Genomic DNA, 43,775 nt, shown 5'->3' with positions numbered 1-43,775 from the left:
CCACAAGATAGCCTTTGACGATCCAGATTATGCACAATAGATTGGGGGTGAAAGGAAGATATCCATGCGAATCAGATGCAACCGATGCGGCAAGACCGCCACCATACAATCCAGCACCCAGATCTCAGACGAATTCAAGCAGCTCTACTGCTGCTGCACCAACCCCCAGTGCGGGCATACCTTCGTCATGGACCTGGCGTTTTCACATACCTTGTCGCCGAGTGCGGTGGATATTCCCCCGGAGGCGTTGGAGAGGATCCGGGGAGCGTCGAGGGGGGAATTGAGGGAGATGTTTCAGGTATTGCAAGGGGGGATGCAGGGGGCGGGGTGAGGGGGATTTTCCGAGATTTTTGTTTAAAAGCAGCACTCTTCAGCCTTCAATGGACGCGTCCCTTCTTTATGTGATATCGTCATTTATTTTGACACACTATCAACAGGCCTTATATATGTATCAGCCTGAAAGACCAAACAGCTGAGGCCTTAGTGTTCGACATAATCGAATGAGCCCAGATATTAATAAGGAATAGTACAATGAATTATCAATTCCCTGTTGAAGACCCTTATGATGCTCTTGAAGTAACTGAGATGGATTTTTCCATAGATCCTTCTGATCAAGATGTATACGTAGATTTTGATAGCGTCAGGGATAAAACCTTTTTAGACAGGATTAAATTCAACCTTCGTATTAAAGATGGGAAGCTTCAATCTCCAACAAAAAAATACCATAAATTTATATTTTCTGGACACAAAGGCTCTGGAAAAAGCGTTGAATTAAAACGGTTCCATAACAGCGTAAACAAACAAGACTGTTACCTTTCGGTCCATATTGACATTGAACAAGAAATGGAAGTTGGTGGGTTTCAATCAGAAGATTTATTTGTCATTCTGATAGCAAAGTTGATGGAAAGGATCCATGATGAAAATATTCCTTTTGAATCTGAGTCATTAAGTAAAATAATCAATGAGTGGACGGCTGAAACAGAGACTAAAGAAGAATTAAGTAAAAACTATCAACTTGAAGCCAGCGGTGAAGTCTCGGCCAGCAGTGCCCTTCCATGGTTTATACAATTCAAAAGCTCTCTTAAATCCATATTTTCGGTATCATCCAAAACTTCAACAACGATACGACAAAAAATTAAAAACAACCCTTTGCATCTAATCGCACAGTTTAACGACATTCTCTCTGAGCTTCGCACTACGCTGAAAGGCCATCAAAAGCCTAAAGATATTTTGTTTATTTTCGACGGCACAGAGAAAATAGCCTACGATATTTATCAAAAATTATTTGTTAAAGATTCATATATAATTAGAGGAATTGATTCAAATATCATATTTTCTGTTCCAATCAACTCCTACTTTGAAATCAAAAGCAGCCCTGCTGTAGAATTTTTCCATATATTCTACCTTCCTATGGTTAAGCTTTCGGAAGAGGGTAAACCGAAATTGAGTGAACCCCTATTAAGCGAAGTCATTTCTAAACGAATAAAAGTGGACAAATTGATTTCTCCAGTGGCATTAGATCTTTGTGTTAAAAAATCAGGGGGATGCATACGTCAACTTATTCGGATTGTAAACACAGCGCTCTCCATGGCACTTGGTGCACAAGTAACCGAAGACATAGCAAAGAAAAGTATTAAAAAACTTGGATATGATATGAAAGATCTACTCACATCAGATCACTTGGAAATTTTGATAAACAAAAAATATAATACTGCTGATAGCACTGTGATTGAACTTCTCTTATGTTTGGCTGTCCTCAAATATAACGGCAAGAGAGGTATAAACCCACTCCTGGAAGGGCTCATTAATGAATAAGGATTCTATTTCAGCAAAGCTTGAAGATAATGAGCAGTGGAAGCAATTACATTTTATTTTAAAACGCCGAAAAAAGTCGACGTTAATCCTCATAGCCTGTGATTCTTCGAAGGACAAAGTTGATCTTTGTAAGAAACTGGAAAGGGAACTGATAAATTATAAGCATCACATTTTGGACCTTTCATCTCAAAATGTAGTATCTCTAAAAAACAAATTCAAAGAAGAACTTCCAAAAGAAATACAAGATTCTAAGGTTGCAGAATACATCGTTCATGTTTACGGATTGGAGAATAGCGTCTTTGTTTCCGACGATGATCAACTCCAAGATAGCGGCATGCTACCAGAACTCAATTTTGAACGTGAATCACTCTTTCGTGCAAATCCTTTCATAACAATCATTTGGGCCAATACCTTTTTTTTCGAAAAGATGCAAAGTCAAGCACCTGACTTGTGGGACTGGATCACATACAAATTTAAATTCGAAGTGGAAGCCACTACTGAACGGCCTACTGTCATGAAAACAAGACCACCGTCACTTTTACCCAAAGGCCATCTCCCTGACAGAGAAGAGCAAATTAAGGCACTTAATAAGAAATACAAAAGTCTCAGACTGAAAAATTCTAAAAAAGAACGTGTAGCCAGAGAAAAAATTAATACTCTAACATTACTGGGAAATGAATACGTCAAGTTAAATTACTATAACGATGCTATAAAATCATTTAAAGCGGCACTCGCATTTACAAATCAGATCGACACTTCCCAACATTTAAAAACAGAACTCCTGTTCCGTTTGGCTGGAGTCTTTCTTAAAACAAGAGATTTCAATAATGCCCTTAAGAATTACCAATCCTCACTCAAGCTTCAATTCAAATATCAAATCGATGGCAATATTGGAGCAACTTACCACCAAATAGGACTCGGTTTTCAAGAACAGAGAAAATGGAACGAAGCGCTTCGCAATTTTCAGGCAGCCATCGACTGGAATACGACAAAAGATAACCTGTTTCACCTCGGTGCCACTTACCACCAGATAGGAACGCTTTACACAGAGCAGAGAAAGTGGAACGAAGCGCTTCGCAATTTGCAAGCAGCCATCGACTGGAATACGAAAACCAATAACCTGAGTCAACTCGGTGATACCTATCACCACATGGGGTTGGTTTTCCAAGAGCAAAGAAAGTGGAATGAAGCGCTTCGCAATTTCAAGACTGCCATCGACTGGAGTACGAAAACCGATAATCTGAGCCACCTCGGTGGCACCTACCTACTAATAGGACAGGTTTTCCAAAGTCAGAGAGAATGGGACGAAGCGCTTAGCAATTACCAGACAGCCATCGACTGGAGTTCGAAAACCGATAACCTATTTGAACTCAGTGCTACCTACCACCAAGTGGGAATGGTTTTCCAAGAGCAGAGAAAATGGGACGAAGCGCTTAGCAATTACCAGACAGCCATCGACTGGAGTACCAAAACCGACAACCTGTTTCAACTCGGTGGCACCTACCACCAAATGGGAATGGCTTTCCAAGAACAGAGAAAATGGGATGATGCGCTTAAGAATTACCAGACTGCAATCGACTGGTATACAAAAACCGATAACCTGTTTGAACTCGGTGGTACCTACCACCAAATAGGAATGGTTTTTCAAGAGCAGAGAAAATGTAACGACGCGCTTAGAAATTTTCAGGCAGCCATCGACTGGAATACGAAAACCGATAACCTGTTTCAACTCGGTGCTACCTATCACCACAGGGGGATGGTTTTCCAAGAGCAGAAAAAATGGGATGATGCACTTAGCAATTATCAGACAGCAATCGACTGGAATACCAAAACCGATAACCTGTTTCAACTCGGTGGTACCTACCACCAAATAGGAATTGTTTTCCATGAGCAGAAAAAATGGGACGATGCGCTTAGCAATTACCAGGCAGCCATAGACTGGAATACCAAAACCGATAATCTGCTTCGAATCGGGGGTAGCTACCACCAGATCGGAAGGGCTTTCCAAGACCAGGGGAAATGGGATGGTGCCCTTAGCAATTACCAGGCAGCCATCGACTGGAATACCAAAACCGATAATCTGTTTGAGCTCTGTGGTAGCTACCACCAGATGGGAAGAACTTTCCAAGACCAAGAAAAATGGGACGATGCCCTTAGCAATTATCAGACAGCCATCGACTGGTGCCTGAAAACCGACAACCTTCTCCAACTCGGTACTTCTTACTACCAGATGGGAAAAGTTTTCGAAAAAATGAATAAATGGAATGGTGCCTTCACATGTTATTTAGACTGTCTACACTTCGACTATGAAACACAAGAAGAACTAAAAATCATAATAGACTCTTTAAAAGAGCTATTACCTCAGAGACCCTCTAATGAATCCAAGGACATATTCGAGGAACATTTCCCTTCAGATCCTCCTGAACGAAAAGATCACTACCGGGAACTCATTTGGAATCAAAAGCAGGAGACCACGGAATAAACCATTATTTGTTTATCAACGATTCTCCCCCGCAAACAACCTCCTGAATTCCGAATGCTTCGGGATCGCCTCCGCATACATCACTTCATTTCCTGGCAAAGAATCAAACAGGCGGTTAAAAAAAGTTCTCCGGTTCTCCCACCCCATCACATCCAGCACCTGTTGAATGAGTTTGCGGGCGGCGACGCGCTCCTCTTTGGACTCTGCTTTGAGATGAAGGTAACAGGCAGTGGCAAAGGTATCACAGCACATGGATCCAATGTTTTCGTTTGCCTGTTTCATCTCGTGGAAGACGGTCCACAGTTTCTTTGTGCACACAGGTTTCATGATGATCTCCTTAGAGTTGTCCACATTTGGGTGGGTGGGGTGTCAGGAACGCCCGAATGAACGAATGTTTTTCTGTAACAGGTTATTATATTGATGGATATAGGGTAAACCCGACACGAATGTTTCACGAATGTCCACGAATGTTTTTCTTTCTATTCTTTATATATATAATAAATTCAATAATATAAAAAATTCGGGTCATTCAAAAAACGTTCGTCTTGGCTCGAAATAAAATTCGTATGACATTCGCTCGACATTCGCCAAAAATTCGGGTGAAAATCCTTTGCAATCCACTGTTATAAAGAGGCATTCCCTGTTTCATTCGTTTCATTCGCCCTTTCCGGACCCACCCACCCCAATGTAAATCCTATACATATCGTGGGTTAAAAGCCCCGAAAGGGGCCTTGTCTATGCTTGGAACACAAAACAACTGATGCTCCGCTTCTTGTGGCGGCTGTAGACGTTTCCGGACTTTACGAAGGTATGGGTCTGGCTTCCCTTCAGCGCCTCCTGGAGCCTCAGCATGTCCTGGGGAATGGGCTGTTTAAAATCGATGCATGCGGCCCGGAACTCCTGCATGTTGATGGCGATAAGCTCTGTCTTGGCTGAATGGTTCATCCATCCGGATCGGCTCTTCTGCATGTCCTGCTCAAAGACATCTTCGTTCATGTACTTAAAGGCCTTCCAGAATTGATCACAGAGACTGTCTTCCTGTTGAAGAAGGCTCTCGCGCTCCTTGGCGCGTCCGATGAGATAGTCTGTCAACTGGTTGGCAAGCTCTTCGGTCATGTCCGGAAAGAGCACACGAAGGCCGTCACCCAGGGCGGCCACCAGGCAATGGCAAAAGGCAACACGGTTGCTGAGCCCCTGGTTATCAAAGCGGGGCTTCAGGCGTTCGAAGGCTGCATAGGTCCGGGTGAGAATCTGGTGTTCACTCTTCAGGGCCGCCCCCAGGAAACCACTGAAGGCTTCCACGGGACGTGCCGGCAACTCTTCGGCCAGGGCTTTGTTCTCGGGCCGGTGGTGTTCATCGGTCATGTGGCAGTGGACAATTCGAGAAAGGGTGGCCTCATGGCCATCAACCCGGTGGTTCTGGGATGCGATGAGAGAACCCAGAAACGCCTGCTCGTAAATGTCGTTGCCTTTGGTGGGGAGACCAACAGCGCCGGTGCCCCTGCCATTGAAAAGATCTTTAAGGGCATCGAAGTTGTACTGTTGCTGTCCGTTCTCTCTGCCATCGCCATAGTCGGTTTCCAGGAGACTGGTGGGCAGGTTGGAGAGCTGGTTGAACTTTCGACGCACGGCCTTGGGGTTGTCCTTCCTGGGGTTGAACCCTTCGTAGTCGTCACGGCCACTGCACTTCCAGAGCAACTGGAGCATGTCGGATTTGCCTGTGTCCTTCAGGCCCGACAATTCGAAGAAAGGATAACGGCGATACTTCTTGCGGATCTGCTGAACGAAATGGGAGCCCAACCACCAGGAGAGGCAGGAGAGCCCCTGCCAGCTGTAAACGCGAAGGTATTCAGGAAACCACGAAGGGTTGAACTCTTCGCCGGTTTGGATCCGCACGCCGGAGCGAAGCGAGCTCCTAAGCCCCAGCCCCCCAATTTTGAAATACCCGTGATCGTTTACCGGGATCTCCTTTCCTTTATAATAGGCGTGTTTCTGAAAAATGTAGGCTCCGGTTTCGGCATGGTAGCCAAGGTAAGGAATGGTAGAGACGGTATCCGGTTCCCGGCCAACGGGATCAAGCCACCCCCGGCGCATATATTGAAACTCATATTCGGTGGCTTTGAACTCCACCCCCCTGGCCCCTGTGAGCATGGTGGCGGCGAAAGCCTCCACCTTGACCAGGGCATTCCCGTTGAACTCCTTCAGGTCCACCCTGTTGCTGTTCTTGTAGCGGATCCGGAACACATACCGGTACTGATCCATCTCCTCATCATCAATAATGTAAACAAGCTCTGGAACGGCGTTGCTGATCTGATCCTGCGTGGTGTGATCCTTAAAGGCCTCATACCCCTCAGCGCTTGCCAGATCGATCCCCCGTTCTTCAACGACGGCGTCAAGAGAACTGTTGACCTCAAAACGATAAAGGCCGTTTCCGAACTCCACGATAAAGCGTCTCTGGCTATGCTCCTTCTGATTCTGAAACATATGCCACGCCTTTTCACCGGGAGAGGTGGCCATAAAAAGCCGCCCACGGTAAAGGCAGGCATCAATGAACGATTCATTCAGCCGCCCTTTCTGGTAAAGATCGTTCCAATCCTCCTTGCCGTCAGGAGGAAGGGCCACCTCCACAAATTCTCCCATGCCCTTCAAGCGAAGGGCGTGCTTACGCACGGCCTTTTGCCCGGCCTTGTCGTTATCAAAGGCAAGGATCCAGACAACCCCGCGCTTGTGCGCCCCCTTAATCAGTTGATCCGGAAAATTTCCTGACGACATAGACGCCGCTGATTTTTCACCGGCATGCATAAAGGCCATGGCATCAAAAATGCCTTCTGTAATAAAGCACCGATTGCCCTGTTCAAGCAGCTGACCAGGAGGAACCCAGGCCATGCCTTTATACTTGCCACCAAAGTTGGCCTTGCGCCCGTCCGATCCAATGCGAACAAGGCGTTCCCAGTAGATGGAGGCATCGCCATTCAGCGGAAAACGAATGGACGTAATCCACCGGTCCCTGTCTTTCCACTGGTATTGACTGTACCAGCCCCGAATACGAGCCAGCTCGAAACCCCTTTCCTCATGGAGGTACGCATCCGCCGTCGCATTGGGATTCGACTGTGTGGGTGGAAACCGCTTCTCATAATTTTCAAAAAGATGCGGCAACAACTCCTTGGCCGTCCAGCTCTGGCCGCAATTGTTGTCCCGTCCACACGCAATGCGAAAGGGTTTGGCCTTGCTGACGTATAGTTCTTTATGCCCGCAGTTGGGACAGATCCCGTACCGGAGATAGCCCCCCTGGTCTTTGAACTGAAACCGGGCATCCTGCCTAAGGGCCGCAACAATCTCTCCGGCCCGGTTGTCTGAAACGCCTCCATCATACATAACGCCCCTCCGTCTCCACGCGCTTGATGCAACGCAAAATATCCTGCTTCCAACTCTCTTCAAGCCACGTGGCGTTCTCGGCAGAGAGACATTCGCCCCTGACAATGACGCCCACAAGCACTTCAATGATGGCCGCATCCCGATCAAGGGTGGCCATGATGTCTTCAACCGTGTCCGCTGTATATGTAATCTGCTTTCGCATAGATCTCTCCCGTACTTCTCACCGTGCCGATGGTTGTGGCTCTCACCCCGACAAACATCGGCCCACATACAAATTCCTTTTTCTACGCTTCCAGGATGGCCCGGTGCTCTGCCATGGCTGCGTCTCTCTCTTCGTCTGCGTCAAACATAAAAAAGCCGTTCTCATCGCCCATGGGGAGCCACTTGCCCCCCGTCAATATTTCAATGCCGTAAACGGCTTCATGGGTTTGTGTGTTGCTCCAGGTGGCTGGCCTCAGTTTGGTTTCAGCTGTATTCACCGTTGGCCTCCCTCTCATCAAATTCGTCTTGGAATCCTTCCATGGCCGCGTCCCTCTCCTCCTTTGTATAAAAGGAGTGCATCCCCTTTGAATCCCCCAGGGGGAGCCATCGATCTTTGAAACAGATTTCAATGATGAACCGCACATCATCGATCAGCCCCACAGCCACAACACGGCTGGAGGGCCTCATCTTGGGCTTGGCCTTCATCATCTGTTTGCCCCGGCTTGAATGATTTTGAATTCTTTCCGTTTGGTTTGAATGGCCAGGTATAAAGCGCCAAAGGCCTGAAGGGCTTCCCATGTTTCCTTCTCGCAATCGGCCAGCTCCCCTGCATCCAGATCTCCGTCGTTGCTGAGGCCGTCGGCCAGGACCTTAATGGCTTCGGCGGACTCCTTGGCGATGGTGGCGCAACACTGCATCCAGCTCATGGCGTTCATCTCGTCGGTGGATTCGGGGATGGGCAGGCTGATGCGGCCGAAATGGCGGTTGACCTCATCCAGGCTGTTGAGATTCCGGGTCTCCTCCAGGACCACCATCCAGTCAAGAAGGCCCAGTTTGTTGGTGCGACGCCCCACGGACTGGGGGTCCACATCCGCATAAAGGGTTTGCGGCCGCACCGAAAGTCGCTCCGCCAGCACCCTGACCCCATGAGCCTTCACGTCCCGCTGTATTCCCTCTAAAAGTCCAATGAATTCATTCCTGTACATGACTCTTCCAGCTCCATTCCTGTTATCTATTCGATTTAAAAGTGGAATACTGATCTTAAAGACCAGCCACGCCTTTTGCTTTTTTGCTTGCGTCACTCAACATTTATGGCAATATGGAACCACTCAACATTTGGGCGGCCAGATCTCCGGCGGCGTCTTACCCAGCGCCTCAGCAATCCATCCCCTGACACGGGAACCCGGATACCGGCCCGCCATGACATGACTCACCATGGAGCGGGATACTCCTGCTTTTTTGGCAAGATCAACGGGGCGAGTGCCCTTGGCTTTCATGGCCGTCTTGATTTCGTCTTTTGTCATGGTCTCCTCCTATGTATTTTTTTGTTGAGCTGTTACTCAACAAAATTTCCCAAACGGAGAATTATGTCAAGTAGAATTTCACAAATGGGAAACATATCAGAGCGGCTCCATGAGCTGGTCGATATTAAATGTGCTGGAAAATCAACGGTATTTGCGAAAAAAGCGGGTATTCCAATAGCAACCTTCCATAACTATTTAAAAGGCCGCACACCATCAGCGGAAACTTTATTTCACATACGTGAAACCTTTTCGGCCAACATCAACTGGCTGTTGACCGGTGAAGGGGAAATGTTCGGGGATGAATCAGGAGCACCAGGGGAAGCCCAGCCAGATCTCACCATCGATCTGGAGATCCTGCACCGGATTATCAAGTGGGTGGAAGAGAGGCTGGAAAGCGAAGGCAAGGAACTGGTCCCGGACAAAAAAGCCCGGTTCATCGCTCTGGCTTATGAATATTTTGCGGCCCCGGAAGAGGGGAAAGCGGTGGATGATAAAGGGATGAATCAATTGTTCAGGTTGGTTGTTTAAGATGTATTGGAGAAAATAAAATTTAAACGGAGTCAGACAAAATGTCCTTACAAGATGAAATTGATTTGATGCGCAAAGAAATCAGGACAGACGGTTATAGTATGTCAATCGGGGAATGGATCAGCCTCTATGACAACAAAGAAATTGATATCCATCCTGAATTTCAGCGTTTTTATCGATGGTCTGAAACACAAAAAAGCAACTTGATTGAATCTATTTTACTCGGAATTCCTATTCCTCCGATATTTGTAAGCCAACGGCAGGACGGTGTTTGGGACGTTGTGGATGGGCTCCAACGCCTTTCAACAATATATCAATTTGTTGGAATTTTGAAGGATGATAGGAACGATTATGTAGAGCCATTAGTCTTGGAAAAGACACGTTATCTTACATCTCTTCAAGGCAAAAAATGGAATATCCCTGATGATGATGTAAATTCATTAAGTATCCAGCAACGTTTATTAATTAAGCGATCAAAAATATCCGTAAGTATCATACTTAGAGAAAGTGACGATGTAGCCAAATATGAACTTTTTCAAAGACTTAATACCGGCGGTTCTACTTTAACGCCTCAAGAAGTACGTAATTGTATACTTCTAATGGCTAACTCAAAAGCCTTTGAATGGCTTACAAGCTTAGCATGCCACGAATCATTTCTTGAATGCATATCATTAAGTGATAAAAATATTATCGAAAAGTATGACATGGAGTTAGCTTTGAGATTTGTTGTCTTTTCACACGTTGAAAGTATAAAATACGATGATGTAAAAGATGTTAGTGCATATATCACTGATAATATGATTAAAATAGCTGAAAACCCTGAATTTAATTACGACCATGCTGAGAAATCGTTTAAGGGCACTTTTGATGCTTTGGCAGACGCACTCGGCTCAAATTCGTTTAAAAAGTATTTAGCCGATGACGATAGATTTAAAGGCGGGTTCCTTCTTTCGCCATATGAAGTTATTGCTTATGGAATAGGGTTTAACCACCCTAATATCCCGAGCATCCCTGAAATTATTGCGAAAATTAAAAGTATCCACTCTGATGATATTTATAAAAGAAGTTCAGGTTCTGGTGTAGCGGCTAACTCAAGGCTCCCCCGTCTTATACCCTTTGGACGGGATTTATTCAAAAAATGAAGCTCCGCACAGTCGACCAGTTATCGAACAGGATAAATGATGAACTTGCTTGGAGAAAAAAAGAACTTTCAGATTTAAAATATATTATTGAATCTGGGGCGAATAATATTTCCAGGCGGAATGTCGCAAGTAGGTGTGGTATTGCTTTGTTGTATGCGCATTGGGAAGGTTTTGTGAAAAAATGCACTCAATATTATTTTGAGTTTGTACAACTAAAGAAGCTAAAAAACAATCAATTGTCACCTCATCTGCTAACCTTATCGCTGAAGGGGAAAATTAATTTTTCACCTGAAGCCAAAAAAGCGTCTGCTTATAATGAAATAATAAATTTTTTTTTAAATGAAGTTGAAAGTAGGGCTATATTACCCCACAAGACAGGGATAAGCACAGAATCTAACTTAACATCTACTGTTCTGAAAGAGATCCTTTGGTGCATTGATATAGATTATTCTTTATTCGAAGCAAAAGAAAAATTTATTGATATGGTGCTTGTTAATAAACGCAACACCATAGCGCATGGTGAAGACCTTATTATAGATGTTGCAGAGTATATTGAAATGCGCACAGTTGTAGTGGGAATGATGTCTTTGCTTAAAACGGAAATTGAGAATAATGCTGTTTTGGAATCTTATTTAAAATAGTGAAGTTCGTATGAAATTTTAAGGTCATAGTTTTTTTTGTAGTTCTATGTAAAAAATATAAAAGCTGTCTTATGTTGATAGTATCCTTCCAGTTGCAACCAATACCCGCCCACGATAGGTAACATCTCCCAATGATTTATGGAGATATTACATTGATGAGACGTGAAGCACTCGAAGCCCAAATGAAAGCCCTGATGGGCGAAGCCACCCCCAAGGCCACCCCAAAAACAAAACCCAAAGCCGACATGCCCAAGGCACCCCCCGGCAAAGCCCTGATGGCCGCCCTTCTTGTGGGGGGAGCCCTGTTCGGTGCCTTGATCACGGGGTTCTTTCACTCGGCCCCCGTGCCGCCGTCGGCGGCCTCGGATCTGGTTGAAAGCCTGGGCGAGCCCAGGGACAAGGCGAAAATTGACACCTGCCTCTTTTATTTGGGCGTAGGCAGATACCGGAAGTAGCTTCCGGCCACCAAGCCAAAACATCACCGCCCATCTCCGGCGTCTGGAATGGGCTTTTTGTGTTTGTCACGCCCGCATCTACAACCATTTGACCCCCACGGTATATTCCGATACCGTAGAAATCTCTCACCCCGATAAACATCGGCCCATATCCGGACCTTCCGGAATGGGCTTTTTGTCGTTCCCCCGGAAGGTTTCATCTAAAGCCCAAAGGGGGAGACACCATGCAACAGATCCAGCCCGCCACCCGCGGCCCAAAAACCCACTTACCCATTGATGAAATCCTGAGCCTCCTGGACGAAGGCCACAAGCAGTCCGACGTGGCCGAACTCTACGGGACCACCCAGCCCACCATCAGCCGTCTTTACAGAAACAAGCACTCGGCATCCGCCACCGGAAAAAAAGCCCCCGGCGCTCCGCTTTGCTCCTGCTGCGGCCAGCGCACCGTGGCCGAAGGAAACCGGTTCTTGTGCTCCTGGTGTTTCGGCCATGCGGACACCGCCGGTGTCACCTTCTCGGAACACGCCCTGGCTATCTGAAAGCGGTACGCCGCTTCAGGTATCCTATACCGACCTCTCATATAATCATTAGGAGCGTGACCACACCATGCCCATATACCGAGTTCTTCAAATACGCACCTGCCGTCGGGGCGACTGGCGTTCCCACCTGTTCGAGACCCGAACCTCTCCTGGGCCCTGGCGGCGCATCGATACCACAGAGCCCGATGCCGCCGCCCTGATCCACGGCCTGAAAGCCGCCATCCTCGACCACCCGGATCTCATCGGAGAATCCCTTGCCTTTTCGCAAGGGGAAATGGTGGCGGCGAGACATAACGACAAAACCCCGCAAACCTGCCGGGAGATGACACAGATGGAGTTGTTCTGATGGAGTTGACACACAGCGAACTGGAAGCGATAGCGGCGAGCATTGCGGGGAAAGTAGCGGACACCATACGGGCCGACCACACCGTTCAACGGTGGCTCACCCTGGAGGAGGCGGCGGCGTATGCCAGGGCCTCAAAAAATACCCTGAGAGGGTGGATCAACAATGGGTATGTCTATGGGTTCAAGCGAACGGGAAAATTGATTGTCGACCGGGAATCCATTGATGCCTGGTACTCATCCGAAAAGATACACATGCCTGCATGAATTTTGACTTTGGACTCAGATTGACATGACCATTAAGCTCTCTTACGGTGTCTCCATGCCAAAATTGTGGAGACACCCCCAGCATGAAACATTTTACGCGATCTGGCAGGAAGGGCCGAAGCGACGGCGCAAGGCCCTCTGTATGCCAGGAACCAAACATGCAACCAAAGACCCCAAGCTGGCGGGTAAACTCTTCAATCAGTTTGCCCGGGAGCTTATGGCGGGCAATGTCGCTGCCATCAATTCCGGTCTAAAGGTGAGTTTGGGGGCGTTTAAAAAAGAGTTTCTCGGCACCATTGAGACCAACAGGGCGGAAGGCACCTTCACCTGTTATAAGCAGGGATTGGACAAAGCCTCTTCCTGTTGGGGCGACGGCACCCCGGTGAACCATCTTACCGCTCGCCACCTGGACAAGCTGATCAGCGATCTCTTTCGCGCCGGCCTGGCCCCGGCCACCGTCAACAAACACTACCGCCACGTCAAAGCGGCCTTGAAAAAAGCTCAGAAGTGGGAATACATCGATCACGCCATTGATTTCCCCACCCCTGTCAAAGAGCCGAAGACCGTTCGATACATTCCCGTAGATCACCTGCAGCGTATCATGGCCCAGATTCACGATCCGGAGTTTTACGATTTCTGCACCCTCGCCTGTTATCTCGGCCTTCGATCTGGAGAGGCCCTGCGCCTCACCCTGGCCGATGTGGACCACCCGCCAGACTACCTGCGCATTGTGCCCTTACAAAAGAATCGGAACGACTCCAGGGTGCCCATCAACAGCACGGCACGCGAAACCCTTTCGCGGTGCATGGAGCGCGCCAGGCAAAACCACCGCAAGAAGCTTTTTAAATTCAACAGCGTCACCTTCATGGGACAAAAATTTAAAAAAGCCCTTCGCGCCGCAGGCTTTGAGACGTACCGGTTCCATGACCTTCGCCACACCTTCGCCTCCTACCTCGCCATGGGCGGCGCCAGCCTCCAGGCCATCCAGGAACTCATGCGCCACGAGTCCATGGCCTCCACCCTGATTTACTCCCATCTCTCGCCGGATCATTTAAAGGCAGCCTCTGAAAAACTTTGCATCACTTTGAGCCCCAAACCCACCCCCACCGAAAATGACGACTGATCGTTTTTGGATTTCCATTTTCAAACTGTAACGAAACTGTAACGAAAATTGCGCTGTTTTGGCACGTTTTGGAACGTTTCAAACGCAAAAAATCTCCAGGCGCAAGCGCAAGGAGATTTTTTTAAGATCCTGAAATCATATGTTTAATTTTATGGTACCCGGAACGAGAATCGAACTCGTACAGTCTTGCGACCGAGGGATTTTAAGTCCCTTGCGTCTACCAGTTCCGCCATCCGGGCAGACCATAAAAATTGTCCTGTTCGGACGAACCGAAAGGACTTTAACTCTTTACTCGATTTTTATTTGAATGGCAACCGCCAATTTGCACTCACGAGATTTTAACCCGAATATTTCACACATCGAGTGATTCCATATTCAAGGCATCAGAGCTTCAGATGGAGTGGTTTACCTCTCCTGGCATGCGGACAACACGTGTCTATTTTCCGGCACGCCTTGCCACCTGAAAAGTTTTCTGCTACAACCCCCGAAATGAAAGAAAATCAGCACATTGATACAAAACAACTAATCCTGGCATCCCAGTCCCCCAGAAGAAAAGATCTTCTTGAAGAGGCTGGAGTTCTTATCGATATCATCCCAAGCCACGCAGATGAAATCCTGCCCCAGGGGGTCAAACCGGCGGGATGCGCCATGGCACTGGCCTGCATCAAAGCACGGGACGTGGCAAAGACCCATCCAGAGCAATGGGTCCTCGGCGCGGATACCCTCGTGGTGGTGGATGACATGATCCTTGGTAAACCGGAATCCAATGACGACGCTCGCCGCATGTTGCGCGCTCTGTCCGGGCGGGCTCATCAGGTCTGCACCGGTTTTTGTCTGATCCACACCTCCCTGGGCCGTGAGATCTGCGAGGTGGTGACCACCGATGTCACCTTCAAAGAGCTGTCAGAAGCGGAGATAAGCTGGTATATTGCCACGGGTGAACCCTTTGACAAGGCCGGAGCCTACGGAATCCAAGGCAAAGGCGCCTCCCTGGTCAAAGCAATCACAGGTTCGTACACCAACGTGGTGGGACTGCCCATCTGCGAAGTGGTGGAACATTTAAAAGCAATCGATCTGGTGGAGTTCAAATAGCACGTGATGAAAGATCGTATTCAAAAAATTGAGAAGCAGATAAAAGAGGCCGCTGAAAAAGCCGGTCGCAACGCCGAAGCTATCCGGCTCGTGGCGGTCAGCAAAATCAAGCCGGCCGAAATGGTCAGAGAAGCCATGGAGGCAGGCCAGCGGGTTTTCGGTGAAAACTACATCCAGGAAGCCGTGGCCAAAATCGAAGAGATCGGGAGCGGTGACATCGAGTGGCACTTCATTGGCCACCTCCAGAGCAAAAAGTCCAAATACGCGGCCGGAGCCTTTGCCCTCATCCACTCCGTGGACAGCCTGAAGTTGGCCAAAGAAATCGACAAGCAGGCCGCTAAACTGGGCATCGTCCAGGCCATCCTGATCCAGGTGAACACCAGCGGTGAAGAGAGCAAGTCCGGCACCACATCTGAGGAGGCCATCGAGATGGTCCGTGAGGTGGCGGCGCTTGAAAATGTGGCCATTAAAGGCCTGATGACCATGCCCGCCTTCTTCGACGATCCCGAAGGGGCCAGACCCTATTTCCGTCAACTGCGGCTCATCAAAGAACGCATCGAAGCCCTGGCCATCCCCGGTGTGGAGATGAAAGAGCTCTCCATGGGCATGAGCGGAGATTTTGAGGTGGCCATCGAAGAGGGCGCCACGCTGGTACGGGTTGGCACCGCCATCTTCGGCGCTCGTAACTACAATTCATAGAAAGGGCAGATTTATCAAATAATCAATCACAACATTCGTTTACCCATGCCATTTGGAAGGACAGCGGATGTAACCGTGACACGATACAGATAAATCAAAAAGCTGGCCGCCGGAGGCAATGATTTACCCATGAAAATATTGATGCATACATGCTGCGGTCCCTGCTCCATCTACCCGACGCGGGTACTCACGGAAGCGGGCCATCATGTGATGGGATTCTTTTACCGCCACAACATCCACCCCTTCACCGAGTGCATGAAGCGTGAGGAGGCAATGCGGCAATTTGCAGAGTCCCGCGAGATGAAGATGATCTACCAGGAGGGTTACGAATTGGAGGCATTCCTTCGCCAGGCAACCTTTCGTGAGAAAGATCGCTGCCGGATATGCTACTACGACCGACTTCGCGCCACGGCCCTTCTGGCAAAACGCGGAAAATTCGAGGCCTTCACCTCCACCCTCCTCTACAGCCGCCACCAGAACCACGAGTTAATCAAAAGCATCGCCGAATCCCTGGCTCGACAGGTGGGCGTCAAATTTTATTACGAAGATTTTCGTCCCGGCTGGAAAGAAGGCATCGACACCTCCAAAGAGATGGGCCTGTATCGGCAGCAGTATTGCGGGTGCATCTACAGCGAAAAAGATCGGTACGCAAATGAGATAAAGTTTGGGACGAAGAGAGGCTAAAGGCTAAAGGCTAAAGGCTAAAGGCTAAAGGCTAAAGGCTAAAGGCTAAAGGCTAAAGGCTAAAGGCTAAAGCGCCATTTCATCCCCACGCTCCAGAGTCAACAAAAAAGGGCGACCGCCCGGTCGCCCTTCACCACTCACTATTCACTACTCACCACTCACTATCCACCATTCACTACCCACCCCCCACTACTTGATACAAACCTTCCGTACCTGGAGCAGGTCGCAGTACCCTCCAAAAACCTTGGAGATCCCATCCTGTTTCAGACTGGTCATGCCATCGCTTACCGCCTGCGTTCGCAACTCTTCCATGCGGGCGCTGGTCTGGATCAGCTTACGCATCTCATCGGTGCCTTCGAGAAGTTCATGGATGCCCATACGGCCCCGATAGCCCGTATTGGAACATTTATCGCACCCCTTGGGACGGCACAGCTTAAGATCGTCTGTGTACGGTATATTGAGGAAAAGTTCAAACTCCTCCTGGCCCCCATACTCTCTCACCAAATCATCGTACTCGTCCCTGGATGGGTGGTACTCCTCCTTGCAGTCTTTGCAAAGGGTCCGCACCAGGCGCTGGGCCAGAATGCCGAGAACGGCATCAGCAAAGTTAAAGGGGTCCATCCCCATATCGAGCAGACGGGTGATACTTTCCGGCGCACTGTTGGTGTGAAGGGTAGAGAAAACAAGGTGCCCGGTCAGGGAGGCCTCAATCCCGATATGGGTGGTCTCCCGGTCACGCATCTCGCCCACCATGATGACATCAGGGTCTGCCCGGAGAAAAGCACGCATGGCGGCGGCAAAATCAAAGCCTATCTTCGGTTGCACCTGTACCTGGCGAAGGCCTCGCTGGGTAATTTCCACCGGGTCCTCTGCCGTCCAGATTTTGCGTTCCTCGTCGTTGATTTTGGCCAGGGCAGAATGGAGGGTGGTTGTTTTACCGGAGCCTGTCGGGCCGCAAACAAAAATGATCCCGTAGGGCTTATTGATCAGCTCAAAAAATTTGTCATAATTTCGCTCCGAAAACCGCATGTTCTCCAAGGGAATGGGTTCCCCTGCGGCCAGGATCCTCATGACCACATCTTCCATGCCGCCCTGGGTCGGCACAGTGGCCACACGCAGTTCGACATCAAGCCCGCCGAAGCGTTTGAAACTGATTTTGCCGTCCTGGGGTTTCCGGCGTTCGGCGATATCCAGGTTACACATGATTTTAATACGGGAGATGATGGCGTTTCTATACTGATAGGGAATGGTCTGGTAGACCTTACAGGAGCCGTCGGTACGAAACCGAACCTTGGTATTCTCCTTACCAGGGTAAGGTTCGATGTGAATATCGGAAACCCCCCGGTTGTAACCGTCGATGATGATTTTGTTCACCAGCTGAACGACGGCGCTGCTCTCTTCGCTCAGACCGCTTTCTGCCTCTTCAATCTCATCGTTTTCGTTCTCAAGTTGGGAGAGAATATCATCAATGGATGATTGCTGCTTCTCATCTTGAGTAAAAAGGGCAATATAATCGAGGATATCTTCGCGAAAGGACACAAAGGGCTCAAGCTCACGACCCGGAAACAGAACCCGGATCTGTCCCATTTTCTGGGCATCGTGGGGGTCGTCCACGACAATGACCACCTTGTCTCCATCCGTCCTGAGGGGAACCCAGGAGTTATTCCGCATAAAGGGCACTTTCAGTCCATCCAAAAGTTCCCCGGGGATAGGCATGCTCTTGTTGTACTCTATAAAGGGGGCTTTGTAGTAGCGGCTCAGGGCCTCACCCACATCCCCTTTTGAAATTTTATACTGGGACAGAAGAATCCGCTCAATGGGTTCACCGGAGTCACGGACAGAACGCTCGGCTTGATTCAATTCCTTCTGGGTCATGATGTGATTTTCCAGAAGGTAGTCAAACTTGCCTTTTTTGCTTCGCGCCATCCGCTTCTGGTTGTACAGGGCGATGCCAATAATTTTGGCAATCTCCTGCAGATTCTCTTCATCCTGCCGGGTAAAGACGTCTCCCTGCTTGCGGTTCATCAGCTGCACCGCGCCAAGAAGATAGGTTTTGTAGAGAATAGGGACCACCAACATCTGCCGGGTTTTAAAACCGGTCCTTCGATCCCAGCTCGAATCAAAGGTAATACTGGAGTCAATGGCTGCCAACTCCTGATTGTCGTGGACGTCTTTAATGTTGAGGATGGTTTTTTTAAGAACGCAATAGCCTGCAATGCTGGCATTGGTGATGGAAAGGCGGATTTCATCAATTTCAGTGCCGGTCTTGAATCGGGAAACAATCTCCCTTTTCACCCCGTCCACATAGTAGATCGTGATACGCTCGGCTTCAAAGAGGGACTTAATCTCATCCTTAAGATGAATGATGATGTCATCCAGATTCAGTGCCGCATAAATTTTATTGCAGATATCCTGAAGACGCGTACGATAGGTCACTTCCTGCTGAAGATTTTCAACTTCGCTCACCCCGTTGGTCGCTCCGCTCACAACATCACTCCTTTACATAATCACCGCACAGCAACCCGTCAGAAGCCTGCACGCAGGCAATGGATACGGCCTCTGCTTTGGCCATCGGCTTGAGATATTTCATGGATGATGCATTCGTACCGTTGCCCGCCTATGGCGGCTATTTCATAAAATGAAAGCCCCTGTGGATGTATTCATCCCGGTCAAAGGTCGCTCCCCATCATGAACCAAGGGGCGGCGGGGTTCTATCAAACGTTTCCACCGTCATCGTTTTTGGCAAGCAGATACAAACAACGTCCCTAAGATTAATGCAAACCTTAGAAAATATAAACCTTTTTTATCCTAACGCAAAAAGAGCAGGGCTCGAAATAAATCAGGCGGACCTGACTCAGGAATCCTCTTTATGGCTTCCCTTAAGTTTCTGTACCCCGCCGCCCATCAAGAGGATACTGATGATATAAAAACAAAATTTCATCATCAGAAGTGTCCCCCCGGAGAGCTCACGAATTTCCTGAATCTGCCGCGCTTTGGACGGAATGGTAAAAAACATGGCCGCCCCCATCAAAAGAAGTGCAATGCCCCACACTTTTTTCATGGCCTCTCCCCTTTCATTGCAAAACATCTATCCCTTGGGCAAAAAAGCCCTCACATCACGCCATGCATTAAGGACACCCCTATCCACCGGAGTCGCCAAAAGCACTTTGGCATTATCCTACACAGCGCCGCCCAGTTCTTCAAGCTCCGCGTTAAACGAGGCTTCAAGGCGATCCAGCTCTTCGGTCAAGGTTTCAAGGGCCTCAAACCCCTCATCAATGGAGGTGTTATGATGATACAAGTCCTTGGACAAGGCTGTAATAACGGCCACATCACCTGCCTGCGTTGCCTCCAAAAGGGCGTCATTGATCCGATCAATCTCTTTCTCACTGGCGTCAATGGACTCCTCGATGGCTTCTATCTTCTTTCTCAAAGGGGCTGTAACCTTATTCCGGCGGGAGATAATAGAGGAACGAAGCCTTCGGTTCTCCTTTTTCCCCACGGACTTCTTCGACGCCGAGGCCAAAGCCTCATCCGGACCCATGGCAAGGGTTTCGGACACATTTCCCTCAGGATCGTCGCCCCAGCCCACCTTCTCGAGGAACTCAGAATACGTCCCGTCAAAAAGCTCCACCCCCCCATTTCGAAACACCACCAACCGAGTCGCCACGGCATGGAGAAACATCTCGTTGTGCGTCACCATCACCACCGTGCCATCGAAATTATCGACGGCCGCCATCAGGGAATCACAAGACTCCATGTCAAGGTGGTTGGTGGGTTCATCAAGAAATAAGAGGTTCAAAGGAGTGACCAGGAGTTTGCCGAGCATCACCCGGCTCTTCTCACCGCCGGAGAGGACCGAGCACTTCTTCAAAGCCTGGTCCCCTTCAAACATCATGGCCCCGCAGATATTTCGGGCCTGCTGGCGCTCCACGTCGGGATGAGCGGAAAGGACCTCCTCTTCCACTGTGCGCATGGGATTGATGCTGCTGACGTTGGTTTGTTCGTAAAACCCGGAAGCCGATGACGGATGAAGTTCAATGGTCCCGCTCTTTGGAAGCAACTCACCGGCCAAAAGCTTCAACAAGGTGGTTTTGCCCCGTCCGTTCTGACCCACCACGCAAATACGTTCCCTGCGCCCCAGGGTGAGAGAAAAATTTTGTATCAGCTCCGGGCCATTCCCGTAACCAAAGGTCAGATTCTTGGCTGCATAGAGTTGACGCCCTTTGATGGGACAGCTTCGAAAGCTGAACCCCAGGGTCTCCAGGGACGAGAGCTTGTCATGCTTTTCCATCTTGTTCAGGGTCTTCACACGCGATTGCACCATGTTGGCAAGACGCGCCTTGGCCCGAAACCGAGAGATAAAAAGTTCCATCTCTTTTCGTTTCTTTTCATCATTGAGGCGGGTCTTTTCGTAGATTTCCTCTTCCTGCGCAATCTGGGTGTAGCAGGCCTCGGTGTTTCCCGCGACTTTTCGGACCCGGCCCCTGTGAATCCCCACCGTATGGGTCACCACGCGATCCATGAATCCCCGGTCATGGGTAATCAGAAGCAATTCCCTGGGCCAGGAGTTCAGAAAACCCTCAATCCAACGAATGGACGTGATGTCAAGATAGTTGGTCGGTTCATCAAGAAGCAAAAGGTCTGGGTCGGAGACTAAAACGCGGGCAAGGTTCAGGCGGACTTGAAATCCTCCAGAAAAATCTCCGGGATTTTTCCCCATGGCCTCCTCGGAAAATCCAAGGCCAGCCAGGATCTTCTCTACCTTCCACAATTGGTCCGACTCGTGGTCGGGCAGACCCAAAGCCGCCTCCTGAAGCACCGTCTCTTCTGTGAAGCGAATATGCTGCGTGACATAACCGAGGCGATAATTTTTGGGTATAGCCACCTGGCCTGAATCGGCCTCTTCTTCTCCTGTAATCAGGCGAAAAAGAGTGGTTTTCCCATGGCCGTTACGGCCCACCAGCCCCACACGTTCTCTGGAGTTGACCTTAAAGCTGACGTCATCAAACAGCTGCCGTCCACCATAACTTTTGGTGATATTTTCGAGGTTGAGCATCAATATCCCACGATTTTTCTTCGTTCCTGTTGATTTTACGCTTCCTTACAAAATATGCGGGTTATATCGGAGGGTCGCCCCCTTGTCAACGTCAGGAGAGCCGAAGAGCCCCCAAAAAACAAAGCCCCCGGCATCCATGCCAAAGGCTATGTGCCGGGGGCTTTTCTAAACCCGCACTGCGGACGCGGCTGTCAGGAGGCCTGTTCGGACGCCTTCTTTTTCAAGGGACTCATCCGTGCGGTCCCCATGATCACAACGGTCCCCTCCTGATTGGTGCAAACTGTTTTGAGAATCACACGATTTTTCTCCGGGACCCTCTCCACAACCTCTGCCCGGGCCGTAATGGTGTCGCCAATATAAACAGGAGCTGTAAAATTAAGTTCCTGACTGATGTAGACAGCCCCAGGCCCCGGCAAGTGCGTACCCAACACATTTGAAATAAGCCCGGCCGACAACATGCCATGGGCTATGCGCCGCTTGAAAAAGGTCCCCTTGGCATAATGCTCATTGACATGGGCCGGGTTAAAATCGCCCGTCACCCCTGCAAAGGTATAAACATCGGATTCCGAGATGGTTTTGGCCACCTCGGCCCAATCTCCCACGGAAATTTCATCCATGCTTTTCCCGTTCATGCATCCCTCCTTTCCACCGGTCGGCCTGCCCACGCTCCGTCGGAAAGGGGGCTTCCAGGCTCCCGATCAGCCAGCCACTGAATAATCTCCGGGGCGAACTCTTTTTGCGACCGGGAGCTGACGTAAATACCGATGTGCCCGGTATCGATGCAAATATCCCGAGCATCCCGGCTGCCCACGGCATGGGTCAGACGGTTGCAGGCATCCGGCGGCACGAGGTGGTCTTTTTTTCCGTAGATATTGAGAAGAGGCATGGTGATGTTTCTCAAATCCACGACCTGCTCTCCTATAACCATCTTGTTCTGGATCAACAGGTTTTTCTGGTAACAATCCAAAATAAACTGCCGAAAGGTGGCCCCAGGAACATCGGGACTGTCAAAAATCCATTTTTCCATACGCACAAAATTTTCGACAAAAACCTTGTCCCCCATGTGTTTGGCAAAATTGTTGTATTTATCCAACATGAGCCGTGCCGGGTTCAGCAGCAAAAAGCCCAGATTCATGACATCCGCTGGCATATTCCCCCAGGCACCGATGAGTTTGTCCACATCCAATTCTTTCATCCAACTGTGGAGAAAACTGCCACAGGTATCAAAATTGGTGGGGGTGACGGTGGTGATAAGGGCATTTATTTTTTCTGGATGCAAGGCCGCATACATGACGCTGAAGGTACCGCCCATGCAAATTCCCATCAAATTCAAGGCAGGCAATCCCTCCTTCTTCAGGATGAAATCAACGATCTTGTCGATGTATCCGTTCACATGATCGTCAATGGTGAGATGTTGATCCTTTCGCGTGGGGTACCCCCAATCCACCATGTAGACATCCAATCCGCTCTCCAGAAAAATCTCCAGTACACTGCGCCCCGGCTGGAGGTCCAGCATCGTTTCCCGATTGATCAACGCATAAACGACCAGCAAGGGGCGTTGAAATGCTTTTTGAGCCTTTTCAGAACGATAGTGCTTCAACTTGACCCGATCGATCTCAAAAACGACCTCAAAAGGGGTGTCTGCGATGGTTGTATTGAGCTCGGACTCAAAAACCTCGATCCCCTGCCGAGCCCTGTTCAGGCTTTCAGTACCGTAGGCCATCAAGGTGGAAACGGCATCAGCTATAGGGTTTGCTATAGGGTCCATAACGCTATCCTCCTATCCCGAATATTTCACGAGAAGCCGCAGCACAAAAAGGGATATATCTTTATTACAAAGTGTTGCGTGGAAATAACCGGGCACTCAAAAAATACAAACTGTCCTTTTCGGTTTCCCATTCGATTGTCTAACCCTTCGGGCTATGGATTTTCCCGGCGGGTTTCGCCGATCCCTTCACCGGCGATCCTCCCTTATCGGAGCTCTTGGCGGGCTGATCAGGCGCTGAGGCACGGGCTTTTGCCGTTACCGAAGGTTTGGCCGCCTTCGTGGCTTCCCGAGGTCTCTCCGTGGCCTTTATCTCAGGCGTTGTGGCCTTGACGGCTGCCTGGGGTTGCTCCGCAGCTTTCTTGGCGGGTTTGGCTGCCTTAGGTGCTGGCTTGGGTTGCTCCGCAGCTTTCCTGGCGGGTTTGGCTGCCTTAGATGCTGGCTTGGGTTGCTCCGCAGTCTTCTTTGTAGGTTTTTCGGCCTTGGGTGCCGCCTTGGGTTGCTCCGCAACTTTCTTGGCGGGTTTGGCTGCCTTAGCTGCTGGATTGGCTTCCTTCGCAGCCTTCTTGACGGGTTTGGCAGACATGGAAGGGGCTTGGGGCTTCTCCGTTTCCTTCTTCGCCGATTTCGCGTTCATGACGAACTGTGTCATCTCATCCATTGAATTCTCGAGGGAGGAGAGCTTTTTCTTGAGGCTGTAAAGGTCCCTGTAAAGATCATCCAAGTCGTTTTCAGACGGAATTCCCATCAACTTAAGGCAGTCACTCATAAAATTCTGACGGGCCAGGTTAAAGTCCCCCATGGCAGAAACCAGACGCTTGAGAAGCCCCAGATATTCTTCTGAACCATACAAAGCAAAATACCCCTGTTCCAACTCCTTAAGCCAGGTTTCATAGACCGTCTCAGGGGTCAGACTTCGACGCTGCTCGTCGGTCAGCCCCTCCATCGTGGCCACCACCATTCCCATGGACTGCTCCAGGGGGGAAAACATCAAAAACATATACTCGGCAAGGGTTAAATAAAATTGATTGCCTTTCTCCATCACGTCCGCGATCTTCTCCTGATAATTTCGCGAAAGCCCCAGAGGGGGAATCGAAACAAACCGATGCATCTCGCCCGACAACATTTTAAAAATTTCTTTGAGAGACCCCTTGCCCCCCAAAAAATCGGTGGCACCCAACCCGTAGGGAGATTGCGCCCAGCTAAAAGGCGAATCGGCCCCGTCACCCATGGAAGCCAAAGGCTCCCATCCGTTCTTAGCCATCTGCTCAAACTGCTTGAAGCCCTCTTCCCGTACCACCTGAAAATGATCGGCAAAGGCCTCCGACGAACAGGACGCCTGAAAGTTCTTCCATGCCTCCATGGCAGGCCCCCAGGGTTCCCATGGATTAAATGAGGGCGAACCATCGGCGTTTTTTTGAGTTCCCTCGGCGCCTCCCTTGGCTCCCGCCTCGGCACCTTGTGACGGCTTGGAAAAACGAGCCATATTTTCCCAGAACAGGGCCGAATTTTTAATCACAGTATCCATCATTTGAGTGGGATCCATTCCTTTCGAATCTTTACGAGTCATGTTCTGTTCCTTCTTGTTAAGTCAGCGAGTTAACGTGAGTAGCAGATAAAAACCGTTTCAATCGAAATGATGAGGTACACCCCCACGCCCCTTTGCAAACGCAAAAAGACCTCTGGGCCAGTAGGCTTCCCCTAATTTTTAACGCAAAGAATTATTTTTCAGGCTGTGAGTCGCAAAACCAACCGGCATGCACCAAGCCCGGATATTTCATGAGCTGGGTGCGCTCATATGCAAGGCATCAGAGCTGAAGATGTAGTGGTTTACCTCAAGGCTCTGATAACGCGGCAGAGGCGTGCACCCGGCTCGCCCGAAGGGTGAGAAAATCAAACAGAATACTGTGGATTACATTTTGCATTTTTGAAACGACTGAAAATATTACTGCAAAGGACTGTAATTACGAATTATTCCTTAGTCCTGGATGTTTTCTCATGAAATATTCGGACAAGGGCGATGGAATGTTTAGATCAAAGGACAGACGAAGCGAATCTCAAGAAGCGAAACGGCGAAAAATACCCGGGCATCTAAACCCCGTTTATACCACTTATTACATAAACTCTGTCCATAGGGCAAAAGGTTCAAATCCACGGGGAAATCCCCTACTTAAAAAAAGGTTTGGGATAATATCACAGGAGCTCAGTCAGAAAACACTTAAAGAAATCCCTCACCGGTCGGAAGAAAGATCCTCGGCGCGAGCGGTGTGGTAGGTGCGAAGGGTTGCCTCAATGAAATATAACTCTTCTGATGTAAAGAGTTTTTTCTCGTGGGAAAAGACAAAGGGGTGTTTCACCATAGAAGAACCTGGTTTCGCCCCGTCGGTAGAGACCAGACGATCAAGCTGTTCCAAGGTATCATTGATCACTCGAGCCAGCGATTGCTGCCGCTTCTCATCACCCCGAATCGCAAGAAGCGCACAGGCTTTCTCCCCTTTATGGGATCGATCCTCATCCCCTGACCCGAGGCCGGATGGGGGCGCATCATGCAGTTCATCGATAAGGGCCTGAACCTTGGTCACCAAGGCATGAAAACGACGGGAGAGAAGCACCGTATCAACGCTGTCGTATAATGTGTCCATAGGGGCCTTGACCTTGCTGTGGGTACACCGGCTGAAATTATGGAGCGTGAAAACGACAAATTTTAAAAAAAGAAAGGACAATCGGATAGAGCGCCGATATTTTTAAAGAAATAATCGGACCGTAAATTGAGACTCATTTTCACGGGGTAACCCGAAGTTTCTGCCCGATAAAAATACGGGTCTTATCTTTCAAACCATTCACACGGATAAGGTCGTATTCCGAGACATTGTATCTTTTACTGATTCTGTAAAGTGTGTCGCCATTTTTTACGACATGAAATGAAGATCGGCTCAAAACAGGCGTTCTCGTGTGGCGTGTCTGTTTACTCACTTTTACTATGTTATCCGTCGTTACTACGCCTTTGTCAACTCTTTTTTCATTGTGTTCCAGTCGCTTAGCGAGACTCAGCACAAGGGATTCCACCTCGCGGTTCTTCTGTTTCAGAGCCTTGAGATCCCCCACAGCCCCGCGCCCTTCCTCAGATAACTGGGTCTCTACCACAAGAATCCGGGCATCCAGGGCCAGAACCTGTGCCACCAAATCGTTCAGACGCTGGGTCTCCACGGTACAAGCTGCCCCGGTATTCGACCCGCTTCCCATAGAAAACAGCGCTACCGAGCCACCCAGGCATAGAAACCCAACCACCAATAGAACCCCTGTTTTTAATGAGATAAACTTTACCATTGCATCCCCGATCGCTCTGGACGTCTGCCCCCCGGAAGTCACCGATGACTCTCGAACCAGCACGCCATGCTTTTTTTTAGTCTCCATCTCTTCTTTGGGCTGGTATTTTAGCAACCCCCCCGGTTATGATAATTGTGTAGCACACCCCTGCCCGCAAGCCCAATTGAAAAGGGGAGAGGAAGCAGGGCAGGAGGTCCTCAAAATCATGACGATGAGCGTATTCCCTTCAAGGAACACCTCGGATTTACGGACAAACCAATACCCTTTGCAGGAGCAATCGTCTCACATGAGTAAGCATACCTACCGTTTCGTTGAAGAGTACTCAGGTGCCGCCATGTATGGATGGGATCTTGAAGGTGACATCGAGACGCTGAAATACAACCTTCAAAAATTTTCTGACGACTCTTTTCTCGACCTGATCCTGGGAAAACTCGATCAGGAAGACCGTGACGCCATCTACACCCTGCTGACGTCACTGCTCAAAAAACACCTCACCGAAACGGAGTACCATCGCTGTTTTCTCAAGGATGGTACCCATTAATCCGATGTCTCAACTAATCGTTGCTCAACCCTGAACAGGCCCCTGTTCAAGGTTCTGTCAAAAACCAACCGGCCATGACCTGGGTCCACGGGAGGGGTTGCATGCCCCTTTTCCGGTAGAACTCGGGACCACATGCCATTGGTTTTTCACGACTGCATCAACTTTTACCGACGGGAGAAAGACAATGCGCCCTGCCCCCACGCCATTTTCAGGCCGCTACACACCAGGAGACGACCCAGATACAGACGCCTGGTTCACCACCTTTGTTCTTGAAAATCACCTGGATCATTTCGCCTACCCCCGAGAAGTCGCCACCCCGGAACAGGTCGAATTCTTGGTCTTTCTTAATGATAAAGAGCGATACTTCCCCTGCTCCGAGGCCACCTTCCGGGAAATCATGAGCCGGGCCCCATCCCCCTACCTTTCCGCTCGTTACCAGCAAGCCCTGGATCACATCCTCGCCCTGATCGATACAACCATCGAAGAACCGAATGAAAAGGCCTATCTAACCACCCTGATCAAGACAAAATACGCCCACGAAACCCGAGATGAAATCATGATCCCATCCCGGGTGGAGAAACGACTCCTGCGTATTTTCCTCAATCGAACGCATATTGCCGACCCCTTCCAGGAGACCAAACTCAGGAGAAACCGAACGGCGGCTGCATTTTTGGATTCCTGCCTCTTTAAGCAAACGTTTCAGCGCCTCGAAGAGGCGGAACTGGCACCGGCACGGGCCATGAATCAAGTCCGAACCCGCCTCGACCATGTGGCCGTCAAACGCCTCTTGAACATGCTCACTGCCCCGACAATCTGGGCCGAAAAAGGCCCTTCCATGGAGTCTGAAGAGGCTCTCCAAGCCCTTTTTCACAAAACAGTCACCGGCGATGCCGCCGAAGCCTTCTTCTCCTTTCTCGGCATTCCTGGCTCAGGCGAAAACACGTCTGAAACCCATCGTCGCACACTCCTCTGGCTTGCAAACGAATCCGGAGAGGTGATGATCGACCTGGCCATCATCCGATATCTCGTCTCCCTCGGACACAAGGTCATCGTGTCCTTTAAAGCGGGCCCCCTCTTTTCCAAAGCAGAAATCATTGGCACTCAGGAAGATCCGGCTCTCATACAAGCCTTGGAGGGCTCATTTTTCATCCGAAACGACACCCTGACCAAAAATCAGCTTGTGGAAATCCTGCGTCAGGAGAGCAATCTCCTGATCCTCTCCGACGGCACCCATGAAAAACTCAACCTGCTCTTGACCTCCACCACCTTTGCCCGTCTGTTCAAGGAGGTGGACTGTGTCGTTGCACGGGGTGCCGAGCAAAAAAACCGACTCTTTGACACCCCGTTTCATTTCACCCAGGATATCTTCAGCCTCTGCGCTGATGAGGCAGGGGTAACCATCGACTTTAAACCCAAGTCTTCAAAGGCCATTAAATTCTCCCACAAAGATCTTGAACGCAAAGCACAAACCATCATCAGCGAGATGCGTGATGCCAAAAATAACGGGATGGCGGTCTCCTTTTACAGTGGCATCATCGGCTCTATTCCAGGAAAAATCGATATTGCAAAAAAACTAATGACCGTCTTTATCGCCCATCTTGAAGAGCAGTTTTCGCAAACCCACATCATCAACCCATCCCTCTATTACGAACCGGGAATGGATGCCGACGATTTGATGTTCATGTGGGAAATTGTGCAGAGGAGCGGATACATAGATATCTGGCGATTCCAGACCTACCAGGATATCGTCACCACCTTTCAGCTTATGGGCGAGAAGGTCCCCCCGGAATGGGTCGGCAAAGACGCCACCTACAGCACGGGCTGCACCAAGGAAATGAAAATCGCCATGGAGGTCCAGCAAAGGCATCCGGAGATGCAGATCATCGGCCCTGCCACCGAAAAATTCATGCGTCGAAGGGATTACGGGATCGGCAAAATGTACGATCAACGCCTCGGAAACGACTTGCACACAGCCCATGACTGACCCGAGCCATGAAAAAAGGCGCGTTCGATGCTCTCGAACGCGCCCTGGTCACCTGTCTCAACACATAAGGCCCCGGTCTCACTCCTTCCAGAGTTCCACATCTATAAGCCCCAAGCGGGCCGCATAACGCACCAACTCCATGGTGGAATGAATCCCCAGCTTCTTCATGATATTGGCCCGATGATTTTCCACGGTTTTCGGACTGATGCAAAGTTTGTCGGCAATCTCCTTGGGCGTGGACCCCTCGGCAAGAAGCCGCATCACCTCCTGCTCCCGGGGCGTCAGAGATCCGTAATCCGCATCAGTAATCTTGGCATCCTTCACAGGGAATTTCATCAGCTTTTCCACCACCTGATGGGAGACAGAGCTGTCCAGAAAATATTCCCCCTTCAGCACGGACTCAATGCCCTGGATCAGACGATCCGACGCCGAATCCTTGGCGACATACCCGGTGGCCCCGGCTTGAAAGGCCTCGGCAATATAATCAATCTTGGAGTGCATACTGACAATCATGATTTTCGTGTCGGGAAGATAGGACCGCATCTCCGTGGCCACCTGGACCCCGTTGATATCCGGCAGCGAAATATCGACAACCGAAAGGTCCGGTTTCAACTGCCGGGCCATCTTAAGCCCTTGCCGGCCATTGCCCGCCTCTCCGACCACCTTGAAACGTTTATCCCGTTCCACAATGGTCTTGAGCCCTTCTCGAAACAAGGGATGGTCATCGATAATCAAAATATTTTTTGTCTGACTCACGGATGCATCTCCTGTGACGTTGCGGACATGTGGACCTTGAAAAGACGAAAATGGGCGGGATCAGCCGGTTGTTTGCCCCGTTCGCAAACAAGTGCTCATTTAAAAAAATAATGTTTAGTAATAAAAAACGAAAGGGGTCGCTGTCAATAAAATAAATCAGGGGATCACTGGATGATGGGCGTTCAATTTTCTCGCAAGGGATCATTCATCCCCAGGAAAGACCGGATTAATTAACGGTATGAGAAACCACGGAAAACCCCAACTCGCTTTCAAAAAGTCCGACGATCATGTCAAACGTGGACTCATCGAATACCGAGGGGGGCCACCCCAGCCCCTCCATCTCCGTATTCACAATGGCGACAGTAAAACTGCCCCCGTCCCGGATCACCTCAAACACATCCTTCACCATCCGATTAATCTCACCAGAGGAATACCCTTTCGCCGCCAGACGCAACAACAACGACGTACACATACGGGTTCCGTTCCCGGCTCCGTCCCCCTTTCCCGTCAGCAATCGAGCCATGCCTGCTCCTTTTATACCGGCAAGCCCACGGAAATACCTCGCCACGCCGGTACCCAGACTGAATAGTGATTGAATCGGCATCATCAAATCATCGTAACAGACCTTATCGAACGCGAAGAAACCCAAAAACAGGGCGAATGATCCTGTCATATCCCCAGCCGCGAGACAAACGATACCGAATTCTCGACCATAGGTCCCAAACCAATCAACAGACGCTCTTTCTCCGCGACATAGAGATTCCATACGAAAAATCAGGGGCGACTGAACGTCTGAATGATCACACCGGGACAGTACCAGATTGAGAGGAATCAATAGACGAAATTCGCGGAAGAGGGCAACTTTCACGATCATACGATCGAATGATGACGTTTATCCATGAGGCAACCCCATCAATTCAACGGGACCACATCCCGAGGGTCGGGGACAATATCCCACTTTACATTATAATCTAAAGGGTATATATCTTTGATCCGATATATATTATAGATGCATTGAAGTTTGTTTTTATATTCAACCGATGAATCAGGAACGCCCAATTCTCCCGCTATTCGCAGCAATACTCCTCCGGCGTCAACGACACAAGCAACTTCAATCGATTTATCCTGCTTTACAATCGATTTATCGTCCACCCTGCCTGATGGGCTGTTGGTAGGACGAGGTACACACCGACATGGAGGTACACATGAGCGAATTTCTAAAAACCATAAGAAACTCACAGGGACGTTATTCCGACAAACGGAATACAAACTATAACTCAGGCGGAAACCAATATTCCCAAGATCGACGTGGGAATGAGCGTCGCGGACCAGGACAAGGCCATAGTCAAGGACAAGGTCAAGGCCCTCGGGGCAGGGATCAGGACAGAGGACAACATCGCAGAGAGGATCTCCTTCCTCCCATACGTCAGCTGCTGGAGCAGGTCACAGAGAATCAGAGAATTCAGGAAGGGTTTATAGAGCGGCAAACCATCGCTTCCGAAGAGATGGCTGCAGCATTCATAGACATCGTCAAAATTCTGGAACGATTCACGGAAGGAGCACCCACCCCCTCGTCGGTAGAAGCCACCGCACCTCCGGCCCCCGTGAGTCTCACCGAGTTAACCGATGATCAGCTTCTCTCACCGGCTGACGAACGTCGCGAAGCGATCAAAGTCATGAAAAAGCTGAGAAAAAAAGGGGCCACCTACAAAGAAATCGCCCACTTTCTCAACGAAAAAGAGATTCCCACCTTCTCCAACAAGGGTCACTGGCACGCACAAACGATCCACAGACTCTGCAATCAGTAACCTCTTACCCCGGGCCTCGAGCCCGGGGACTTCTCCCCCATGCCAGATTAGCCGTTCCCGTCATCACCCTTTCCATCCACGAGGGAGGCCGCAACCTCTGCCAGGAGGCCGTAATCAAGCCGATTCTCACACGTCACCGATTGAATCACCAACCCATCCAACACCGCCACCAAAAGACGCGCCAATCCGTCGGGAAATGCGTGCCCCCCCGCCATGCGTCGATATCCGTCTTCCACAAGCTGGAACCACTGGGTGTAGGTTAATTCAAGCCGATCACGGAGAGCCGGGCTCCCGGAAAGAGACTCATTGATGAGATAAAGATGAAGGCGGCTACGGGTTTTTGATCCCAGAAGCCCCTCAAACAGCGTGCCCAGGACCTCCTTCCAGATGGGGTGTTCCTCTTCCTTTTCCATCATGGCAAAGACCTTTTCGGTGATCTGTGCCATATGGATTCCGGCAATATCGAAAACGAGGTCGTTTTTGGTAGGGTAATAATAATAGAGCGTTCCCTTGCTGATGCCTGCTCTTCTGGCTATCTCAGACAAGGTGGTCTTATCGACAGATTTATCGCTGAAGCACTGCTGTGCCGATGCGACAATCCGAGCTTTGCTATCGCCTTCTTTCAGGCCTTGTTTCACATTCACCTGCCACCGACTGCTCTGAAACCCCCGGCGGAGAACAAGGGCGCCTGCCCCCAAGAGTTACAGGTTGTTGATATATGATTTCAATTTTTCAAACTCTGTGGAACTTTTCCACAAAAAACGAACGGCAAACCCGCTGCCCCCATGTCTTACAACATCCCCGGAGATTTTGACAAGGTCAACACCCGAATAGTCAGAAAAGAGCATTTGAACCCTCTCTCCTGTGGACGGCCCGTTATCGGTCTCGATGTATACACCACCCAGGCTGATATCCCGAATCGGATCCGAATAGACCCCTTCGGTCAGAGCGTAGTCCACATCGGTAAAAAAACATGATTTACGATCATACGATCGCTTCACAACAGTGCCGTCTCTTTCATTGACTTCCATCGAAACACCCCCTTTATCTGGTGGTAAACGGTTATGAAGCCTCAACCCAGGTATAGGAACCCACGGTATCACCCGTTCAACGATCCGTCGCCCGCCTGCCCATTGAACCAGGGCGTCAGGCCCTGTCAGGCATCGTATCAAGCGAGAAAGGCACCAAGAGACGATTGCCATCAGCCCCCATGGCCTGTTCAGAGGTCCAGACCGGCGTCGCCCAGGCCCCTCGGACGGAATCTCTCACCGCAAACGCATCTACGATTTTATAAAAAAAGTATATATAATTCAGATCTTTGTGTCTACACCCAAATCCATATTTCAGACATCGGCTTCGTCTGCAGCCTTGAGCTCTTCAAGGACTTCCCAGCGACTGTAAAGGGTCTCCACCTCTTTCTGAGCCTCCCCCAATGCCGCGCAGGCCTCCTGCAGGGCCACCGGATTTGCCGCAATGGCGGGGTCGTTCAACCGAGATTCCTGGCAAGCAGCCTCTTCCTCCCTATCGGCAATTTTTGCCTCGATCTGTTCGAGTTCATACTTATGTTTGTATGTAAATTTTTTCTTGGCCCTGGAATCCTGCTTGGACCGTTTCTCCGGCGCTGCTTTTTTGATCACGGGCTCCGGACGGTTCTCACGTCCCCACTGCTCAATGCTGCTGCAGGAAAAGACGCCCCCGGTATCCAGAAAACCCAGCATAGAGGTCGTGATCTTCTCCATCAGGTACCGATCATGGGAGGCCAGCACCACCGCACCCTGAAATTCCTGGAGGCTCTCTTCCAGCATCTCCAGAGAAGGGATGTCCAGATCGTTGGTGGGCTCATCCAATAAAAGAACATCTGCCGGCTGACGCATGAGATCGGCCAGCAGCACCCGGGCTTTCTCCCCGCCGGAAAGACGCCCCAAGGGCAGATCCAGTTGGTCGGGGGTAAAAAGAAATTTTCTCGCCCAGGTCACCACGTGCAAGGGACGCCCCTGATAGATCACCGAGTCACTGTCCGGGGACAAGGCTTTTCGCAAGGGCATCTCTAAATCCAGAGAGTCCCGTTCCTGCTCAAAATGAACAACCCGAAGGCCATCAGCCTGCCGCACAAAGCCTCCATCAGGGCTTTCCTCGCCACAGAGAAGGCGCATGAGGGTACTCTTACCCGTACCGTTATTCCCTGCCAACCCCAGACAAGTCCCGGGGGAGAGCACAAAGGAGAGCTCTTCAAAGAGCGCACGGTCCTCCAGACGACGCACCAGGCGCTTGGCCTCCACCAATTTTTTAGTTTTTCTCTGGGTAGAGGTAAAATCCAGTGACATCTCGCGGTTGTTTCGATTCCGGTTGCGGACGTCGGTCAGGTCCTCTTCCATCCGCCGGGCGTTATCGATACGAAATTGAGCCTTGGTGGTCCGAGCTTTGGGGCTTCGGGCGAGCCACTCTTTTTCCCGTCGCATCACCGAGGCCAACGCCGTCTCCTGTTTTGCCTGTCCGGCAAGGAGCTCATCGCGACGGCGTAAAAACTCAGCGTAATTTCCGTCTATTTTAAGGTATCCGCCGGGATATTGATTGCCCAGCTCCACCGTAATAGCCGTGACATTGGAAAGAAGAGCCCGGTCATGGGTAATCATCACATAGGCAAATTCAGCGCGCTTGAGAATTGACTCGAGCCAGAGAATACCCGAAAGATCGAGGTGGTTGGTGGGTTCGTCGAGAAAAAGCAGGTCCGGCATCTTGATAAGGGATAAAACCACCGCAAGCCGCTTCTTCCAGCCGCCCGAGAGCGTCTCCACCCGTGCCGACAAATCTGGAAAATCAACCTGGCCGATGAGTTGCCAGGCCTTACCAAAGGCCTCGGTATCATCGGCACAAAACGTATCCAGCGTCTCATCAATGAGCCCAGAGACGGTCTTTTCCCCATCAAAATGGTTCTCCTGGGCGAGGTAGACCGCCCGAAACCCCTTCTTAATCGACACCGCACCGGCATCTGGGTTGATGAGCTCCGCAAACACTTTCAAAAGGGTGGATTTACCAGCACCGTTGATGCCGATGAGGCCGATACGATCGCCCTCGTGGATGTTCATGGAAATATCGGTAAAGAGGCTCCGGGCTCCATAGGATTTGCCCAGCCCCCTGTATTGTGCAATAAGGGACATATTTCTCTGCGTGTTTATAGTTTCCTGCGGCCTCTCCGCAACACATCGACGTGATGCTTTGCGGATACCCCTGAAAAAAGAATACCCATCCCCCGACACATCACCAGTGGTTGACCACTGTCGACATCGAAAGACAGGCCGGTTCTCGCCAAATGCCTGAAAAATGCCTTTTGTTTTCCCTGAAAGAATACTAATGTTTTTACTTTCACCAATGTGTCGTTCGTCCGGATGGACAGGGTGTTTCAACACCCCACAACCTGATAACAATCCTTGTGTACCAAGGCAAATACTTCAGGTTATCCATTCACGACGACAGTGGCCGGGACCCGATAGCGGAAGGCAAACCGGGATGGACAAGAGTAACAGATATATCGACATGTGCAAAGGGGCCAGAGAAATTCAGGCTATCTGGAACCACAAAACAGGAGACATTTTCGCCACAGAAGAGAGAGAGGTGCTCTTCTGGGTTCCCGGAAAATACGGGGCCCCGGAAATCAAAAATGGATTTGGTATCACGCGGACCCACAATGTGGTTACCTTAGCCCGATACACCTGGCTCCCCCGATACAGCCAACTCATCGAAACCGCCCAGGACACCGCCGAATCCAGTTTCAGAGACGTCACCTTTCATTTCTACACCTGGCTGGACACGCCCTATGGGTCAGAGGAAAGGCAACGCCCGAAAGAGCTGTTCACAACCAACGAGCAGGTCTGGCTCGCCTACATCATGGAACGACGCCATGCCAAGGTGTGGAATGAGACCGAATGGGTGGAAATAGGGGGGAAAGGCTGAAGGGCTAAGGGCTGAAGGCTAAAGGCTGAAGGCTGAAGGCTAAAGGCTAAAGGCTGAAGGCTGAAGGCTAAAGGCTAAAGGCTGAAGGCTGAAGGATAGGGGCTAAGGGCTGAAGGCTGAAGGGCATAAGGATAAAGGCGAATGCACTTCTGGCCTAAATAATGAGGCCCGAAGCGCATCCGCAAACCCACGTTCAAAGGGACTCAGCCCGATGATGTGTCAAGGCGCCATACGCGGCGCAAGGGTAATGGCATCTGCGGGGCAACCTGCCACGCAGAGACCACACCCGAGACACGAGGAGAGATCGGCCATGCGGGGGTAACCGTTGGGGTCTTTGCCTTCGGGAGGCCCCACGGCCAGGCATCCCACAGGGCAGGCATCCAGACAGATCACACAGGCCATGCAGGCCTTCAGATCAAAGACCGGGGCCAGCCACGCACTCTTTTTCATGCGCACGGAGGCGATCCCGAAAGCATCTTCCACAGCTCCGGCCGGACAGATCCGCCCGCAACTGCCGCATTCAATGCAGAGATCCGGGACGATGGTATGAATTTTTTTCTTTTCTCCGGTGATGGCCTGGGTGGGACAGATCCGGCTGCAGGAGCCGCATCCCGTGCAGGCATTTGTAATGATGTACGCCATAGATCTTCCCCTTTACAACCCCGCTTCGAGTTCCTGAATGGTTTCATGAAATGGTTTCCCGGTCTCGGGATCCCACCCGAACTGGAGCCAGTAATCCCTCATCATCGTCTCAATCTCCACGGTTCGTCCCTTGTTGGCGCCCTTTGTCTGAATCGGTCGCCCCAAGGCCCGATCTGAGACCTTAAAACTCTTCGGTTCGATGCCGTGGCGCACGTTAAAGGCCTGACGCAGGGTCTGGACGTTGGCCCCCACCGCCATGTACTCCTGGGGAGTCAGCGTCCATCCGGTGGCGGCATTCAGCCAGTCAAATACCCGAATTCGTTTCGAGCCAAGGAGCGCCCCAAAGAGACAGAGGCCGGACCCGTTAACAATATTCATAAACTGACTGTTGGCAGCCCCCGCCTTTGCCTTGTCTTCATCGGCCTTGTACTTGCTGCCTTTCATATAAAGTGGCGAAACGCGGGGGAGCCCCTCCACCACCTGCCAGAGCTTGAACATCTCGTAATAAAGGCCCGAGCCCACGGTGTGCTTGCCCGGGGAGGGCTCCACGCTGTAATGCAAGGCAAAGCCCGGGTCGTTTCGTGAGTCGTGCATGGCCGGTTCCTGCCCCCCGGCGTGAACGGCAAACGCCTCAGAACCTTTTCCGATACGAAGGGACGCCTGCTTGACCCCATCGGCCAGGATGTGCCCGATGCCTTCGCGGGCCACCATCTTTTCGATCAGGCTCACAATGGCCTCGCTGTTGCCCCAGGTGAGTTCCAGGCCGTCGGTGTCCTTCTTGGTAAAGACCCCCTCCTCATAACACTCAATGGCAAAAGCCACGGCGTGTCCCGCGCTGATAGAGTCCATCCCGGCCCGATTGAGGAGTTCGTTGAGATAAAAAATGGAGTCGATATCCTTGTTCAGAAGCAAGCCTCCCAGGGAGAGCACCGTCTCGTATTCGGGCTTGTGTGTCTCCTGAAATTTTCCGGTGGTGCTGCAGATGCCCCCACACCCCAAGGGGCAGGAATAGCAATGATACTTTACCTCCTCGCAACGGGAGAAAGCCTCTGGATTGGAGCTGTGGCTTTTAAACAGCCCCCAGTCTCTGTTGCTCCCTTTCCAGTTCTTGATGGGAGAGTCCCCCATCTCCACAGACATCTGGTTCATGGAGACCGTGCCCCATTTTTTCAGCATCATCTTGTACAACAGGCCGTCCTGGGCCATGACACTCGGAAGCGCCCGCATAAGCGCCCCGGTGCCCGCCATCATCGTGGCGGTCATAAAGGGGGGCTGAAACTGCACCCATTTATTACAGATGGCGCTGATGCGCTTCATCTCCATCCGATTGCGCGGAACAATACGCTTGTTCCCGGCCAGAACCACTGCCTTCAATCGTTTGGAGCCCATCACCGCCCCCAGCCCGGAGCGGGCCGCCATGCGCCCGTTGTCGGTGGAGACCCCTGAAATCAGGGAAACCCCCTCCCCGGCCGGACCAATACAGGCAATTCCCAGCTGCCGCCCCGTCCAATCTTTTCGGAAATGCGCTTCGGTCTCTACGGTATCCTTTCCCCATACCTGGGAGGCGTCCCGAAGCTCTGGACCCTGATCATTGATATAAAGATAGACCGGGGTCTCACTGATCCCGCGGACAAAAATACCGTCATAGCCACAATGCTTGATGGCCGGAGAAAAGGTGCCGCCGCAGTTGGCGTCTCCCCACCCTCCGGTGAGGGGCGATTTCCCCACCAGGGTCCACCGCCCGGTAAAGAGACTGCCTGTGCCTGTCAAAAGCCCGGAAACAAACCCGAGCATATTGTCCGGTCCCAGAGGATCGGCTCCGGCCGGAATATGCTTGTAAAGCATGTAAGCCCCTAAGCCCATTCCCGAAAGATACTGCCGGTAAATCCGATCCGGGATCTCTTCTTCCGTGATATTTCGGGTTCCAAGGTCCACAATCAGGACCTTGCCCATGTATCCATTACCCATATTCACTCCCTATACTGTGGAGTTGGCCTTTCGGCCTTTGGCCACAGCTCTCCTAAGCGGTTTTTACCAAGCTCCGATCCAGGGGATCCCCGGCCCAGGCCGCCTCCATCACCATGAGGGCATCCTCAAAATCCACCTCCTCGGGGTTGTAAAAAATCGAGCCATCTCCCAAGGCCGTCTGGGCAATATCGGCCAGTTTTTCCCGGGGTACGGCGGGTTTCCCCTGCGCGTCCAGCACTTCCTTGAAGCACCGACTGTGACGCCCGCCGGTGGCCTCAAAAAGGGCCTGGTTAAATTGACGGATACAGGCCACGGCCTTATCCGCCCGTTTCTCGACCGCGGTTGCGGCATAGATTGCTTCCCCGGCGATGGGGTAGAGCAATTCCCCGGTCCAGCGACCATTTTTATGCATGTTGTACTCCAGGCCGTAAGGAAGCAGAATCGACATGCAGGTCCCGTGAGGCACATGGCAGACGCCCCCCACCGAATGTCCCAGGGTATGCACCATCCCCACCATGGAGTTGGAAAAAGCAATCCCGGCCAAGTTTGCCGCGACAGCAAGGGCCAATCGGCCCTCCTGATCGTCAGGACGATCCACCACCGAAAGCAGATTCCGAGAAATCAAGGACACCGCCTCCATGGCAAAGGCATCGCTGATGGGATTTTTGGAGAGACAGGTGTAGGCCTCGATGGCATGGGTCATGGCATCCATGGCGGTGGCCGCCGTCAAATGGGACGGGAGGGTCAAGGTCATGCGCGAATCGAGAACGGCGATGTCGGGCAAAAGAAAATGAGAAGTAAAAAGCAGCTTGCGGTTCACCGACGGATCATTGATGACCGCCACCATGGTCACCTCTGATCCGGTCCCCGCTGTGGTGGGAACCGCCACCAGAGGTTTCAAGGCCCTCTTCAACACCCCGGCCCCTGCAAAATCGAGCAGATTCTCAGCCTCTTCGGAGACCACGATATTGACCCCCTTGGCCGTGTCCATCACCGACCCGCCCCCCACGGCGATAAGGGCATCACACCCTTTGCTGAGATACACGGAGGCAATGCGGTGCACCGTGCCCACATCGGAATCCACGGGCACATCATCTTCCACGACCACCGCCGGCATTCCCGCCTCAAGGGCCTGTGCAACAACGGTCACCAGACCCGCCGCCGCCACCCCTTTGTCGGTGATAATCATAGGCTTTGACGCCCCCAGCTCTTTGAGAAGGGCAGGAATGCGCTCCAACGCATGATGACCAGCCACGGTTTTTACACCGCAATAAAATTCATAATAACCGGGATTGTACATTATGAAACCTCCTGTGTGGCTCGGGTCGGCTGACTCTTCAGATCGGGGAGGACCCCGTTGTAAGCGGCAAGAAGGAGCCTCTCCACCTCATGGCTCTGCCACCCCTCGGTCATGGCCGAGGCCGCGTCGCAGATGCCCAGGAGGGCCTCGCGTTCGATACCTGCTTCGGCAAGGGTTCGGGGAAGATTGCCGGCAGAAAAAAGCCAGAGACGATTCATGTTCTCTCGCACTCGTGCCAGGGCGGCATCGGTGCGCTGGGGGACCGGCGTGGAACAAAGCAGATCAAGCCCCCCCAGGGCGGAGAGCATATCAGACAGATCGTCTCCCCTGACCCGGTGGGCAAACTCCAGGACATTCGGCAGGAGAACAGCGGCCAGCACCTCGCGCGAGCAACGGCTTAACGGGACCAGCATATCGGCCAAAACAAAGGTGAGGCTTTTTTGGGCCTCGGGAAGCAACCCCCCGGAAACGGCCATGGCAGTCACAAACGCCACCTCCTCTTCCCGTGTTCCGCCCATGCCGACCCACCGTGAAAGCCGGCTCTGCCGATCAAGCGATGGGGACAAAAGAGGCTCCAACCCGACCATCATCTGCTGCGCCGTCAGCCGAGCATAGGGCAAGGCCAGACGATTCACCTCCCCTGACTCATACAGGCAAAGGGCCGCAGCCAGTGCGCCCAGACCGGCCTCCGCAAGGCCAGGAGAACCGGGCCTTTGGAGCATCCGAGGGTCCACGGCAATCAATTTGGGTGAGAGGGCCGTGCCATGGAGACGTTCTACACCTATGCAGGCTTCAGGGGCGGCCTCCCGACCCGTCAGTCCCAGGGTGGGAACCCAGGCAAAAGGCGAGGTGGCCGTCACAGCCCCCCCCTCGTTGAAAAGGCGCCTCAACTCATCGGGCCCTCCTTCGGCTGCCACCGCCAGACATTTGGCCACATCCACCAGGGATCCGCCCCCCACGGCGATCACCGCATCAAACCCACCATCATGGTAGTGTCCCCAAACCTCCCGTACCGTCTCAAGCGAAGCCTCCCCGTCCATACCGTAAACACCAAAGGTTAAACCGGAGCCCTTAAACGCCGACACCAAAGACTTAAGCCCCCCCCTCGTGTCCATCTCAGCGGTGCAGATTACCAGGGGACGTATGGCTCCAAACCCGGCCAGATCGAAGGGGAGATGCTCGAGAGCCCGTGTTCCAGCCCCGATCTTCGATGGAAAAACAAACTGCTTTACACCCGTATCCATAATGCCTCACTCCCTTCTCATATGCCTGTCACGGTTCGAAGATAGACTTTGCTCCGGACCAGAATATGACGGGTCCAGGACCATGCGGGGTATCGTTTTACGGCTAATTTGGCGATAAATTTGGGTAAGAGATGAACCTGGACGACATCCAGGACACGCACCACCGCACACGCCTCTGGAACCCCGCCATCCACGTAAAGACGGGCTCTGGCGTTGGCTGTGGACGTACTCTCCTGAAAGGAAAGGATCATGAAGAAGGCCTGCATATGCTTGATGGTCAGGTCCAGATCCATGACCTCTCCCTTACCCTGACCCAGATAGCGGACCTTGCCGTCTTGCTCTTTTCGGATCACCATCCGAGGCCCCACAGGCAGGACGCCCAGGGAAAACGTAAAGCCCCCCGGCAGGGTGTCAAACTCCCGCCGCACCTCCGGGTCCGACTTGTACGCCGCGACAATGGCGCGGCCCACGAACCAGAGCATGATTGTAATGTAGAGCTTTTGAACCACCCTTCGCCCCGACGTAACCTCTCTGAATTGTCCCATACCTGCTCCTCGCTGCTGTCTGAATTAGGCTTACATCCTGCCACCTAATCATAATGGAAACCTTTCGTAACGGCCCTGGCACATAAAAAACATTGTTCTGTTTTTATGCAAAAAAAAGAGTCGCCTTGCGTCCCACTCTTTTCGGCAGTCGGCCAGCTGGCCGACACCTTGGCTAAGACTATATAGCAGGGCATCGGTGCCTGTCAAGCCACCCGAAACAGATGATAAAAACAAAAAAACCGGCAGACCACCCTGGTTCAGGTGGAATGCCGGTTGACACTCTTATAAAAACGAAACACGCCTCAAGGAACCGTCACACATCTCGAACAGCTCCGTGATGCCGCATGCCGTCAAAACCCTCCATGCAGGGGAAAATCCCAGGCATCAGATAGATTCAAGGGAGGCGCCTTCACGCATGATCAGAAGAGCCAGCTTATGCATGTACGCACGACGCTCCGCCTCGTTTCGACCGGGGTAATTGCGAAAGGTCATGACAATGCCTGCAAGGGATGCAAAAAAAGCCTGGCTGTGAAAACGAAGGGGAGTTTCCCCATCAGATTTTTTAACCACCTCATCGAACATCTTGGTAAAATAGAGAAGAACCGCGTTGAATTTCTTCAAAGCACGGGGATTCTCTTCTCCTCGCATAAGAAAATGACACATCATCTGAAAGGTCGCTTCATTGTCGATCATGTAATCCACAACGGCCACGGCCAGAGATTCTGTGCTTCCTCCCGCCTTGAGACGACTCTCCAGGAGCTGCTCAATTTTATTGATGTCCCGGATCAGGGCTTCAACAAAAAGATCATCACGGCTGGGAAAGTAGCGATAAATGGATGCGGCGGAGACGCCGGCTTCGCTGGCAATATCCCGCATCCCGATTTCGTGAAAGTTCTTGGTTTCAAAAAGCTTCATGGCGGCTGAAATAATCAACCCTTTACGCACTTCTCGCTCATTCTCTCTAAGACGCATGAATGTTGACTTATCGGTCATCTATATACCCTCCAACTTCTCGGTTCCGTTCATGAGACCGAGTACTCGTACTTTTTTCATAAATTACATGTCACAACAGAAACATGGTTCGTCTGCAGCAGGTGCCGGCCACTTAATAAGGAGCCTCTCTTACCGGTTTATGTCTCAAAAGTGGCGCAACTTTTAAGAACATTGTATTCGGACTGACCTGCACAGTTAAAATAAAAATTACCCTAACAATTTTGGATATATACTACCGTTCATTTGGCATTGCAACACCTTCTCCCTATTTTTATACGATCGGTATAGATAATTGATCAAAGAGAAGAACCGTCCATTTCAATCCCACTACTTTTCGACTGTGTTTTCAGTTTTTTACCTTAGCCTACCCGATGCTCCACAGAAATAAGAAAAAAAGCCCCCATGGCTTCTCTCAAGGAGAAAAGGGGTGGTGTACACAAGAGAACAGCACAACACAGCCCTGTGGCACCCTCAAAAGGCTATCAAGGGAACAATGCCTAATTTGCCCGCAAAAAAATCCATCATAAACCCTCAGGTTACTTTGACTTTTTTGTGACAGCATTCTCTCCATATCAAAACAACATCAGAAAACAGACCCGTCATCAAAACATCAGTAGAAGGGCCATACATTAATATATGCTTATCATATACAAAACACTGTTCAACTCCTAAAATAAAAAAAACTGCGAACGCGCCTTTGCGTCCCTTACCTCAGGACGCGGAAACACTTAAATCCGTCATAAATCGTTTCACCACGGCCCTCAAGGCATTGATGGAGATAGGCTTGGAGATATAAGCATCCATCCCCGCTTGCAGGCACCGGTCGCTGTCTTCCTTCATGGCATGGGCGGTCATGGCCACCACGGGAACCTGAGGATTTCGAACACCCGAGGCCGGGTCACGAATCAACCGGGTGGCGGCGAGGCCATCCATTTCCGGCATTTGCACATCCATAAGGACCAACTCGTAACGCTTCTTTTTGAGCATATCGACGGCTTCCACCCCATTGACCGCCACATCCGCATGCAGAGACAGCTTGGAAAGGAATTTCAGGGCAACCAGCCGGTTGGTGGGGTTATCCTCCACCACAAGGATTGGGTTATCCAGAGCCTCCCCGTCCTCCACGACTTCACGCTCCTGATCGCTGCCCCCCCCCAAACCTTCGGCCGGGGAAGCCGACGCCACCGCCACGGACAGCCCCTC

Annotated in this window: 45 protein-coding genes and 1 tRNA gene (1 of these 46 only partly in view); 18 read left to right on the top strand and 28 right to left on the bottom strand. The window is 50.9% G+C overall.

Annotated features, from left to right (window positions below; all coding sequences use genetic code 11):
- Positions 1-64 precede the first annotated feature (64 nt).
- The 3 genes from Q1Q75_RS05310 (at position 65) to Q1Q75_RS05300 (ending at position 4,297) form a co-directional block, all read left to right on the top strand.
- Positions 65-331 (top strand): ogr/Delta-like zinc finger family protein, encoded by a 267-nt coding sequence (locus tag Q1Q75_RS05310; RefSeq protein ID WP_300668128.1) that lies wholly within the window; start codon positions 65-67, stop codon positions 329-331.
- 200 nt (positions 332-531) lie between these two features.
- Positions 532-1,815 carry a hypothetical protein gene (locus Q1Q75_RS05305; protein ID WP_300668127.1) on the top strand — a complete coding sequence of 428 codons (1,284 nt, stop codon included), beginning with the start codon at positions 532-534 and terminating at the stop codon, positions 1,813-1,815.
- On the top strand, positions 1,808-4,297 hold the full coding sequence (locus Q1Q75_RS05300) for a lipopolysaccharide assembly protein LapB (RefSeq protein WP_300668125.1): 2,490 nt from the start codon (positions 1,808-1,810) through the stop codon (positions 4,295-4,297). The genes Q1Q75_RS05305 and Q1Q75_RS05300 overlap by 8 nt, the downstream gene beginning before the upstream one ends.
- Positions 4,298-4,312: 15 nt before the next feature.
- Here Q1Q75_RS05300 and Q1Q75_RS05295 read toward each other — a convergent pair whose 3' ends face one another.
- From Q1Q75_RS05295 to Q1Q75_RS05265, 7 genes are all read right to left on the bottom strand, one after another.
- Complete coding sequence (locus Q1Q75_RS05295) at positions 4,313-4,624, bottom strand: hypothetical protein (protein WP_300668123.1); 312 nt, start codon at positions 4,622-4,624, stop codon at positions 4,313-4,315.
- Between the two features lie 408 nt (positions 4,625-5,032).
- The gene (locus Q1Q75_RS05290; RefSeq protein ID WP_300668122.1) at positions 5,033-7,672 is read right to left on the bottom strand and encodes a toprim domain-containing protein; all 2,640 of its coding nucleotides are present in this window, start codon (positions 7,670-7,672) and stop codon (positions 5,033-5,035) included.
- Positions 7,665-7,874: a hypothetical protein gene (locus Q1Q75_RS05285; protein ID WP_300668120.1), complete on the bottom strand. Its 210-nt coding sequence runs from the start codon at positions 7,872-7,874 to the stop codon at positions 7,665-7,667. Before Q1Q75_RS05285 ends, Q1Q75_RS05290 begins: the two co-directional genes overlap by 8 nt.
- An 82-nt stretch (positions 7,875-7,956) precedes the next feature.
- Positions 7,957-8,151 carry a hypothetical protein gene (locus Q1Q75_RS05280; protein WP_300668118.1) on the bottom strand — a complete coding sequence of 65 codons (195 nt, stop codon included), beginning with the start codon at positions 8,149-8,151 and terminating at the stop codon, positions 7,957-7,959.
- Positions 8,138-8,362, bottom strand: a complete 225-nt coding sequence (locus Q1Q75_RS05275) for a hypothetical protein (protein ID WP_300668117.1) — start codon at positions 8,360-8,362, stop codon at positions 8,138-8,140. The genes Q1Q75_RS05280 and Q1Q75_RS05275 overlap by 14 nt, the downstream gene beginning before the upstream one ends.
- On the bottom strand, positions 8,359-8,859 hold the full coding sequence (locus Q1Q75_RS05270) for a phage regulatory CII family protein (RefSeq protein ID WP_300668115.1): 501 nt from the start codon (positions 8,857-8,859) through the stop codon (positions 8,359-8,361). The genes Q1Q75_RS05275 and Q1Q75_RS05270 overlap by 4 nt, the downstream gene beginning before the upstream one ends.
- 123 nt (positions 8,860-8,982) lie before the next feature.
- Positions 8,983-9,177 carry a helix-turn-helix domain-containing protein gene (locus tag Q1Q75_RS05265; protein ID WP_300668114.1) on the bottom strand — a complete coding sequence of 65 codons (195 nt, stop codon included), beginning with the start codon at positions 9,175-9,177 and terminating at the stop codon, positions 8,983-8,985.
- A 24-nt stretch (positions 9,178-9,201) separates the two neighbouring features.
- On the opposite strand from Q1Q75_RS05265, the gene Q1Q75_RS05260 reads away from it, so the two are divergent.
- The 8 genes from Q1Q75_RS05260 (at position 9,202) to Q1Q75_RS05225 (ending at position 14,214) form a co-directional block, all read left to right on the top strand.
- A complete protein-coding gene (locus tag Q1Q75_RS05260) occupies positions 9,202-9,705 on the top strand; it encodes a helix-turn-helix transcriptional regulator (protein ID WP_300668113.1) in 504 nt (167 codons plus the stop codon).
- A gap of 41 nt (positions 9,706-9,746) precedes the next feature.
- Entirely contained in the window at positions 9,747-10,847 is a 1,101-nt protein-coding gene (locus Q1Q75_RS05255) for a DUF262 domain-containing protein (protein WP_300668111.1), read from the top strand.
- Complete coding sequence (locus Q1Q75_RS05250) at positions 10,844-11,488, top strand: MAE_28990/MAE_18760 family HEPN-like nuclease (RefSeq protein WP_300668110.1); 645 nt, start codon at positions 10,844-10,846, stop codon at positions 11,486-11,488. Before Q1Q75_RS05255 ends, Q1Q75_RS05250 begins: the two co-directional genes overlap by 4 nt.
- A 155-nt stretch (positions 11,489-11,643) precedes the next feature.
- Positions 11,644-11,943 carry a hypothetical protein gene (locus Q1Q75_RS05245; RefSeq protein WP_300668109.1) on the top strand — a complete coding sequence of 100 codons (300 nt, stop codon included), beginning with the start codon at positions 11,644-11,646 and terminating at the stop codon, positions 11,941-11,943.
- Positions 11,944-12,167: 224 nt separating this feature from the next.
- Entirely contained in the window at positions 12,168-12,482 is a 315-nt protein-coding gene (locus Q1Q75_RS05240; RefSeq protein WP_300668108.1) for a hypothetical protein, read from the top strand.
- Between the two features lie 67 nt (positions 12,483-12,549).
- Entirely contained in the window at positions 12,550-12,828 is a 279-nt protein-coding gene (locus Q1Q75_RS05235) for a hypothetical protein (protein WP_300668106.1), read from the top strand.
- Complete coding sequence (locus Q1Q75_RS05230) at positions 12,828-13,091, top strand: helix-turn-helix domain-containing protein (protein ID WP_300668105.1); 264 nt, start codon at positions 12,828-12,830, stop codon at positions 13,089-13,091. Before Q1Q75_RS05235 ends, Q1Q75_RS05230 begins: the two co-directional genes overlap by 1 nt.
- A 142-nt stretch (positions 13,092-13,233) precedes the next feature.
- Complete coding sequence (locus Q1Q75_RS05225; RefSeq protein ID WP_300668103.1) at positions 13,234-14,214, top strand: site-specific integrase; 981 nt, start codon at positions 13,234-13,236, stop codon at positions 14,212-14,214.
- A 152-nt stretch (positions 14,215-14,366) separates the two neighbouring features.
- Here the strand turns inward: Q1Q75_RS05225 and Q1Q75_RS05220 are convergent.
- Positions 14,367-14,453, bottom strand: a tRNA-Leu gene (locus Q1Q75_RS05220).
- Between the two features lie 250 nt (positions 14,454-14,703).
- On the opposite strand from Q1Q75_RS05220, the gene Q1Q75_RS05215 reads away from it, so the two are divergent.
- From Q1Q75_RS05215 to Q1Q75_RS05205, 3 genes are all read left to right on the top strand, one after another.
- Positions 14,704-15,306, top strand: a complete 603-nt coding sequence (locus tag Q1Q75_RS05215; protein ID WP_300668101.1) for a nucleoside triphosphate pyrophosphatase — start codon at positions 14,704-14,706, stop codon at positions 15,304-15,306.
- Positions 15,307-15,312: 6 nt separating this feature from the next.
- Entirely contained in the window at positions 15,313-16,005 is a 693-nt protein-coding gene (locus Q1Q75_RS05210) for a YggS family pyridoxal phosphate-dependent enzyme (RefSeq protein WP_300668130.1), read from the top strand.
- Positions 16,006-16,134: 129 nt separating this feature from the next.
- The gene (locus Q1Q75_RS05205) at positions 16,135-16,689 is read left to right on the top strand and encodes an epoxyqueuosine reductase QueH (protein ID WP_300668099.1); all 555 of its coding nucleotides are present in this window, start codon (positions 16,135-16,137) and stop codon (positions 16,687-16,689) included.
- Between the two features lie 189 nt (positions 16,690-16,878).
- Here the strand turns inward: Q1Q75_RS05205 and Q1Q75_RS05200 are convergent, their stop codons facing one another.
- The 8 genes from Q1Q75_RS05200 to Q1Q75_RS05165 form a co-directional block, all read right to left on the bottom strand.
- On the bottom strand, positions 16,879-19,176 hold the full coding sequence (locus Q1Q75_RS05200) for a GspE/PulE family protein (protein ID WP_300668097.1): 2,298 nt from the start codon (positions 19,174-19,176) through the stop codon (positions 16,879-16,881).
- Positions 19,177-19,543: 367 nt separating this feature from the next.
- Entirely contained in the window at positions 19,544-19,750 is a 207-nt protein-coding gene (locus tag Q1Q75_RS05195; protein ID WP_300668096.1) for a hypothetical protein, read from the bottom strand.
- Positions 19,751-19,867: 117 nt separating this feature from the next.
- Positions 19,868-21,748: an ABC-F family ATP-binding cassette domain-containing protein gene (locus Q1Q75_RS05190; RefSeq protein WP_300668094.1), complete on the bottom strand. Its 1,881-nt coding sequence runs from the start codon at positions 21,746-21,748 to the stop codon at positions 19,868-19,870.
- 191 nt (positions 21,749-21,939) lie between these two features.
- A complete protein-coding gene (locus Q1Q75_RS05185) occupies positions 21,940-22,380 on the bottom strand; it encodes a MaoC family dehydratase (RefSeq protein ID WP_300668092.1) in 441 nt (146 codons plus the stop codon).
- A complete protein-coding gene (gene phaC / locus Q1Q75_RS05180) occupies positions 22,377-23,516 on the bottom strand; it encodes a class III poly(R)-hydroxyalkanoic acid synthase subunit PhaC (RefSeq protein ID WP_300668090.1) in 1,140 nt (379 codons plus the stop codon). Before phaC ends, Q1Q75_RS05185 begins: the two co-directional genes overlap by 4 nt.
- Positions 23,517-23,655: 139 nt before the next feature.
- A complete protein-coding gene (locus tag Q1Q75_RS05175) occupies positions 23,656-25,083 on the bottom strand; it encodes a poly(R)-hydroxyalkanoic acid synthase subunit PhaE (RefSeq protein ID WP_300668088.1) in 1,428 nt (475 codons plus the stop codon).
- Between the two features lie 661 nt (positions 25,084-25,744).
- Positions 25,745-26,155 carry a hypothetical protein gene (locus Q1Q75_RS05170; protein WP_300668087.1) on the bottom strand — a complete coding sequence of 137 codons (411 nt, stop codon included), beginning with the start codon at positions 26,153-26,155 and terminating at the stop codon, positions 25,745-25,747.
- Positions 26,156-26,294: 139 nt separating this feature from the next.
- Positions 26,295-26,840, bottom strand: coding sequence for a LysM domain-containing protein (locus Q1Q75_RS05165; RefSeq protein ID WP_300668085.1), 546 nt, complete (start codon positions 26,838-26,840; stop codon positions 26,295-26,297).
- A gap of 286 nt (positions 26,841-27,126) precedes the next feature.
- Here Q1Q75_RS05165 and Q1Q75_RS05160 point away from each other — a divergent pair, with 286 nt between their 5' ends.
- Positions 27,127-27,381, top strand: coding sequence for a cytoplasmic protein (locus Q1Q75_RS05160; protein ID WP_300668084.1), 255 nt, complete (start codon positions 27,127-27,129; stop codon positions 27,379-27,381).
- A 184-nt stretch (positions 27,382-27,565) separates the two neighbouring features.
- On the top strand, positions 27,566-29,365 hold the full coding sequence (locus Q1Q75_RS05155; RefSeq protein ID WP_300668082.1) for an ARMT1-like domain-containing protein: 1,800 nt from the start codon (positions 27,566-27,568) through the stop codon (positions 29,363-29,365).
- A 78-nt stretch (positions 29,366-29,443) separates the two neighbouring features.
- On the opposite strand, the gene Q1Q75_RS05150 is transcribed toward Q1Q75_RS05155, so the two are convergent.
- Together Q1Q75_RS05150 and Q1Q75_RS05145 are read right to left on the bottom strand one after the other, a co-directional pair.
- Positions 29,444-30,121: a response regulator transcription factor gene (locus Q1Q75_RS05150; RefSeq protein WP_300668081.1), complete on the bottom strand. Its 678-nt coding sequence runs from the start codon at positions 30,119-30,121 to the stop codon at positions 29,444-29,446.
- A gap of 226 nt (positions 30,122-30,347) precedes the next feature.
- A complete protein-coding gene (locus Q1Q75_RS05145; RefSeq protein WP_300668079.1) occupies positions 30,348-30,644 on the bottom strand; it encodes a hypothetical protein in 297 nt (98 codons plus the stop codon).
- A gap of 982 nt (positions 30,645-31,626) precedes the next feature.
- Here Q1Q75_RS05145 and Q1Q75_RS05140 point away from each other — a divergent pair.
- Positions 31,627-31,929 carry a recombinase family protein gene (locus tag Q1Q75_RS05140; RefSeq protein ID WP_300668077.1) on the top strand — a complete coding sequence of 101 codons (303 nt, stop codon included), beginning with the start codon at positions 31,627-31,629 and terminating at the stop codon, positions 31,927-31,929.
- Between the two features lie 47 nt (positions 31,930-31,976).
- Here the strand turns inward: Q1Q75_RS05140 and Q1Q75_RS05135 are convergent, their stop codons facing one another.
- The 3 genes from Q1Q75_RS05135 to Q1Q75_RS05125 all read right to left on the bottom strand — a co-directional run bounded on the left by Q1Q75_RS05135 (position 31,977) and on the right by Q1Q75_RS05125 (position 35,087).
- The gene (locus Q1Q75_RS05135; protein WP_300668075.1) at positions 31,977-32,573 is read right to left on the bottom strand and encodes a TetR/AcrR family transcriptional regulator; all 597 of its coding nucleotides are present in this window, start codon (positions 32,571-32,573) and stop codon (positions 31,977-31,979) included.
- Between the two features lie 57 nt (positions 32,574-32,630).
- Complete coding sequence (locus tag Q1Q75_RS05130; protein WP_300668074.1) at positions 32,631-32,960, bottom strand: PilZ domain-containing protein; 330 nt, start codon at positions 32,958-32,960, stop codon at positions 32,631-32,633.
- Between the two features lie 312 nt (positions 32,961-33,272).
- On the bottom strand, positions 33,273-35,087 hold the full coding sequence (locus Q1Q75_RS05125) for an ABC-F family ATP-binding cassette domain-containing protein (RefSeq protein ID WP_300668073.1): 1,815 nt from the start codon (positions 35,085-35,087) through the stop codon (positions 33,273-33,275).
- A 349-nt stretch (positions 35,088-35,436) separates the two neighbouring features.
- Between Q1Q75_RS05125 and Q1Q75_RS05120 the strand changes: the two genes are divergently transcribed.
- Positions 35,437-35,880, top strand: coding sequence for a hypothetical protein (locus tag Q1Q75_RS05120; protein WP_300668072.1), 444 nt, complete (start codon positions 35,437-35,439; stop codon positions 35,878-35,880).
- Between the two features lie 219 nt (positions 35,881-36,099).
- Here Q1Q75_RS05120 and Q1Q75_RS05115 read toward each other — a convergent pair whose 3' ends face one another.
- From Q1Q75_RS05115 to Q1Q75_RS05085, 7 genes are all read right to left on the bottom strand, one after another.
- On the bottom strand, positions 36,100-36,522 hold the full coding sequence (locus tag Q1Q75_RS05115; protein ID WP_300668070.1) for a 4Fe-4S binding protein: 423 nt from the start codon (positions 36,520-36,522) through the stop codon (positions 36,100-36,102).
- Positions 36,523-36,534: 12 nt separating this feature from the next.
- Entirely contained in the window at positions 36,535-38,490 is a 1,956-nt protein-coding gene (locus tag Q1Q75_RS05110) for an aldehyde ferredoxin oxidoreductase family protein (protein WP_300668068.1), read from the bottom strand.
- Between the two features lie 52 nt (positions 38,491-38,542).
- Complete coding sequence (locus Q1Q75_RS05105) at positions 38,543-39,790, bottom strand: iron-containing alcohol dehydrogenase (protein ID WP_300668066.1); 1,248 nt, start codon at positions 39,788-39,790, stop codon at positions 38,543-38,545.
- Positions 39,790-41,034, bottom strand: coding sequence for an iron-containing alcohol dehydrogenase (locus Q1Q75_RS05100; protein ID WP_300668065.1), 1,245 nt, complete (start codon positions 41,032-41,034; stop codon positions 39,790-39,792). The genes Q1Q75_RS05105 and Q1Q75_RS05100 overlap by 1 nt, the downstream gene beginning before the upstream one ends.
- A 17-nt stretch (positions 41,035-41,051) precedes the next feature.
- Positions 41,052-41,579 (bottom strand): hypothetical protein, encoded by a 528-nt coding sequence (locus Q1Q75_RS05095; RefSeq protein ID WP_300668064.1) that lies wholly within the window; start codon positions 41,577-41,579, stop codon positions 41,052-41,054.
- 384 nt (positions 41,580-41,963) lie between these two features.
- Positions 41,964-42,572 (bottom strand): TetR/AcrR family transcriptional regulator, encoded by a 609-nt coding sequence (locus tag Q1Q75_RS05090; RefSeq protein ID WP_300668063.1) that lies wholly within the window; start codon positions 42,570-42,572, stop codon positions 41,964-41,966.
- Between the two features lie 711 nt (positions 42,573-43,283).
- On the bottom strand, positions 43,284-43,775 hold the end of the coding sequence (locus Q1Q75_RS05085; RefSeq protein ID WP_300668061.1) for a response regulator. Its footprint extends 1,656 nt past the window's final position; the window shows 492 of its 2,148 coding nt (coding positions 1,657-2,148); the start codon falls outside the window, past its right edge; it ends in the stop codon at positions 43,284-43,286.

Source organism: Desulfoluna sp., from assembly GCF_030145185.1.
Classification (GTDB): domain Bacteria; phylum Desulfobacterota; class Desulfobacteria; order Desulfobacterales; family Desulfolunaceae; genus Desulfoluna.
The sequence above is the reverse complement of the archived record's forward strand: the minus strand, read 5'-3'. Positions and strand labels throughout refer to the sequence as shown.

Bases quoted from the DNA above. Each gene is read 5' to 3' on its own strand.
- Q1Q75_RS05310 (WP_300668128.1), top strand. From the start codon at position 65: ATGCGAATCAGATGCAACCGATGCGGCAAGACCGCCACCATACAATCC.
- Q1Q75_RS05305 (WP_300668127.1), top strand. From the start codon at position 532: ATGAATTATCAATTCCCTGTTGAAGACCCTTATGATGCTCTTGAAGTA.
- Q1Q75_RS05300 (WP_300668125.1), top strand. From the start codon at position 1,808: ATGAATAAGGATTCTATTTCAGCAAAGCTTGAAGATAATGAGCAGTGG.
- Q1Q75_RS05295 (WP_300668123.1), bottom strand. From the start codon at position 4,624: ATGAAACCTGTGTGCACAAAGAAACTGTGGACCGTCTTCCACGAGATG.
- Q1Q75_RS05290 (WP_300668122.1), bottom strand. From the start codon at position 7,672: ATGTATGATGGAGGCGTTTCAGACAACCGGGCCGGAGAGATTGTTGCG.
- Q1Q75_RS05285 (WP_300668120.1), bottom strand. From the start codon at position 7,874: ATGCGAAAGCAGATTACATATACAGCGGACACGGTTGAAGACATCATG.
- Q1Q75_RS05275 (WP_300668117.1), bottom strand. From the start codon at position 8,362: ATGATGAAGGCCAAGCCCAAGATGAGGCCCTCCAGCCGTGTTGTGGCT.
- Q1Q75_RS05270 (WP_300668115.1), bottom strand. From the start codon at position 8,859: ATGTACAGGAATGAATTCATTGGACTTTTAGAGGGAATACAGCGGGAC.
- Q1Q75_RS05265 (WP_300668114.1), bottom strand. From the start codon at position 9,177: ATGACAAAAGACGAAATCAAGACGGCCATGAAAGCCAAGGGCACTCGC.
- Q1Q75_RS05255 (WP_300668111.1), top strand. From the start codon at position 9,747: ATGTCCTTACAAGATGAAATTGATTTGATGCGCAAAGAAATCAGGACA.
- Q1Q75_RS05250 (WP_300668110.1), top strand. From the start codon at position 10,844: ATGAAGCTCCGCACAGTCGACCAGTTATCGAACAGGATAAATGATGAA.
- Q1Q75_RS05245 (WP_300668109.1), top strand. From the start codon at position 11,644: ATGAGACGTGAAGCACTCGAAGCCCAAATGAAAGCCCTGATGGGCGAA.
- Q1Q75_RS05240 (WP_300668108.1), top strand. From the start codon at position 12,168: ATGCAACAGATCCAGCCCGCCACCCGCGGCCCAAAAACCCACTTACCC.
- Q1Q75_RS05235 (WP_300668106.1), top strand. From the start codon at position 12,550: ATGCCCATATACCGAGTTCTTCAAATACGCACCTGCCGTCGGGGCGAC.
- Q1Q75_RS05230 (WP_300668105.1), top strand. From the start codon at position 12,828: ATGGAGTTGACACACAGCGAACTGGAAGCGATAGCGGCGAGCATTGCG.
- Q1Q75_RS05225 (WP_300668103.1), top strand. From the start codon at position 13,234: ATGCCAGGAACCAAACATGCAACCAAAGACCCCAAGCTGGCGGGTAAA.
- Q1Q75_RS05215 (WP_300668101.1), top strand. From the start codon at position 14,704: ATGAAAGAAAATCAGCACATTGATACAAAACAACTAATCCTGGCATCC.
- Q1Q75_RS05210 (WP_300668130.1), top strand. From the start codon at position 15,313: ATGAAAGATCGTATTCAAAAAATTGAGAAGCAGATAAAAGAGGCCGCT.
- Q1Q75_RS05205 (WP_300668099.1), top strand. From the start codon at position 16,135: ATGAAAATATTGATGCATACATGCTGCGGTCCCTGCTCCATCTACCCG.
- Q1Q75_RS05195 (WP_300668096.1), bottom strand. From the start codon at position 19,750: ATGAAAAAAGTGTGGGGCATTGCACTTCTTTTGATGGGGGCGGCCATG.
- Q1Q75_RS05190 (WP_300668094.1), bottom strand. From the start codon at position 21,748: ATGCTCAACCTCGAAAATATCACCAAAAGTTATGGTGGACGGCAGCTG.
- Q1Q75_RS05185 (WP_300668092.1), bottom strand. From the start codon at position 22,380: ATGAACGGGAAAAGCATGGATGAAATTTCCGTGGGAGATTGGGCCGAG.
- phaC (WP_300668090.1), bottom strand. From the start codon at position 23,516: ATGGACCCTATAGCAAACCCTATAGCTGATGCCGTTTCCACCTTGATG.
- Q1Q75_RS05175 (WP_300668088.1), bottom strand. From the start codon at position 25,083: ATGACTCGTAAAGATTCGAAAGGAATGGATCCCACTCAAATGATGGAT.
- Q1Q75_RS05170 (WP_300668087.1), bottom strand. From the start codon at position 26,155: ATGGACACATTATACGACAGCGTTGATACGGTGCTTCTCTCCCGTCGT.
- Q1Q75_RS05165 (WP_300668085.1), bottom strand. From the start codon at position 26,840: ATGGTAAAGTTTATCTCATTAAAAACAGGGGTTCTATTGGTGGTTGGG.
- Q1Q75_RS05160 (WP_300668084.1), top strand. From the start codon at position 27,127: ATGAGTAAGCATACCTACCGTTTCGTTGAAGAGTACTCAGGTGCCGCC.
- Q1Q75_RS05155 (WP_300668082.1), top strand. From the start codon at position 27,566: ATGCGCCCTGCCCCCACGCCATTTTCAGGCCGCTACACACCAGGAGAC.
- Q1Q75_RS05145 (WP_300668079.1), bottom strand. From the start codon at position 30,644: ATGGCTCGATTGCTGACGGGAAAGGGGGACGGAGCCGGGAACGGAACC.
- Q1Q75_RS05140 (WP_300668077.1), top strand. From the start codon at position 31,627: ATGGCTGCAGCATTCATAGACATCGTCAAAATTCTGGAACGATTCACG.
- Q1Q75_RS05130 (WP_300668074.1), bottom strand. From the start codon at position 32,960: ATGGAAGTCAATGAAAGAGACGGCACTGTTGTGAAGCGATCGTATGAT.
- Q1Q75_RS05125 (WP_300668073.1), bottom strand. From the start codon at position 35,087: ATGTCCCTTATTGCACAATACAGGGGGCTGGGCAAATCCTATGGAGCC.
- Q1Q75_RS05120 (WP_300668072.1), top strand. From the start codon at position 35,437: ATGGACAAGAGTAACAGATATATCGACATGTGCAAAGGGGCCAGAGAA.
- Q1Q75_RS05115 (WP_300668070.1), bottom strand. From the start codon at position 36,522: ATGGCGTACATCATTACAAATGCCTGCACGGGATGCGGCTCCTGCAGC.
- Q1Q75_RS05110 (WP_300668068.1), bottom strand. From the start codon at position 38,490: ATGGGTAATGGATACATGGGCAAGGTCCTGATTGTGGACCTTGGAACC.
- Q1Q75_RS05105 (WP_300668066.1), bottom strand. From the start codon at position 39,790: ATGTACAATCCCGGTTATTATGAATTTTATTGCGGTGTAAAAACCGTG.
- Q1Q75_RS05100 (WP_300668065.1), bottom strand. From the start codon at position 41,034: ATGGATACGGGTGTAAAGCAGTTTGTTTTTCCATCGAAGATCGGGGCT.
- Q1Q75_RS05095 (WP_300668064.1), bottom strand. From the start codon at position 41,579: ATGGGACAATTCAGAGAGGTTACGTCGGGGCGAAGGGTGGTTCAAAAG.
- Q1Q75_RS05090 (WP_300668063.1), bottom strand. From the start codon at position 42,572: ATGACCGATAAGTCAACATTCATGCGTCTTAGAGAGAATGAGCGAGAA.